The organism is Streptomyces spinoverrucosus, from assembly GCF_006539505.1.
Lineage (GTDB): Bacteria > Actinomycetota > Actinomycetes > Streptomycetales > Streptomycetaceae > Streptomyces > Streptomyces spinoverrucosus.
In genome coordinates, this window is the sequence record NZ_BJND01000051.1 from 1 (window position 1) to 57,671 (window position 57,671).

Here is a 57,671-nt window from a genome sequence, read left to right on the forward strand (position 1 = left end):
GGTTGGCATGACACGCGATGTGTCATGCCAACCCGCCTCTCAGAATCCGCCGGCATGGGCCCGCACAGCACAGGACCCCGGAACCGGCGCAGGGGTCCCGGGGCCCGGTCAGGGGAGGGCGGTGGCGACAGGGCCGCCCGCGGCGGGCATCACACCCGCCGCAGAACAGCGACCACCTTGCCGAGGATCGTCGCGTCGTCGCCCGGAATCGGCTCGTACGCCGAGTTGTGCGGCAGCAGCCAGACGTGGCCGTCCTCGCGCTTGAAACGCTTGACGGTTGCCTCGCCGTCGAGCATTGCGGCCACGATGTCACCGTTCTCGGCGACCGGCTGGCGGCGGACGGTGACCCAGTCGCCGTCGCAGATCGCGGCCTCGATCATCGAGTCACCGACGACCTTCAGCACGAACAGCTCACCGTCACCGACGAGCTGCCGGGGGAGCGGAAAGACGTCCTCGACCGACTCCTCGGCGAGGATAGGGCCACCGGCGGCGATGCGGCCGACCAGCGGGACGTACGACGCGGCGGGCTTGCCGGCGGTGTCCGTGGGCTGCACGGATGCGGCCTGGTCGGAGCCGCGTACCTCGTACGCGCGCGGGCGGTGCGGGTCGCGGCGCAGGAAGCCCTTGCGCTCCAGTGCCATCAGCTGGTGCGCCACGGAGGACGTGCTGGACAGACCGACTGCCTGGCCGATCTCCCGCATCGACGGCGGGTAGCCGCGCCGCTGCACCGAGTCCCTGATGACCTCGATCACCCGGCGCTGCCGGTCGGTCAGCCCGGAGCTGTCCGCCCGGATGCCTGGAGGTCGGCCCGGCAGGGAGCGCTTGGGCCCCTCTGGATTCGTGGCTTCGTTCATCGCATGCACCGGCTCGAGTCGGCCCTGGGAGCGGTCCTGGGCAGTGATGGTGGCACTGTCTGCGGTGGTGGTCACGTCGGCCCCTCTCGATGGTCTCCCTGCTGGACAACGGTAGTTGCTTTCGAAAGGTTGCGCCAAACACACGTTCGAGTGAAAAGTTGCGAATCACCGGGCGTGATCGTGTGTCTGGGTGTATGGCCGACGCGGTGTCCCGCGGGCGAAAGCGCCCATTGTTGTACTCTTCACCGCCGGGGTGAGCCCCCGTGGGGTGCCGCCCAGTCTGCCACCCTGCGCCCCGTCAACCGGGAACCGGGCCCCGTCTGCGCGGGAGTCCTACGTCTTCTCCCTGTGGCGCCCACGGTATCTCCCCACGTGCCGCCGCGATACGGCTGCGCGCCGACGAGTCCGCCGTGCCGCACGCGCGCGTGGCGTGCGCATGTGTCCGGCGCGCCGCACGCGCGCGTGGCGTGCGCTGATGCGCCCGCCGACACGCGAGGCTGGCTGTATGTATGAGCCAATCCCCACATCTAGTGGTTGGATGGCTACAGCAGCCCAGAAGTTGTGGTCCCCCCGGTCTTCGGCCGCGCGATCATCGCCTATGCTTGTGGTCGCTTCGAGGGGCCCACGGGTCTGTTGAGGCTATTGAGTCTGCTGTGAGGAGGGTTGGGAATTCATGCACTGCCCCTTCTGCAGGCACCCCGACAGCCGCGTGGTCGACAGTCGTACGACCGACGACGGCACGTCGATCCGCAGGCGCCGCCAGTGTCCTGACTGCTCCCGTCGTTTCACGACCGTGGAGACGTGCTCGCTCATGGTGGTCAAGCGGTCCGGAGTCACGGAGCCATTCAGTCGTACCAAGGTCATCAACGGCGTGCGCAAGGCATGCCAGGGACGGCCTGTCACCGAGGACGCACTCGCCCAGCTCGGCCAGCGGGTCGAGGAGGCGGTGCGGGCCACCGGGAGCGCCGAGCTGACCACCCATGACGTGGGGCTGGCCATACTCGGCCCGCTGCAGGAGCTCGACCTCGTCGCCTACTTGCGATTCGCGTCCGTCTACCGGGCGTTCGAGTCGCTGGAGGACTTCGAGGCGGCGATCGCGGAACTCAGGGAACAGCCGGGACACCCCGCCGCGGACGACGAAGACGGCGGCACGGGGAGCCAGGAGGACGACCGCGGGTCCGGAGGGGCTGGCCGGCTCCCCGAGCCCGCCCGCGCCGCCGACTGATCGGCGGGCCGGATCCGGGGGCGGCATCCGGAGCCGGCGCGCTCGGCGGCGATCGAAGACCTGTTGCGGGCGGCAGCGAGAGGGTCCCGCAACACAAGACACAACACCGTGCCACGGGAACATCGTGGCACTTCAGGGCGTTTTAGCCCGTACAGGGAGGCGGCATGACAGAGACGGCGAGCGGCCCGGCACGAGGTTCCCGAGCAAAGGGGACCAAGGCCACCAAGGGGCTGCGTATCGAGCGCATCCACACCACCCCGGGCGTACACCCGTACGACGAGGTGGCCTGGGAGCGCCGTGACGTCGTCATGACCAACTGGCGCGACGGCTCGGTCAATTTCGAGCAGCGTGGCGTCGAGTTCCCCGACTTCTGGTCGGTGAACGCGGTCAACATCGTCACCAGCAAGTACTTCCGCGGTGCCGTCGGCACCCCGCAGCGCGAGACCAGCCTCAAGCAGCTGATCGACCGCATCGTGAAGACGTACCGGAAGGCCGGCGAGGACTACAAGTACTTCGCCTCGCCCGCCGACGCCGAGATCTTCGAGCACGAGCTGGCGCACGCCCTCCTGCACCAGATCTTCAGCTTCAACAGCCCCGTCTGGTTCAACGTCGGAACCCCGCAGCCCCAGCAGGTCTCCGCCTGCTTCATCCTGTCCGTCGACGACTCCATGGAGTCGATCCTCGACTGGTACAAGGAAGAGGGCATGATCTTCAAGGGCGGCTCCGGTGCCGGCCTGAACCTCTCCCGCATCCGCTCCTCCAAGGAGCTGCTGTCCTCCGGTGGCAACGCCTCCGGCCCGGTCTCCTTCATGCGGGGCGCCGATGCCTCCGCAGGAACAATCAAGTCGGGTGGCGCCACCCGCCGCGCGGCCAAGATGGTCATCCTCGATGTCGACCACCCCGACATCGAGGACTTCATCGAGACCAAGGTGAAGGAAGAGGAGAAGATCCGCGCCCTGCGCGACGCGGGCTTCGACATGGACCTGGGCGGCGAGGACATCACCTCGGTCCAGTACCAGAACGCCAACAACTCGGTCCGTGTCAACGACGAGTTCATGAAGGCCGTCGAGCAGGGCGGCAAGTTCGGCCTGCGCGCGCGGATGACCGGCGAGGTCATCGAAGAGGTCGACGCCAAGGCCCTGTTCCGCAAGATGGCCGAGGCCGCCTGGGCCTGCGCCGACCCGGGCATCCAGTACGACGACACCATCAACCACTGGCACACGTGCCCGGAGTCCGGCCGTATCAACGGCTCGAACCCCTGCAGCGAGTACATGCACCTGGACAACACGTCCTGCAACCTCGCCTCGCTGAACCTGATGAAGTTCCTCAAGGACGACAGCAAGGGCAACCAGTCCTTCGAGGTCGAGCGCTTCGCCAAGGTCGTCGAGCTGGTCATCACCGCGATGGACATCTCCATCTGCTTCGCGGACTTCCCGACCCAGAAGATCGGCGAGAACACGCGCGCGTTCCGCCAGCTCGGCATCGGCTACGCCAACCTCGGCGCCCTGCTGATGGCGACCGGCCACGCGTACGACTCCGACGGCGGCCGCGCCCTCGCCGGTGCCGTCACCTCCCTGATGACCGGTACGGCCTACCGCCGCTCCGCCGAACTCGCCGCGGTCGTCGGTGCGTACGACGGCTACGCCCGCAACGCCGACGCCCACAAGCGCGTCATGAAGCAGCACGCCGACGCCAACGGCAAGGCCGTCCGCATGGACGACCTGGACACGCCGGTCTGGGCCGCCGCCACGGAGGCCTGGCAGGACGTGCTGCGCATCGGTGAGAAGAACGGTTTCCGTAACTCCCAGGCGTCCGTCATCGCCCCGACCGGCACCATCGGTCTGGCGATGTCCTGCGACACCACCGGCCTCGAGCCCGACCTCGCCCTGGTCAAGTTCAAGAAGCTGGTCGGCGGCGGCTCGATGCAGATCGTCAACGGCACCGTCCCACAGGCCCTGCGCCGCCTGGGCTACCAGGAGGAGCAGATCGAGGCGATCGTCGCCCACATCGCCGAGCACGGCAACGTGATCGACGCCCCCGGCCTCAAGCCCGAGCACTACGAGGTGTTCGACTGCGCCATGGGCGAGCGTGCCATCTCCCCGATGGGCCACGTCCGCATGATGGCCGCGATCCAGCCGTGGATCTCCGGCGCCCTGTCCAAGACGGTCAACATGCCGGAGTCGGCGACCGTCGAGGAGGTCGAGGAGATCTACTTCGAGGCCTGGAAGATGGGCATCAAGGCGCTCGCCATCTACCGCGACAACTGCAAGGTCGGCCAGCCGCTCTCCGCCAAGACCAAGGAGAAGGAGAAGGCCGAGATCACGGAGAAGGCCGAGGCCACGATCCGTGAGACGGTCGAGAAGGTCGTCGAGTACCGCCCGGTCCGCAAGCGCCTCCCGAAGGGACGTCCCGGCATCACCACGTCCTTCACCGTCGGCGGCGCCGAGGGCTACATGACCGCCAACTCCTACCCGGACGACGGTCTGGGCGAGGTCTTCCTGAAGATGTCCAAGCAGGGCTCGACCCTCGCGGGCATGATGGACGCCTTCTCCATCGCGGTCTCCGTCGGCCTGCAGTACGGCGTGCCGCTTGAGACATACGTCTCGAAGTTCACCAACATGCGCTTCGAGCCGGCGGGTATGACCGACGACCCGGACGTCCGCATGGCCCAGTCGATCGTCGACTACATCTTCCGCCGACTGGCGCTGGACTTCCTGCCCTTCGAGACGCGCTCGGCACTCGGCATCCACTCCGCCGAGGAGCGTCAGCGTCACCTGGAGACCGGTTCGTACGAGCCGCTGGAGGAGGACGTCGACGTCGAGGGCCTGGCCCAGTCGGCGCCGCGCGCCCAGGAGCTCAAGGCCGTCGCCACCCCGAAGGCCGACATCGAGGCGGCCAAGCCCGCCCCGAAGCAGGCCCACACCAGCGCCGAGCTGGTGGAGATGCAGCTGGGCATCCAGGCCGACGCCCCGCTGTGCTTCTCCTGCGGCACGAAGATGCAGCGCGCCGGCTCCTGCTACATCTGCGAGGGCTGCGGCTCGACGAGCGGTTGCAGCTGAAAATAGGCGGAATCGCGTCGGATGCAACATTCGGCGCGACCCGCGAAGGTAGCTGACCTGCGGTTTTTGAGGGGGGCCGGCCATCGGCCGGTCCCCCTCGGCGTGCCGTGGGAGCTCTCAGCCCTAATGGGCGGTGACACGAGCTCTTGCGGTGTCGGGCCCCTCCTGACATGCTCCTGGCCATGATCAAGAGAAATGAGCCTTGCGTCCGCCGATGAGCGAGACGACCGGGATGGAATCTCCCGGATCACAGGTATCACTGTTCGCCTACGCGCTGGAGCTGCACAGGTCTGCTCCGGACGGGCCCCTCCCACGTGACGGGGAGCCATACCCTGACGACAGGTCGCACCGTCGTCAACCGAGACCAGAACTCCCCGAAGATCCCAGCCAAGGCGGCGTGGATGCGGCATCCCGCCTGGCCGCACACTTCGCGCAGGCTTCGGCCAGTCCCAGCGACTTGAGCGATGCCTTCCATGACGTCTACGTCCCGATCCACCCAAATGAGCACATCACCGCAGCGGCGGAGCGCGCAGATAGGGATCGCGTTCTTGATACAGGACGCTGGCTGATCCGGAACGGGACCGACAGGTGCTCGGTCACCGTGGGCCTTGCTCTGGTTGCTGCCGTGGGAACGGTCGACGACATCCCGCTGATTCAAACGATCGGATTGCTGTCGAACCGCTTCGGGCCACTTTCGGCACATGCCTTGGAGAGATTGCCCGGAGGCACCGAGAACCTACTCTGGCTCGCTGACCGAGTCACCGGCTGGGGACGGGTCTACGTCGTGGAAGCCCTCTGCCGACTCGACGATCCCATTGCTCGGCCTTGGCTCCTCCGTAGGGCATGCGATGGCGACTTCCTCAACGGCTATTTCGCCGGCGGCGTCGCCCAGACCGCCGGCCTTCACGAAGCCATCACCGGGCCCTGCGTGGATACCGAGATCATCGACCACACCGGCCGGTTGCTCCTGGTGATGACCTACAGCCAAGGCATGGGCATGACCCTCTCGTGCTATCCCCACGCCGACGCGGTATTGGCTGCGCATTTGCATCACCTTGAGCGCTTGGGGCCGTCCCCTGCCCGGTTCTGCACCGCTGCGTGGCTCGCAACGAGCCTGGGCGAGCACGGCGACGCAGGTTCGATCGGGCCTGTCGAGCGATGGCAGCCCTACCGGGACAGCTATCTGGCGCTGCTCGACCGTGATGATTGGTGCAAAACGGCGAGGAATGCCCTCGCGGCCAAGGACCCTGAGATCGTCCGGCTCGTAGAGACAGCCTCAGGCCGCCAGCTTCGAGCGTTCGCTGAGCAGTGACGACACGAGGGGCGTCAGCCTGTGGCTGATGCCCCTCGTGTCGCCGACCACCGGCCGCGCACTCGTCGGCATCTGTCGCCGCAGACTTCAGTCGGCGGTGAGCAACGTTCGGGCCAGAGTACGGAGTTCTTCGTCCTCATGGCCCTGCCCCGAGAAGGGCGAGTCACTGAGCAGGCGGAGCGGGGAGAAGGCGAAGGAGCGAAGGGTGGGGCGGAGCTCCTCCGGCACCGGTCTGGTGGCGGCGAGAGCCTTGAGAGCGCGGAGGCCGACCGGGGTCGGGCCGACCAACTCGACGAGCACGGGGACGGCGCGGTCCGTGGATCCGGTGATCCAGTGGTGGGCCTCGGCGGCCGCCATCCGAGTCCACTCGTACCCCGCCTCCAGCAGAGGCTCGATGAACGGCAGCAGCGGAGCGGCGGCGCTGCCCAGCGGCTGCAGGCTGCTCAGGTACCAGTGGGGCTGGCCCCGGGCCGAAAGCAGCCGCTCGAAGACGTCGAGCGCCTGACCGGCGTCACCTGTCAACTGGTAGTGGGCCACGGCTGCCGCCGCACTCAGCGAGGAGTCGTTGCTGTTCGCGGCGTTGCGCAACAGGTCGGTGACCTCCTGCGTCTGTATGCCGTTGAGCCCGATTTGGCGGGCGGCGACGATGGCCGCGCGGCCGGTCCGGAGGCAGTCGACCAGTTCGGGTTGGGCCTGTCGGGCGGCGGCACCGAACGGCGTCAGAGCCCCGACAAGGGCGATGCCCGCGTTCCCGGTGGCGCCTGATGCCAGCTCTCGGCGGATGACGGGTATCAGCCGGTCGGCTGCCTCGGGGAAGTGCCGCGCCGCCGCTTCGAGCAACTTGGCACAGGGCCGGCGCAGCACCAGCTCCAGGGCGCGGGGGTCGCGGGAGCGCACCAGGGCGAGGAGCGCCGGCTCGGCGGTCTCGTCGTCCGCACTCGTGTGCCGGTACAACGCGTCCCGGAGGCCGGCGCCCGGCTCGGGCAGATACTCGATCCAGTGGCCGATGGTGCGAAGGCGGCCGGCGAGGCCGCGGGTGTCCTTCTGGTGGGGCAGGGCGGACTGCAGCAGGTCCAGGACCTCGGGCTCCCGGTCGCGCCAGGTCTCGGCGATTTGCTCGGCCAGCCAGGAGCCGCGCGAGCCGATGTCTCCGGCCGCGATCCAGCGGGCGGCCACGGCGAGCCCGGCGTCCGCATCCCGAGTGAGCAGGCGGGTGAGCTGCTCGTCCGAGGTGGTAGTGCCCGACCACGGGAAGTCGTCGTCCCCCGGGTCCGGTTCGGCACCGTCCTCGGCGATGACCTTCACAAGCTCAGCAGGGTACGGCGGCCCGGACCGCTCGGCGACGAGCATGGCCGCGGCCAGCCTGACTTCGGGCAGTGGGCTGTCCAGTGCCGCTGCCGCCGTCTCCCGGTCGAACCGGGCCAGGACGACCATCGCGTCCGCCCGCACCGCTGGGACGGGATCGGTGGCGTAGAGCTCCTCGATCCGATGCTCGACGGAGGTCCGCAGTTCAGCCGGGAGGAGCTCGGCCACGGCCGCGACTACCCGGAGCGCTGCCCGGCGCACCACTCGCTCACCGTCCTCCAGACAGGGCAGCAGCTCCGGGAGCACCCGGCAGAGCTCCGCGCAGACGCCGGCGACCGAACTGACGGGCCAGTGCGGAGATTCGATGTCGGCCGGGTCGTGGTCGGCGAGGACGGCGAGCAGCATCAGCAACTGGTCGCGCTTGCCCGGGGCGTGCCGGACGGCGTGCGCGAGGAAGGGGACGGCGGGTGCCGAAGCCGGGTAGACCGTGCCTTGGTGGTGGATGTTGCCGAAGAGCTCGTAGATCGCCTCGTCGGCCGTCTCCTCGTCGCCCTCATAGAGCGCCCTGATCAGCTCGGGCACGTCCTCTGCGGAGCCGTAGGCATGGGTCAGGGTGTGCCATTGGACGGCGTCCAGCTCGGCCGGAGACTTCATGGTCAGCACTCCTCATCTGATCAGGTGCGCCGACCATATCGATCACCACTGACAATGCCGCGGCGAGACGAACGACCGCCGGACGCGGAGGGGGTCAGGGCAGCGAGCCGCTTCCATGGATACCCCGAGGTGGTACGCCGGCCGTGAATGACCGGCGTGCCGGAACCCGTCGTAAGTGCTCAGCGGAATCGAAATTGACGAATGGTCACGGCGCCGGTGGAAGCCCCATCGTCCTGGTAAAGGTGGCGGGGTCGTCCTCGAAGCCGTGGATACCGGCGTGGAAGTCCCACACCCCGGAGTCGCCGCGCACGAACTCCGCTACCTTCGCCGCCGTGGAGCTGAGGACGCTGCCGAAGTCGTCCGTGGTGAGGTCGGTGTAGTCCTCGCGGATCCGCAGGGTCGGCTTGATCACGCTGACGAAGGTGCGGCGGGCGGGGCGCTGCTGGATGATGACGCCGACCACCACGCGCGCGTAGCGCGGGTCCAGCCGGTCGAGTTCGACTGTCAGGACCTCGTCCCAGCCGAAGCCCTTGCCGTCCTTGCTGTCCCGGTTGAGGGTGATGGTCCCGTCCGGTGAGCGGCGGTCGAAGTGGACCACGTAGGCCGGATCGCCGTAGGGATCGCTCCCCAGGTAGGTCGCGGCGACTATGTCCAGATCGGTGGGCGGCTGACCCGCCGCACTAGGGTCCCACTTCACCGCGATCTCGACCTTGCGGATCCCCTTGGTGATGTCGCTCATCGGACGTCCCCCTTCCCGTGTGACCGCAGCCCTAACTGCCGGGCGGCCCAAGCCGGTTGTCCATCCTGCCACGCGCGCGGGCGGGTGTGCGCGAGTGCGCCGCGTCCAGACGTGACCGGCGCCACGCCCGTGGCCTTACGATGGCGCGGTGCTGGTCAAGTGGATTCGCTGCACCGTGGTGGACCGCCGCGGCTTCGAGCGGGGGCAGCGAAAGTGGGCGGGGCTTCTGGGGGAGCCGGGATTTCGGGGACAGGGCGGAGGCTGGAGCCGGGGGCGGACCTCGGTGGCGCACATCTTCGCTTTCTGGGAAAGCCGTGCCTTCTACGACTCCTTCATGGCCCGCTCCCACGACCGGTTGGCGTCGGCCCAGTCCGGCACCTTCAAGGACGCCCAGGTCAGGCTGTTCGACTACCGCTTCGACGTGAAGACGGGCTTCGAACCGCGCTTCACGGATGCCGACCTCATCAGGGTTGCCCTCTGTCGCGTCCGTGAGGAGCGCGTCGAGAACTTCACGCTGATGCAGGAGAAGGTCTGGAACCCCGCGATGGCCGGCTCGCCCGGGATGATCCGCGGCCTGTTCGCCGAGGCCCCGGGGCACGAGTTCATGGTCCTGTCGATGTGGCGGTCGGCCGCCGAGCACGGCAAGTACCGCACCGAGCGCGTGGAGCGGCTCGCCCTGCGGGCCCAGACGGAGGCGGACATCGCGGCACTCACGGGCGACATCGTGGAGCTGGAGCCCACCTGGACCGTTTGAAATCCGGACCCGCAAAAGGTGTGCCCCGTGTGGCGCATGGTGCGGGAAGTGTGTGACCTACGCCGTAAGGAGCTCGTACGAGTGCTCGACATGCCGTCGCCCGATCTAGGGTTTTGGCATGGCACGACCACGGCGCATCGTCCTTGTCCGGCACGGCGAGTCAACGGGCAATGTTGATGACTCCGTGTACGAGCGCGAACCCGACCACGCACTGGCACTGACCGAACGCGGTTGGCAACAGGCCGAGGAGACCGGCAAACAGCTCCGCGAAATCTTCGGCCGGGAACGCGTCAGTGTGTACGTCTCCCCCTACCGCCGTACCCACGAGACGCTCCGCGCCTTTCACCTCGACCCCGACCTCATACGCGTCCGCGAGGAGCCTCGGCTGCGGGAGCAGGACTGGGGCAACTGGCAGGACTGTGACGACGTACGGCTGCAGAAGGCCTACCGCGACGCGTACGGGCACTTCTTCTACCGCTTCGCGCAGGGCGAGAGCGGCGCCGATGTTTACGACCGGGTCGGCGGCTTCCTGGAGAGCCTGTACCGCAGCTTCGAGGCGCCGGACCACCCACCGAACGTGCTGCTGGTGACGCACGGTCTGGCCATGCGGTTGTTCTGCATGCGCTGGTTCCACTGGACGGTCGCCGAGTTCGAGTCGCTGTCGAACCCGGGGAACGGGGAGATACGGATGCTCGTTCTGGGGGACAACGGCAAGTACACGCTTGACCGGCCGTTCGAGCGCTGGCGAGATCCGGAACCGTACGGGATCACTGGATAGAGTGGCAGGGCAATGACTGACTCCTCTTCCGGCGGGCGCGTGGACCGCGCCCTGGCCAGCCTGCGCGGACTCGCGGTGGGGGACGCGCTGGGCTCCCAGTTCTTCGTGCCGGTGAACTACCCGCTGCTCAAACGCCGCGAGCTGCCGCCTGGGCCCTGGCAGTGGACCGACGACACGGAAATGGCCTGCTCCGTGGTCGCCGTCCTCGTCGCCCACCAGCGCATCGACCAGGACGCCCTCGCCCGCTCCTTCGCCGAGCACCACGACTTCGACCGTGGCTACGGGCCCGCGGTCAACCGGCTGCTCCGGCTGATCCGGGAAGGCGGCGACTGGCGCGAGCTGTCCGCCGCGCTCTTCAACGGCCAGGGCTCCTGGGGCAACGGCGCCGCGATGCGTATCGCCCCGCTGGGCGCCTGGTACGCGAACGACCCCGAGCAGGCCACGCACCAGGCGGAGATCTCCGCATATCCCACCCATCAGCACCGCGAGGCCGTGGTCGGCGCCATGGCCGTCGCCGCGGCCGCCGCGCTGGTCGCGGCCCCCGGCGGACCGTCCAGCCCCGAGTCGCTGCTCGACGACGTCGTCGCGCTCATCCCGAAGAGCGCGGTCGGTGCCGGTTTGCGCAGGGCCCGGGACATGCTCGACTACGGCGACCCGGCCACGGTCGCGGCGGTACTGGGCTGCGGTCGGCGTACGACCGCCCATGACACCGTGCCCTTCGCCCTCTGGTCGGCCGCGCGCTCCCTCGGCGACTACGAGCAGGCGTTCTGGACGACCGCGCAGGTCGGCGGCGACGTGGACACCACCTGCGCCATCGTGGGCGGAGTGCTTGCCGCGGGGAAGGCGGGGACGCCGCCCGCGCAGTGGGTGGGGCGGACGGAGGCACTGCCGGACTGGGTGAGGGTGTCGGCTTAGCGCGTTGCTGTGATGTGGCGGCTTCGGGCAGCTGTGGCTTGGCGGGCCTCTGCCGTTGTGGCTGCGCGTGAATTCGCGCCCTGGCTCCTTGTCCTGTCGCTCCGCGGTCTGTGGCTTGGTCAGCCGTGGCTTCGTGACCTGAGTGACCTGCGGCGATCGACAATTCGAAACTCTCTGTGCACGCCGGGAACTCTCCGTGACCGCCCGCTCGTTGTCCCGGCAACTGCTGTGCGAGGTGCGCACATGCAGCAGACACGAGCGTCGTAGGGGGTGGTCATGGAAGCGTTGCAAGTCGTGTTCCTCGTGCTTGCGGTCGCCGCCGTGGCGTGGCGCGTCCGTCGGCCGGTCCGCGCCGGTGCGAGCCGGTGGGCGTCCGAATCGGTGCGGATGGCCGGGCGGCCGTCCTCCATGTCGCGCGTCCCGTGGCGGAGCCCCGGCCGTCCGCTGCCCTTCGCGGGTCGGCCAGGCCGTCGCGGACGTACCCCCGTCACGTCCGTCGACGCCCCACCGAGGCCGACCCGCGCCCTCCGCCCGTCAGCCGACCACCGGGCCAGACGTGCCGGCCAGTGCGTCCAGGTCGGTCTTGCGCACCCGTATCACCAGCCACGCGGTGACCATGGCGAGAACGGCCATGGCCGCGGCCGGTATGAAGGCCGTCGATATGCCCTGCGCGAGCACTTCGTGGCCCCAGGGCGCGGGCAGCTGATGCGTCTGGGCGAACTCGGACTTTTGTTCCGCCGATCCGTCGGCGAGGAAGTGCGGCAGCTGTTTCTCCGCCTCGTCTTTGCTGGCCGTGCCGAACACGGTGGTGAGGATGGACAGGCCCAGCGAACCGCCCACCTGCTGTGTGGCGTTGAGCAGGCCGGACGCCGCGCCCGCCTCGTGCTGGGCGACACCGGAGACGGCGGTCACTGTCGCCGTGACGAAGTTGAGGCCCATGCCGAAGCCGAACACCAGCATCGGACCGAGCACTCCGCCGGCGTACGAGCTGTCGGGGCTGATGAAGGCCTGCCACACGAGGCCGACCACGACCAGCGCCGAGCCGACGAGCATGAACGGCTTGGGGCCGAGCACTGGCAGGAACCGCTGCGACAGACCCGCGCCGACCACGATCGCGACCGTGACGGGCAGGAAGGCCAGACCCGCCCTGATCGGGCTGTATCCCAGCACGTTCTGCACGAACAGAACGATGTAGAAGAACATGCCGAACATGGCGGCGGCCAGGCTCAGCATGATCACGTACGTGCCCGAGCGGTTGCGGTCGGCGAACATCTTCAGCGGGGTGATCGGCTCCTTGGCCCGCGTCTCGATGAACACGAAGGCCAGCAGCAGCACCAGCGCGACACCGAACGACACGAGGGTCAGGTCGTCCCGCCAGCCCTCTTCGGCGGCCCGGATGAAGCCGTACACCAGGGACGCCATACCTATGGTCGAGGTCAGTGCGCCCGCTATGTCGAAGCGGCCGGGGTGGCGTTCGGACTCGTTGATGTAGAGCGGCGTCAGGACGGCGATCAGCACACCGATCGGCACGTTGACGAAGAGCACCCAGCGCCAGTCGAGCCACTCCGTGAGCATTCCGCCGGCCAGCAGGCCGATGGCGCCGCCACCGGCGGAGACGGCGGCGAAGACGCCGAACGCCCGGTTGCGTTCCGGTCCCTCGGCGAACGTGGTGGTGATCAGCGCCAGCGAGGTCGGCGACGCGATGGCGCCGCCCACACCCTGCAGGGCACGTGCGGCCAGCAACTGCCAGGGCTCCTGGGCGATGCCGCCCAGCAGCGAAGCGAAGGTGAACAGCAGGATGCCGGCCATGAAGACCCGGCGGCGGCCGAGGATGTCACCGGCGCGGGCGCCGAGCAGCAGCAGTCCGCCGAAGGTCAGCGTGTAGGCGCTGACCACCCAGGTGAGGTCGGTGGTGCTGAACGCAAGCGCTTCCTGAATCTGGGGAAGAGCGATGTTCACAATGGTGGCGTCGAGGACCACCATGAGTTGGCAGGCCGCGATGACGGTGAGCGCGATGCCCGGTCGCCCCTGGCGGCGGGCGGCAGTACTCGGTTTCTGGTCCTGGAGCTTCGGAGAGGTCGTCACTATGGGTCCCCCATGAATGGCTTAGTGAACGCTCGCGTTCACTGTCGTGCCAACCGTAGTGAGTCCCAAGTAGTGAACGCAACCGTTCACTTAGATGGTTGTGGTGCCACGCGTCCCCCGCGGTCGCCACATGGCACGTCCCCGTTCCCCCCAACACCCGCTTCCCTGTTCGTTGGAGACACTCGGATGGTTACTTCGCGCTGGACGGCCGCCCCCGCTCAGGCGGCCTCCTCCCGTCGGCGCGGTGCCGTGCTCGAACGCGCGATCCTCGAAGCCGCGCTGGAGCAACTCAGTACGGTCGGCTGGCACGGCCTCACGATGGAGGGCGTGGCCACGCGTGCGCAGACCGGCAAGGCCGCGATCTACCGTCGTTGGCCGTCCAAGGAGGACCTCGTTGCCGATGCGCTGCGTGCCGGACTGCCGCGGATAGAGGCCGCACCCGACCTCGGGAGTGTGCGCGAAGATCTGGTGGCCCTGTGCCGCGTGGCGCGTGACGCGATGTACTCGCGCCCAGGCTCCGCGCTCCGCTCAGTGATTCACGAATGCGACAGCGTCCAGGCGGAGCGCTTCCACGACGTCATCGTGCAAGGGGTGGTGGAGCCCACGGTCAAGGTGCTGCGCGAGGTGATCGACCGCGGAATCGAGCGGGGGGAGGTGCGGCCCGACGCGGCGAACGGATACGTCTGCGACGCCATGCCGGCGATGATGATGTACCGGTCGAAGATATGCGGGAGCGAATGGTCGGACCAGGACATCGAGGAGATGGTCGACCAGTTGATGGTCCCGCTGCTGCGCACGACCGGGGGGTGAGTCCGGGATGGTGCGGTCCCGGTGGTGGCTTGGGCGAACCAGGGTGTCGCAGGGGGTTGCGGGCGGCGTAGTCTAAGGGCGCCATGCCGTACGAACCGCCTACTCACACCGTCGAGCGCTCCCTTCGCGCAACGACTGGAGCGAAGATCATTGCCGGTGTCGACGAGGTGGGGCGCGGCGCTTGGGCCGGGCCCGTCACCGTCTGTGCGGCGATCACCGGACTGCGTCGGCCTCCCATGGGCCTCACCGACTCCAAGCTGCTCACCGTGAAACGGCGGACCGAGCTCGCCGAGGAGTTGCGGACCTGGGTGACGTCGTACGCCCTGGGGCACGCGTCCCCGGAGGAGATCGACGATCTCGGGATGACGGCGGCGCTGCGGATCGCGGCGGTACGTGCCCTGGAGGGCCTGCCGGTCCGCCCCGACGCGGTGATCCTCGACGGCAAGCACGACTATCTCGGGACGCCGTGGCGGGTCCGTACGGTGATCAAGGGCGATCAGTCGTGCGTGGCCGTGGCGGCGGCCTCGGTGATCGCGAAGGTTCAGCGCGACAAAATGATGGCCGAACTGGGTATCGACCATGCAGACTTCGGTTTTGCGGACAACGCCGGGTATCCCTCACCCGTGCACAAGGCCGCACTGGCGGAGCGGGGCCCCACACCCCACCACCGGTTGTCGTGGGCGTATCTTGATGCGCTGCCCCAGTGGCGGCACCTCAAGAAGGCCCGCAGCTGGGCGGACGGAAGCGTTCCGGAGATCGAGGGTCAGCTCGGCTTCGATTTCTGACGGTTCCGGTCGCACGTATGTGCCACCCACCGGCGCGAGCCGTACCAACGTTTGATAGACATCAACTCATGCCTCTCATCCCCGAGGAGCCTCAGATTCACGAGAGTGCCCAGGGTCCCCGCGCTACTCCGGCCAGCGGCCGTACCGCGCCGACCCCCCGTCCCGTACCCGGCCCCCGCCCCGCGGCCCCGCCGCGTCCTGGTCGTCCTGGCCCTCTCCGGCCCGCGCCGCCGGCGCAGCGTACGGGCGTGGCCGGGGCCAAGCCCGGGCCCGCGGGCCCGGCCCCAACTGCCGCTGCTGCGTCGTCCGCTCCGGCTTCGGCTCCGGCGACTCCGCAGATCCAGCTGATCCCCGCCCCGGTCGAGGGTGCGCTGGACGCTGCTGAGGAAGCCGTGGACCTGCTGCTGGAGTCCGGCCGCGCCCCCAGTGACGTGCTGGTGATCACCACCGGCGAGCCGCACCCCTGGGCCGCTCACGAGCTGTCCTTCGGCGAGGCTTCCTACTGGGCGCAGCACGATGCCCGCGACGACGTCTTCTATGCCGACGCCGCCGTGGCCGACCGTGCCGCGTCCCGACCCGTGGTCGTGGTCGCCGTCAACGGCGGTTCCGACGCCGCTGCCGCCACCGCACTGCCCCTGGCTCTCACCCGGGCCGGCGCCCTGCTGATCGTCTGCGGCGACCCGCAGCAGATCAACTCGGTGCTGGGTGCGGGCGTCTAGCCGGTTCCAGCAGATCGGGGGCGTTGGGCCGGCGAATGCGCCGTCCCGGCGGCAACTGCCCGGCGTGGCCTTTGGCATGCGCGGACGACGGGTGTGCGGGTGCCCTCCGGCCGGTGTTCGGAGAAGTGCTGTGCCGACCGTGCGTTCGTACGCTGTTGGTCTGCCGCGTTGGTCCGGTCTCGTCGTTCGTGGCTCTCAGCGGGCTGCCACGCGGCTCAGCACCTCGGAGGTGGCACCCCCGGTGCGCGGCGGTGGGGGCGGTGTCTCGGACGTCGCGAACGGCTCGGGCGCCGATGTGGAGTTGGGCCGGCGGCCGCCTCGGCCCTCGCCGAGGACCTGCCAGCCGTCGCGGGTCAGCGTGATGTATGCCCCGCAGCGCAGCCCGTGCAGTGTGCAGGCGTCGCGCAGGCCCCACATCCACGCGCCGTCCTCCTCCGTCCAACGCGCGTCGCCGTCACGGCAGTAGAGCAGCACGGCTGTGCGCACTGGCGTGCGGCGGCGCAGGTCGTGCGGGATGACGCGGCGCAGCTGGTCGAGCAGCGCGTTGCGGAACATCCAGCCGTCGGCGGGCGCCGGGCGCCTGGTGAACGAGGCACTCGCGCACAGTCGTTCGTCCACGTCGAGTACGGCCACGATCGCCGTCGACGGCTTGGGGCGGTGTCGCGCGTGCAGTCCGCTGACGACTTCCCGGGGGTTGCGCAGCAACGGGATTCCCGCGGCGGCCCACTCCGCGGGCTCCAGCACTCGGGCCACGGCGTTGGCGGATGCGGCGGAGGTCGACGTGGCTGCCGCGGAGGACGGAGCGAATCCGAAGGTCACGTTCCTCCCTTCGGCTACGCGCCCACACTGCGGGCGGGGTCTGGATCGGGGGAGCGCACACCGCAGCGGTGCCCTACCTGGTCGCGGGACGAGCCGTGCGGGGAGCGGACTTCAATTCTTCCTGTCGAACTTGGATGCGGCAACGAGCAATTGGGGCGACCAACCCTTATTGACTGGTCTGTGGCTTATATCCATACCCGGTGGGGCGTTGCCTGATGCCGGGCATGGGGCGCAGGCGGGAGCATGCGGCTGCTTACCGTTCGTGAATAGTCGGTCACCCTAAGTGAGGTGGCTGATTGTCCTTGCGATCGGGTTGCATGGGGAGCATGGACGATCTGGAGCTCCGCGCTGAAGCCGATGCCATCCTTGCCGAGCTTGTCGGTGTCCCGGCGGGGACGGCGCGGTTGCGCGAGGACCAGTGGCAGGCGGTGGCGGCGCTGGTGGAGGAGCGTCGGCGCGCGCTGGTGGTGCAGCGCACCGGCTGGGGCAAGTCGGCGGTGTATTTCGTTGCCACCGCGCTGCTGCGCCGACGTGGTGCAGGCCCGACGGTGATCGTCTCGCCGTTGCTGGCGCTGATGCGCAACCAGGTCGAGTCGGCGGCGCGGGCCGGTATCCGGGCGCGCACCATCAACTCGGCCAATCCGGAGGAGTGGGACACCATCCATGAGGAGGTCGAGCGCGGCGAGACCGACGTTCTCCTGGTAAGCCCGGAGCGTCTCAACTCCGTGGATTTTCGCGAGCAGATGCTGCCCAGGCTTGCGGCTACGACCGGTCTGCTGGTGGTCGACGAGGCGCACTGCATCTCCGACTGGGGGCATGACTTCCGTCCTGATTACCGCCGGTTGCGGGCGATGCTCGCCGACCTTGCGCCGGGGGTGCCGGTGCTGGCCACCACCGCCACCGCGAATGCGCGGGTGACGGCGGATGTGGCCGAGCAGTTGGGTACCGGTGTCGGCGACGCCCTGGTGCTGCGCGGCCCGCTCGACAGGGAGAGCCTGCGGCTGGGGGTGGTGCGGCTGCCGGATGCCGCGCATCGCCTCGCCTGGCTGGCCGAGCACCTGGACGAGCTGCCGGGCTCAGGGATCATTTACACGCTGACGGTGGCCGCCGCGGAGGAGGCCACCGCCTATCTGCGGCAGCGTGGCTTCCGGGTGGCCTCCTACACGGGGCGCACGGAGAACGCCGATCGGCTGCAGGGCGAAGCCGACCTGCTGGAGAACCGGGTGAAGGCGCTGGTCGCGACCTCGGCGCTGGGCATGGGCTTCGACAAGCCGGACCTGGGCTTCGTGGTCCATCTCGGTTCGCCGTCCTCACCGATCGCCTACTACCAGCAGGTGGGGCGTGCGGGTCGCGGGGTGGAGCACGCGGACGTACTGCTGCTGCCGGGCAAGGAGGACGAGGCCATCTGGCGCTACTTCGCCGACACCGCTTTCCCGCCCGAGGCGCAGGTCCGCCAGACCCTCTCGGCTCTCGCCGATGCGGGACGGCCGCTGTCCGTGCCCGCTCTGGAGGCCCTGGTGGACCTCCGGCGGACCCGTTTGGAGACCATGCTGAAGGTGCTCGACGTGGATGGCGCGGTCAAGCGGGTGAAGGGCGGCTGGATCTCCACCGGCGAGCCGTGGGCGTACGACGCCGAGCGTTACGCCTGGGTCGCGCGGCAGCGGTCCGCCGAGCAGCAGGCCATGCGCGATTACGTGAGTACGTCCCAGTGCCGGATGGAGTTCCTGCGCCAGCAACTGGACGACGAGGGAGCGGCCCCGTGCGGCCGCTGCGACAACTGCGCGGGAGCCTGGGCCGACCCTTCCGTCTCGGCGGAGGCGCTGGCGGGAGCCGCGAAGGAACTGGACCGCCCGGGGGTGGAGGTCGAGCCGCGCCGGATGTGGCCGACGGGCATGCCCGCACTCGGCATCGACCTAAAGGGACGTATTCCGGCCAAGGAGCAGTGCTCCACCGGGCGCGCCCTGGGACGGCTCTCGGACATCGGCTGGGGCAACCGGCTGCGCCCCCTGCTGGCCGAGAACGCGCCCGACGGTCCGGTCCCCGACGATGTGCTGCAGGCCGCGGTGGCCGTCCTCGCCGACTGGGCGCGCTCTCCAGGAGGCTGGGCGTCGAATACCGCCGACGCTGCTGCCCGGCCGGTGGGAGTCGTCGCTGTGCCGTCCCTCACCCGTCCCCAACTGGTCGATTCACTCGCCCGGGAGATCGCGGCCATCGGCCGCCTCCCCTTCCTGGGCACCCTGACGTACACCGGATCGAACGGCGCGCACGCGGCACGACGCAGCAACTCCGCCCAACGCCTCAGGGCCCTGTCCGGCGCCTTCACCGTCTCCGAGGACCTGGCCAGTGCCCTCGCCCGCACTCCCGGACCCGTCCTGCTCGTCGACGACTACACGGACTCTGGCTGGACCCTCGCGGTCGCTGCCCGCATCCTCCGCCTGGCAGGCAGCACACAGGTTCTTCCGCTGGTTCTCGCTGCGACAGGTTAAGAGGACAGCGGTTGCAGGGTGTTCGCGCGTGGCGCGGGCTGGGCGGTCATGAGCCGCTGTCCGTCACCGACTCCGGTTCCTTGCCGGGCCGAATGGTGGTGACCATCGGCCAGATCAAGCTGTAGACGAGGACCTTGGTGAGCGGGTTGAGCCAGACGAGCAACGGGGCGCCCTGTCGAGTCCGCCATCCCGGATGCTGAGGACGGTGGCCGTCAGCAGTACGACGTCGATCAGCGGAACGCACAGCATCAGCGCGCCGCCCAGGGTCCGCCGGGTGTCGTGTCCCTGATCGGAGTTATCCACAGGCGCAAGCGGAACTTTGAGTTCCGCGAGATCGTCGACGCATGACGAATCACGGGGAAACGACTGGATCCTTCGAAAGCGACGACGTGACCGGATCGGGCAGGGCGCACCGACCCAACGGTCACGACCGCTACGACGATCGGCTCGCGCAAGACGGGCACGCACTACGCGGCGGCAACGCCCACAACGCCGACTCCACCAACTGCGACGGGCCCGACGCCACCCACCGGGTCACCCTGCGCACCCCGGCCGAACTGGCTGACGCCCTGCCGTATCTGCTCGGGTACCGCCCCGAGGACAGCATCGTCCTCGTCGCCCTCCATGACAGGGGAGGGCGCGGACGGTTCGGTGGCCGGGCGCGGCTCGGCATTCCGGCGAATCCGGACGACTGGGAGTCCGTAGCAGGGCAGTTGGCGCACGGGCTGGTGCGGGGAAGCGAGCGCAGAGGAGCCCGGCCGGAACAGATCGTGGCGTACGTCTGCCAGGAGCCGGGCCAGGGTGAAACCGGCCGGCAGGTCATGGAGCGACTCCGCCCGCTGGCCCACAAACTGCGTCTCCAGTGCGGTCTGCTCGACGTTCCGGTGATCGAGGCCCTGTGCATCTCGGACGGCCGCTTCTGGTCGTACTGCTGCGACATCCAGGAATGTTGCCCCGCCGAGGGCCTGCCCATGGGGCTGCCGGGCACCTCGGTCCTGGCCGCCGCGGCCACCTACGCCGGGATTCAGGTGCGCGGGACCCTGCGCGAGCTGAGGGCGAGGCTCCAACCCTGGGAGACCGCCGCGGCCCTGGAGCAGGAGGCCGCGCTGGACGCCGGCAGCATGGCCCTCGTCCCCAGGATGCTCGACGACACCAGTCGGGCGGGCGTCGCCGAGGAGACGATGGAGCTGGCCAGGCAGATCATGACTCGGCTGGCCGATGCGGCGCCCGCGTCCGGCGCCTTCATGGCAGACCTGCGCGACGACGGCCTGCTGCGCAACGACGAAGCCGCGACCCTGATCCTCGGCCTGCAGGACCGCGCCACCCGCGACCGGGCGGCCGAGTGGATGGAGGGCGCCGAGGCAGCTCCCGCGCTAAGGCTCTGGCGAGCCCTGGCCCGCCGCTGCGTCGGCTCCTACGGCGAGCATGCCGCTGCACCGCTCACCCTCGCCGGCTGGGTCGCCTGGTCGACCGGCGACGAGCTGGAAGCCCGGGAGGCGCTGGCGATGGCACTGGGAGCCGACCCCGACTACCTCTTCGCCCGCCTGCTGCACCAGGCCGTCAACGAAGGCCTGGATCCGGAGTCGATCCGCCGCTGCCTGCGCGCGGAACGGGACGACCGTGCCCGGACCCCGGCGGAGCGGATCGACGAGGCGCGGGGACCCAAGGGCCTCGACACGACACAGGGCACTGAAGGCGGCGGCGGCGACGCCGACGGATCCGAGTCGGTGGCGGCTGTGCAGCGACGCCACCGCGGGTTGCCCGCCGGTGACGCCGAAAACTCCCACTCGCTGACGGCACAAGAGGCGCGGAAGAGCGCGCCGCCGTCCCGCAGGGTGCCAGCAGCCCGCACTGGCCCGGGCACCGGGCGGACCGGCGGTACGCATCCGCCCGCGGCCGCGAAGGGCGGCGTACGGCGTCGTGGCACAACCCGGCGAGGCGTTGCCTCTGGCGGCGGCGAAACGAAGGGGGACGCGTGAGGGGCGGCCGGGAGAACGGCGTGGGGGACGGCCGAGTCGGGTCGGCCGGGCAGGGGCGTGACCTGGAGGAGCCCCGTTCCGTTCACCTGAGTGGCGGAACGCCTGGACGGGTGGCGCCGCCGCAACGCCACGTCCCCACGGAGCCTCCCGCCAGGTCCCGAACAAGCCATAGGCGCACAGAGCACAGAGGAAGCAGCCCGATGCACCAGCAGATTCCGCCTGCCGCCGCCGACGACTGCACGCGCCGACCGGTTCCGCGTGCCGCCGCCGACGACTGCACGCGCGGGCCGATTCCGCCTGCCGCCGACGACTGCATGCCCCGGCTGACTCCGCCCGCCGCCGACGACCGCATGCCCCGGCCGACTCCGCCTGCCGCCGCCGACAACCGCACGCCCCGGCCGACTCCGCCCTCAGCCGACGATCGCCCCACCCGAGGCCAGCACACCCCCCGCCCCGGCCTGCCCACCGCCCCGCCGCAGTGGACCGACGGACGGGGGTACCACGAGCCACCCGCCTACGGCGCAGGACCGCTGCCTCGGCCAACAGGCCAGACCTTGCTAGCTCCGCCCCCGCCAAGGGGCCAGACCTCGGGACCCCCGCCCCTCCCGACCGCACCTACGCCCACCCCAATGGACCAGGACTCAGCAACCGTGGCCAGGCGGCACAACCCGGCACCGACCCCCGCCACAGGCCCGGGCCGCCATCACCCCCCGCCCCCGATCCGCACGCCTCCTCCCAGGCCAACCCCCACAGCGCCACCACCAGCCCAGCCATCACCCTCACCGTCACCGTCAGGCCCACCCCCGCGCCCCTCCGGCCAACTGCCGCCCACTCACACCGCCATGATCTGCGTCGCCCTGCCAGGCCTCGCCGTTTCCACGGATCAGGGACAGTTGACCGGCCAGGGACTGGAAGGCTTCTACCGCGCGGGCCGGCGTCTGCTCTCCCGTTGCCAAGTGCGCGTGGCCGGCCGTGAACCGCTCGCTGTGCAGGCCCGGATGACCGGTGCCGATCGCGCCCGCTTCGTGGGCACCCTGCGCGCCTCGCCGCCCGCCGGACCGGACCCGGACGTGGTCGTCGAACGCACCCGCCACGCGGACGGCACCGAGCGGATCACGCTGCGCAGCGCGGCGACACGCCCTCTGCGCCTCCCCGTCGAGGTCGCCCTCGGCACAGACCTGGCGGCGCTGGGCGCGATCGCGTCCGGCACCGCGGGGCCGGAGGTGCCCGCCAGCGTCCATGACGCCGGACTGCGCTGGTCGCACGGCACAGAGGCCTCGTCGGTCACAGCAGACCCACCGCCCGCCGACGCGCTGGCCTCAGCGGGCCTGCTGCGCTGGGAGTTCGACCTGCCCCCGGGCGGCAGCGCGAGCGTGGAGCTGAGGGTGCGCCCGGACAGCGCGGGACCCGTTCGAGCGGTCGGTCGCGTGGCGGCGAGTCCGCTCGCCCAGGCCGCCGCGTCGGGCGACGACCCCGGCGCGCAGGCGCTCCTGCGGACCAGCGTTGAGGACCTCCAAGCGCTGCTGCTGCGCGATCCCGCACACCCGGCCGACGTGTATCTCGCCGCCGGGGCACCGTGGCGTTGCGGCCTCGCCCCGGCCGACGCACTCGCGGCCGCCCGGATGGCGCTGCCGCTCGGCACCCGGCTTGCCACGGGCACGCTGCGTGCCCTCGCCCGAACCCAACTCGCCGGGCCCGGACGGCAGTCCGGCATGATCCCCGGGCCGCACCGGGACGCGGGCGGTCATCTGCCGCCCGGCTGCACCGGCACTGAGGCCACGCTGCTCTTCCCCGCGCTCCTCGCGGAGGCCCGCCGTTGGGGGATGCCGGAGCAGGAGACGGAGGAGTTGCTGCCGGCCGCCGAGCGTTGTCTGACCTGGCTGCGGACCACCGTGGGCGACGGCACGTACCTGTGCGACCCGCAGCCCGGCGGCCCCGTCCGCTGCGAGACACAGGCACACGCCCACCGCGCGGCGTTGCTCGGCGCCGATCTGCTCGACGCCTGCGGCAGGCCGGGCGGGGCCGGGCTGCGGGAGTGGGCCCAGTCGTTGCGCTCGGCGTTCCGGACCGACTTCTGGGGCGATGACCTCGGAGGTGGCCGGCCGATGGCGGCCCGTGCCCCCGACGGCCGCCCCGTGCCGCATCTCGGGGCGACCGCCGTCCATCTCCTCGACACCGGCCTGCTGGGCGGGGGCGAGTTGGCGACGGGGCTGCTCGACCGGGTACAGACCGAGCAACTCGCCCGGCTGCTCGGCAGCCCGGCGATGGATTCGGGCTGGGGTCTGCGCGGCCTGGGCGTCAAGGAGGCGGGATACAACCCGTTCGGCCACCGCAGCGGCGCCGTACGCGTCCAGGAGACGGCGATCGCGGTCGCGGGGCTGGCCGCCGCCGGGTACGAGAAGGAGGCGAGTGCGCTGCTGCGGGGCGTCCTGGTGGCGGCCGGGGGGTTCGGTCATCGGCTGCCCGAGATGTACGCGGGGGAGCAGCGCACCGACGGGAGCGCCCCCCTTCCCCACCCGGCCGCCTGCCGCCCGGCCGCCACCGCGGCGGCCGCCGGAATCCTGCTGCTCACCACCCTCGTCGGCATCCGCCCCGACGCGCCCGCCGGCACGGTCACACTGCGTCCCGTCCGCAGCGCACCCCTGGGCGAGATCACCCTGAACGGATTACGGGTCGCGGGCTCCCCCTTCTCCGTACGAGTCAGCCGCCTCGGTCTCGCCATGGTCGAGGAGGCGGCCGAGGGACTGCAGCTCGGGATGTGATGTGGACGGCACCTCGGGAGGTTGGTCCAGCAGACCGAACGACGATCGAGAGACAGGAGACGCTGATCGCATGCGGCAACCAGGACAGTGACCACGGATGACGGGACGACACGCACGGGCCGGGAGCCGCAGGTGAGACCCATACCGCTCGCACACCGACCGGCCACCGAAGCGGCCGGCGAAGGGAGTGTTTATCGTCAGGCAGACGACTATGATCGCGACATGCCCTACGACCCGTCAGCCTTTCCGCCCTTCGCCGTGACCGTGGACCTGGTCGTGCTGACCGTGCGTCGCCATGCCCTGTGTGCGCTGGCGGTACGCAGGGGCGAGCCGCCGTTCCAGGGGCGCTGGGCGCTCCCGGGAGGCTTCGTGCGGGCCGACGAGGATCTGGCACAGGCCGCCGCACGCGAACTGGCCGAGGAGACCGGACTGCGTGTCCACGATCCCTCGGTCCCCGCCCAGGACAACGGCGCCCACCTGGAGCAGCTCGCGACCTACGGCGACCCCAAGCGGGATCCCCGGATGCGCGTGGTCAGTGTCGCCCACCTCGCCCTCGCCCCCGACCTGCCCGCACCGCGTGCGGGCGGCGACGCCAGCAACGCACGCTGGGCACCGGTCGAGGAACTGCTGCAACAGGGCGGCTACGGCCGTGACGGCGAACCCGTGGCGCCGCTCGCCTTCGACCACGCTCAGATCCTCGCGGACGGGGTGGAGCGCGCCCGCTCCAAGATCGAGTACTCGTCGTTGGCGACGGCGTTCTGCCCGCCCGAGTTCACCGTCGGCGAGCTGCGTCGCGTCTATGAGGCGGTCTGGGGGGTGGCGCTCGACCCGCGCAACTTCCACCGCAAGGTGACGGGCACGCCGGGCTTCCTGGTGCCCACAGGCGGTACGACCACACGGCAGGGCGGCCGCCCAGCACAGCTGTTCCGCGCGGGCGGGGCCACGCTCCTGAACCCGCCGATGCTGCGGCCCGAGGTGTAACGCCGGGCTGCGTCACCCGCCTCCGCCCCGAGCTCAGGCACGAAGACCGACCAGAAAAGGGAAAAGACAGACCGGCCCGGCGACGAGACACGCGATCACACCCTGCGGAGCAAGGCGTTCAGGTACCCGAAAAAACGGACATAACGCGCTATCTTGCTACAGGTGATCCAGGCCTTCGGACTGACCAGCAACTCCCGCAAGGACCTTGCGCCCGCCGTCGACGACGTCTCCTTCGAAGCACCAGCGGGGCGCGTCACCGCGCTGCTCGGAGATCCGGGTGCCGGCAAGACGACGGCCCTCAGGTTGATGCTCGAACTCCAACAGGGCCGCGGCATCACCTACTTCAGAGGCCGCCCACTGCACCGCATCGGCCACCCCTCGCGCGAAGTCGGTGTCCTGCTGGGCGACGTGCCGGGGCACCCCGGCCGGACCGTCCGCGGCCACCTCCGCATGCTGTGCGCCGCGGCCGGGGTCTCCGCCCGCCGAGCCGACGAGATCCTCGAGGTGGTCGGCCTCGTCAGTCTCTGCGACGAACGCCTCGGCACGCTCTCCCGCGGCATGGACCGCCGCCTGGGCCTCGCCTGCGCCCTGCTGCCCGACCCGCACACACTCGTCCTCGACGAACCAGCCCACGGACTCTCGGCCCGCGAGAGCAACTGGCTGTACGGGATGCTGCGCGCCCACGCGGCCCAGGGCGGCACGGTCCTGGTCACCACGCCGGACCCCAAGGAGGCCGCGCGCACCGCCGACCGCGTCGTCACCCTGGAACGAGGCAACGTCGTCGCCGACCAGGAGGCCGCGGAGTTCGCCCGCACCCGGCTGCGGCCACGCGTCGCCGTCCGCAGCCCGCACGCCGCCCGCCTCGCCGCCGTCCTCACCAAGGAGGCCCGCACCGCGCACCGCTCCGTCGAGGTCGTACTGGAGAGCGGCAACCGCCTCTCCGTGTACGGCAGTACCTGTGCCGACGTCGGCGAGACGGCGTTCCGCCACGGCGTGCTCGTACTGAAACTCGCCGACGAGGTCGGTGACATGGGGCCGGGCGCGGGAACAACGCCGCCGCAGGAGCCGCAGCCCGAGCGCCCCGACAGCGGGCCACAAGACGCCACCACCACCTCCCCGGAGACAGTCAACGAGGCGACCCCTGATGCGGCCACCACCGACGAAGCCACCGACGACAAGTCCGCCACCCAACCGATGCCGACCCCGCCCGACACCACGCCACCCGCCACCGACTCAGAAGCATCCACCGACCACAAGCCCACCGACAGCCACAACAGACCCGCGGAAGCCCCCACGGATCAGCCCCGCCCTCCCAGCCGCTCCCTGGAAACCCTCCCCTCCCTCCCACCCCCCATCTCCGTCCACCCCGCCCCCAGCCCCCTCCGCCCCCTCCGCTACGAGCTCCGCCGCGCCACCGGCATCGGCACCGGATTCGTCACCTGCGCCATCGTGCTCGTCGTGTCCGCGCTCACCGCTGTCGTCCTCGCGCGGATCGGGCACACCCCGCAGGCGCGCCTGTTCGCCGCGTGGCCGCAGCAGCTGCCGCTGCCGCCCGCGGCGCTCGGCGCGGGGCTGCTGGGGGCACTGGCCTTCGGGGACGAGTTCCGCTACCCCGCCCTGGCGGCGGACCGCGGCACCGTCCCCCGTCGGCTGGGGCTGCTCACGGCCAAGCTCCTCGTCGCCGCGGCCACCGCGCTCGCCCTGGCCGTCCTCACCGTGGGCTGCGACATCGAAGTGCTCTATCTCATCTACGGACGGGAACTCGCGCAGGTTCCCGGTGACTGGCTTTCGCTGAGCGCGAGTTGGCTCGGCCTGATGGTCGGGTGCGCCTGGGCCGGGGTATTGGCCGCCGGGGTCTTCCGGTCCACCACAGCGGGGCTCGCCGCGGTTCTCGCCGTACCGATTGTCGTCGTACCCCTCGTACAGACGGTCGTGGAGGGATCGTCCGTGCGAACCGCGGCGGGACTGCCGATGCGGATGAGGCAGGTGTTCCTGCTGCAGTGGCCCTTCGGCGGAGAACGCTATCTGGAGGCCGTGGCGCGGGTCGTCGCCCAACCCGTCGGCAGCGCGCTGACGTTGTCGCTCAGCGCGCTGCTCTGCGCGTATCTGTTCACGAATCTGCGGAGCAGGGTCCGATGACAAGCTTCTGACAACCCTCCGCGCCCTTCCGTTCTGGTCTGCGCACAACTCCCTCGGGAAAGCCCATTTCTTTCCGATAAGGCGTCAATTGCGACGGGGTGAGCGATCACCCTTTCGTGTGCTTTTCACCAAAGACCTCAAGGGAGTTGGAGACAGCGCCGACAAAGGATCCGTGAGTACCCTTGCGCACACCATGATGACCTCCGCCCGCTCCACCGACTCCGGTCTCGTCGGCCCGGGCGAACTCGACCACTACCCCTACGCCGAGGCCCCCGGCCCCGACCGTGTGGGCGCACCCGCCTGGGAGGGCGCGGACCCCGAGCTGGGCCGTGTGGGCCGACGTGCCGCGGGCAGCCGCGGACGCGGACTGCACGGCCAACTCGTACAGCAGTTGGGACAGATGATCGTCTCCGGCGACCTGGGCGCCGACCGCCCTCTGGTGCCCGAGGAGATCGGCCAGCGCTTCGAGGTCTCCCGCACCGTCGTCCGTGAGTCGCTCCGCGTCCTGGAGGCCAAGGGCCTGGTCAGCGCCCGCCCGAACGTCGGCACGCGCGTGCGTCCCGTCAGCGACTGGAACCTGCTCGACCCCGACATCATCGAATGGCGGGCCTTCGGTCCGCAGCGCGACGACCAGCGCCGCGAACTGAGCGAGCTGCGCTGGACCATCGAACCGCTCGCCGCCCGCCTGGCCGCCGGGCACGGCCGCGAGGACGTCCAGCAGCGGCTGTCCGACATGGTCGAGATCATGGGCCACGCCATGGGGCAGGGTGACGCGATCACCTTCTCCCGCGCCGACGCGGAGTTCCACTCGCTGCTCATCCAGATCGCCGGCAACCGCATGCTGGAGCACCTCTCCGGGATCGTCTCCGCCGCCCTCCAGGTCTCCGGCGGCCCGGTCACCGGCTGTGACCGGCCGAACGAGACGACCCTGGCGCACCACGTCAGGATCGTCGACGCCCTGGCGACCGGCGACGGCGGGGCCGCCGAGTCGGCCATGCGCCAACTGCTCACCGTCCACCCCGAGGTGGAGCGCGTGGTACCGGCGCCGCGCGAGCACTGACCGCACACCGCGGTTGTGTCGCGGCCGGGAGGTGTCCGAGGTGCCTCCTTCCCCGGCACCGCTCGGCCGGCCGGCCGTCCTCCGTCGGGCCCCGCAGGTTTCTTCGCGATCTGCGGGGTCCGACGGTGCGACGGACCGCTGGGACGTTCGGAACGGTGCGGCTCGGAAGCCCTGGGTGACCTCCTCTGCCCGTGTCTGACCGTTTTTGAACGCTTACGGGGTGTGACTCGGGCCACGCAGATTGGGCGTAACGCTCGTGGAAACTGCGCGATGACCTAAGAGGTGACAGCCGAGAAGGGAACACGGACGCCATGCAAGGCGTTGTGCTACTTCCCGGCCCCCGCCCGCGCCGTCGGCCCATCCCCAAGCCGGCGGTCGGCTCCTGTCCGCCGTGGACGGGGCCGGAAGTCGTTTTCCAACGTTCCGAGAGGTTGTTCGTGTCGGCCAGCACATCCCGTACGCTCCCGCCGGAGATCGCCGAGTCCGTCTCTGTCATGGCGCTCATTGAGCGGGGAAAGGCTGAGGGGCAGATCGCCGGCGATGACGTGCGTCGGGCCTTCGAAGCTGACCAGATTCCGGCCACTCAGTGGAAGAACGTACTGCGCAGCCTCAACCAGATCCTCGAGGAAGAGGGTGTGACGCTGATGGTCAGTGCCGCAGAACCCAAGCGCACCCGCAAGAGCGTCGCAGCGAAGAGTCCGGCCAAGCGCACCGCCACCAAGACGGTCGCGGCAAAGACGGTGGCCACCCGTAAGGCCTCCGCCACCACGGCCGCCCCGGCCGCGCCCGCCGTCGACGATCCGGCCGAGGAAGCCGCACCCGCGAAGAAGGCCGCTGCCAAGAAGACGGCCGCCAAGAAGGCGACCGCGAAGAAGACCGTCGCGGCCAAGAAGACGGCCGCACCCAAGAAGACCGCCACCGCCAAGAAGGACGACGTCGAGCTGCTCGACGAGGAGGCGCTGGAGGAGCCCAAGGGCGCCACCGAGGAGCCCGAGGGTGCCGAGAGCGCCGGCTTCGTGCTCTCCGACGAGGACGAGGACGACGCGCCCGCCCAGCAGGTCGCCGCGGCCGGTGCCACCGCCGACCCGGTCAAGGACTACCTGAAGCAGATCGGCAAGGTCCCCCTGCTCAACGCCGAGCAGGAGGTCGAGCTGGCCAAGCGCATCGAGGCGGGTCTGTTCGCCGAGGACAAGCTGGCCAACTCGGACAAGCTGGCGCCCAAGCTCAAGCGCGAGCTGGAGATCATCGCCGAGGACGGCCGCCGCGCCAAGAACCACCTGCTGGAGGCCAACCTCCGTCTGGTGGTCTCCCTGGCCAAGCGCTACACCGGCCGCGGCATGCTCTTCCTGGACCTGATCCAGGAGGGCAACCTCGGTCTGATCCGCGCGGTCGAGAAGTTCGACTACACCAAGGGCTACAAGTTCTCCACGTACGCCACCTGGTGGATCCGTCAGGCGATCACCCGCGCGATGGCCGACCAGGCCCGCACCATCCGTATCCCGGTGCACATGGTCGAGGTCATCAACAAGCTCGCGCGCGTGCAGCGCCAGATGCTCCAGGACCTGGGCCGCGAGCCCACCCCGGAGGAGCTGGCCAAGGAGCTCGACATGACCCCGGAGAAGGTCATCGAGGTCCAGAAGTACGGCCGCGAGCCCATCTCCCTGCACACCCCGCTGGGCGAGGACGGCGACAGCGAGTTCGGTGACCTCATCGAGGACTCCGAGGCCGTCGTCCCGGCCGACGCGGTCAGCTTCACGCTCCTGCAGGAGCAGCTGCACTCCGTCCTGGACACCCTGTCCGAGCGCGAGGCGGGCGTCGTCTCCATGCGCTTCGGTCTCACCGACGGTCAGCCGAAGACCCTCGACGAGATCGGCAAGGTGTACGGCGTCACGCGCGAGCGCATCCGCCAGATCGAGTCCAAGACCATGTCGAAGCTGCGCCACCCGTCCCGTTCGCAGGTGCTGCGCGACTACCTCGACTAGGTCGTCCGTACGACGACGAAGGCCCGGTCACCCGAAGGGGTGCCGGGCCTTCGCGCTGGGCGGAGCGGGGTTGGCCTGCGGGTGCGGGCCGCAGCCGCCTGAATCACCCTGGGTGTCTCACAAACCCCCCAGAGTGAGGAGCACCCATGCGTCGTCCCTTTGTGCGGGCGCTGGCCCGGCCGCTGGTCCTGGCGGCCGCCGCGGCCGCGATACCGCTGGTCTCAGCCGCCCCCGCTGCCCCCGCCGTCGCAGACGGCATAGTCGTGGGCGGCTTCCCGATCGAAGCCGCCGACAGTCCCTGGACGGTGGCGCTGTCCAGCCGTGACCGGTTCGGGGGTATGCGGTCGGGGCAGTTCTGCGGTGCGGTCGCGGTGGGCCGGACCACGGTCCTCACCGCGGCGCACTGTGTGGGCGAGGACGTCCTGGGGTCGCCGCCGGGCGAGGTGGGCGACCTCAAAGTCATCGCGGGCCGTACGGACCTGCGCTCGGCCGAGGGCCAGGAGATACCCGTCCGTGAGACCTGGGTGAATCCCGAGTACGACGGGATCAGCAATGCCGGGGACTTCGCGGTGCTCACCCTCGCCGAGAAGCTTCCGGAGAATGCGGTGATCGGCATGGCCGCGGCGGGCGATCCCGCGTACGCGGCGGACACGAGGGCCACGGTCTACGGCTGGGGCGATGTCACCGGTGCCGGCGACTACCCGTACAGCCTGCGCGCGGCACGCATGCGCGTGCTGTCGGACGCGCTGTGCGAGGAAGCGTATCCGGGCGGTGCCGACGGCACGTATCGCGCGGACGTCATGCTGTGCGCGGGGGAGCGGGTGGGTGGCCGGGACGCCTGTCAGGGCGACAGCGGAGGCCCACTGGTCGCCCAGGGGCGGCTGATCGGCCTGGTGTCATGGGGGAGCGGCTGCGGGCGGCCGGGCAGCCCCGGCGTCTACACGCGTGTGTCCGACGTCATTCAGAAGCTGGGCTGGGAGCGCGCCACCTGAGGGCCCCAAGCATGCCCGAGCGGGAACAGTGACGAGGACGGGCGGCCGGCCCTGAGAGCAGGGCGGCCGCCCGTACACCGGTCTGGACCGGGCTCGTCGTGGACGCGAGGCGTCAGCGCTCTTCTTCGGAAGCGTTGTTGGGAACGGCCGTCAGCCGCTCCGTCTCGTCCTGTATCTCAGCGGCGATCTTCTTGAGTTCCGGCTCGAACTTGCGGCCATGGTGCGCGCAGAAGAGCAGCTCTCCGCCGCTGAGCAGGACGACGCGCAGGTATGCCTGGGCGCCGCAGCGGTCGCAGCGATCAGCGGCCGTCAGCGGGCTCGCGGGGGTCAGAACAGTAGTCACGTCGCCTCTTCTCTAGCTCGACGAGCTGTCGTACCAGGGTCAACATCCAACCAGCCCGAAAACGTTCCCGCTCGTGGCGTTTCCTCGAAAAAAATCTTCGAGGTGGCTGTCTGCTGCCGGTTGGCGGCGAATGTGCCGTAGTACGTGTCTGTGTGTCTTACGGGTTCGCGCAGTCTGTCGGTGTCAGTCCTCCCCGGCCGGGTTGCCGGTTGTTCATGAGGACGTGCCCGGAGCCTAAATGGTTCATGCCTCGAAGGGAACGTGATATGTGCTTCACTCCAACGAGGGATCGAACACGCATGCGACCCTGGACTAGTCTGAGTTCCGGAAGAGGGTGGCGTTACAACGGCTCTACCAGGCCTCGGTACCCTCTGAGCGGCTACCGGAGCCGCGCCCTTACCCAGATGGGCCCCACATGAAATTCAGCGAGGAGCGAACCGCGTGACCGCCGAGACGTCCGTGCCGTCCACAGCGCTGCTGGCAGGAGCAGACCGGGACGGTTCCAACTACACCGCGCGGCACCTGCTCGTCCTGGAGGGGCTGGAGGCCGTCCGCAAGCGCCCCGGCATGTACATCGGCTCGACGGACAGTCGCGGCCTGATGCACTGCCTGTGGGAGATCATCGACAACTCCGTGGACGAGGCCCTCGGCGGGTACTGCGACCACATCGAGGTGATCCTGCACGACGACGGCTCGGTGGAGGTGCGTGACAACGGCCGGGGCATCCCCGTCGACGTCGAGCCCAAGACCGGCCTGTCCGGCGTCGAGGTCGTCATGACCAAGCTGCACGCCGGCGGCAAGTTCGGCGGCGGCTCGTACGCCGCCTCCGGCGGTCTGCACGGCGTGGGCGCCTCCGTGGTGAACGCCCTGTCCGCCCGGCTGGACGTAGAGGTCGACCGCAGCGGCCACACCCACGCCATCAGCTTCCGCCGCGGCGCCCCCGGTGCCTTCGCCGCGCTGGGACCCGACGCGAAGTTCGAGGCCAAGGGCGGCCTGCGCAAGGCCAAGAAGATCCCCAAGACCCGCACCGGCACGCGCGTGCGGTACTGGGCCGACCGCCAGATCTTCCTCAAGGACGCCAAGCTCTCCCTGGAGAACCTGCACCAGCGCGCCCGCCAGACCGCGTTCCTCGTCCCCGGCCTGACCATCGTCGTCCGCGACGAGTACGGCCTCGGCGAGGGCGGCAGCAAGGGCGAGGAGTCCTTCCGCTTCGACGGCGGCATCAGCGAGTTCTGCGAGTTTCTCGCCACCGACAAGCCGGTCTGCGACGTCCTGAGGCTCTCCGGTCAGGGCACCTTCAAGGAGACCGTCCCCGTCCTGGACGAGCACGGGCAGATGACCCCCACCCAGGTGACCCGTGAGCTCGACGTCGATGTCGCGCTGCGGTGGGGCACGGGATACGACACGACCCTGAAGTCGTTCGTGAACATCATCGCCACCCCCAAGGGCGGTACCCATGTCGCGGGCTTCGAGCAGGCCGTGACCAGCACGGTCAACGAGGTGCTGCGCGCCAAGAAGCTGCTGCGCGTCGCCGAGGACGACATCGTCAAGGACGACGCCCTTGAGGGCCTCACGGCGGTCGTCACCGTGCGTCTCGCCGAGCCGCAGTTCGAGGGCCAGACCAAGGAGGTCCTCGGCACCTCGGCGGCCCGTCGTATCGTGAACACGGTCGTGGCCAAGGAACTGAAGGCGTTCCTGACCTCGACCAAGCGCGACGCCGCTCAGCAGGCGCGGGTCGTCCTGGAGAAGGCCGTCGCCGCGGCCCGTACGCGCATCGCCGCCCGTCAGCACAAGGACGCGCAGCGCCGGAAGACCGCGCTGGAGTCCTCGTCGCTGCCGGCCAAGCTCGCCGACTGCCGCAGCGACGACGTGGACCGCAGCGAGCTGTTCATCGTCGAGGGAGACTCCGCGCTCGGCACCGCCAAGCTCGCCCGGAACTCCGAGTTCCAGGCGCTGCTGCCGATCCGCGGCAAGATCCTCAACGTCCAGAAGTCGTCCGTGACGGACATGCTCAAGAACGCCGAGTGCGGCGCGATCATCCAGGTCATAGGGGCGGGCTCGGGCCGGACCTTCGACCTCGACGCGGCCCGCTACGGCAAGATCATCATGATGACCGACGCCGATGTGGACGGTTCCCACATCCGCTGTCTGCTCCTGACGCTGTTCCAGCGCTACATGCGTCCCATGGTCGAGGCCGGCCGGGTGTTCGCCGCGGTGCCGCCGCTGCACCGGATCGAGATCATCCAGCCCAAGAAGGGCCAGGACAAGTACGTCTACACGTACTCCGACCGGGAACTGCGCGACAAGCTCCTGGAGTTCCAGAGCAAGGGCATCCGCTACAAGGACTCGATCCAGCGCTACAAGGGCCTCGGCGAGATGGACGCCGACCAGCTGGCCGAGACGACCATGGACCCGCGCCACCGCACCCTGCGCCGCATCAACCTCGCCGACCTGGAGGCCGCGGAGCAGGTCTTCGACCTCCTGATGGGCAACGACGTCGCCCCGCGCAAGGAGTTCATCTCCAACTCGGCGGCGACCCTGGACCGCTCGCGCATCGACGCATAGGCGCGGGGCTCGGGCCACGGGCGCGGCCACCAGCGGTTCCGGTCACCTGATGGGGTGAAGAGCGGGAAGAAGAAGAGTCCGGATCTTCCCGCTCTGTCCATCCTTGGGCATGCACTCAAGCAACGGTCGCCCCGTGCAGTACGACGACCCTTGGTACGACGCCGTGGCCTCCGGCTGGGGCGAGCCGGCCGGCCCGAAGGCGCCCGTGAGCCCCGCTCGCAACGAGGCCGGCGAGGTCTACCTCGCAGTGCAGCGCAGCGCGGCCTTCCAGGAGGTGCGCAGCCGGTACCTGCGGTTCGTGGTGCCGGCGGTGATCGGCTTCTTCGTCTGGTACGTGGCGTACGTCGTCGCCGCCACGACCGCGCCCGGGCTGATGGCGCGGCCCGTGCTGGGCGCGGTGAACGTGGCGATACTGGCCGGGCTCGGGCAGTTCCTCACCACCTTCGTCCTCACCTGGGCGTACGCGCGGCACGCACGGCTGCGCCGCGACCGGGCGGCACTCGAACTGCGTTGGGACACCCAGGAAATGACGCGGGGCGCCCGCGGCGGTGCCTCGTGAGCGGCGACCACCAGACGCCGGCGCTGCTGCTGTTCAGTGCGTTCGTCGCCGTCACCCTCGGGATCACGACATGGGTGAGCCGCAACCGGCAGGGTTCGGCGGAGGAGTTCTACACGGGCGGACGGCTCTTCTCGCCCATGGAGAATGGTTTTGCCATCGCGGGCGACTACATGTCGGCGGCCTCCTTCCTCGGCATCTCCGGGCTCATCGCACTGTTCGGCTACGACGGGATGCTGTACGCGGTGGGCTTCCTGGTGGCCTGGCTCGTCGTTCTGCTGCTGGTCGCCGAACTGGTCCGCAACTGCGGCAGGTTCACGCTGGCCGACATCGTGGCCGCGCGAATGCGGCAGCGGCCGGTGCGGATCGCGGCGGGAACTTCCTCGGTCACCGTGTCCGTTCTGTATTTGGTGGCGCAGATGGTGGGTGCGGGCAGCCTCGTCGCGCTGCTGCTGGGCGGGACGAGCGGGGCGGCGCGGTCCTGGACGGTCATCGGCGTCGGGGCGCTGATGGTGATCTATGTGTCGTTGGGAGGGATGCGGGCCACCACGTGGATTCAGATCGTGAAGGCAGTCCTGCTGATGGGCGGGGCGATCGCCCTGACCGTGCTCGTCCTGGTGCGGTTCCACGGGGACTTCGACCAACTGCTGCGCACCGCGGCCGCACGCAGTGGCCACGGTGAGGCATTCCTCGCACCGGGACTGACGTACGGCGGGGACTGGACCGCCCGATTCGACTTCATCAGCCTCGGGCTCGCCCTGGTGCTGGGGACGGCCGGGCTGCCGCACATCCTGTCCCGGTTCTACACCGTGCCGACCGCGCGGGCGGCGCGGCGTTCGGTGGTGTGGGCGATCGGGCTGATCGGCGGCTTCTACCTGATGACGATCGTCCTCGGGTTCGGCGCGGCCGCCATTGTCGGCCCGGGTGCGGTACGTGCGTCGAATGCGGCCGGGAACACGGCGGTTCCGCTGCTGGCGCTCGACCTGGGCGGCGGGGCGGGTTCCACGGGAGGAACGGTTCTCTTCGCCATCGTCGCCGCCATCGCCTTCGCCACCATCCTCGCGGTGGTCGCCGGCATCACCCTGGCCTCCTCGGCGTCCGTGGCGCACGACCTGTACGCGTCACTGCGGCGCCGGACGTCCGAGCCGCGCAGCGAGGTGACCGTGGCCCGCGCCGCCGCAGTCGGCATCGGCGTCGTCGCCATCGCCCTCGGCCTGCTCGCGCGCGACCTCAACGTCGCCTTCCTGGTGGGCCTGGCCTTCGCCGTCGCCGCGTCGGCGAATCTGCCCGTGCTGCTCTACTCACTGTTCTGGCGCGGCTTCACCACCCGCGGCGCCGTGTGGGCCGTCTACGGAGGGCTGCTCCCGGCCGTGGCGCTCGTCGCGCTGTCGCCCGTCGTGTCGGGCAGCCCCGAATCGCTCTTCCCCGGCGTCGACTTCCAGTACTTCCCGCTGCAGAACCCCGGCCTCGTCTCGATCCCCCTGGGCTTCCTGGCGGGCTGGCTCGGCACGGTCACCTCCGCGGAGACACCGGACACCGCCAAGCACGCCGAGACACAGGTGCGGGCGCTGACGGGGGCGGGAGCCGTGTAGCGGCGCCGCGGCTCAGGCGCGGGTCGCCCATACGTAACGGTGTTCCGGGCGGCCCGCGTCACCGTACTTGAGGGTCAGCGTGGCCCGTCCCGTGCGCTCCAGGAGCTTCAGATAGCGCTGGGCGGTCTGGCGGCTCACCCCGGTCCGTTCGGCGATCTCCTGGGCCGACAGGGGGCCTTCCGCGTTCATCAGGGACTGCCGTACGAGCTCGGCGGTCGTGGGCGAGTGCCCTTTGGGCAGGTCCGGCTCCGACGTCGCGGACAGCGCGCCGAAGATGCGGTCCACCTCCGCCTGCTCCGCCTCGCCGCCGCCGTCGAGGGTGCGACGCAGCTCGGCGTACGCCTCCAGCTTGGCGCGCAGCCCCGCGAAGGCGAACGGCTTGACCAGGTACTGCAGCGCGCCCTGCCGCATCGCCGCCTGCACCGTCGAGATGTCGCGTGCCGCCGTGACCATGATCACATCGGTCTGGTGGCCGCGGCTGCGCATCTCCTGCACCACCGCGAGGCCGGTCTCGTCGGGCAGGTAGTGGTCCATGAGCACCAGGTCCACATGCGGCAGCACCTCCAGCTGACGCAGCGCCTCGGCCGCGCTGTGCGCCTCCCCGGCGACATGGAAGCCCTGCACCTTCTCGACGTAGGCGGCGTTCACGCGCGCGACCCTGGTGTCGTCGTCCACGACCAGGACCTCGATCATCGCGACTCCTCCTCGGCTGCCTGCTGAGCCGACGGCACGGTGAGGACCGGTTCCACGCCCGGTTCGGCCAGGGCGTCGGGGAGGACGACGGTGAACTCCGCGCCGCCACCGGCGGCTTCGCCGACCGTCGCGGTCCCGCCCTGCCGTTCCGCCAGCCGGCGCACCATCGCGAGCCCTATGCCGCGCTCCCGGTGTGCGGGCGGCTTCTTGGTGGACCACCCGTCGGTGAAGATCAACTCCCGTAGCTCCACGGGGATTCCGGGACCGGTGTCCCGTACCGCGAGCACGGCGGTACGACCCTTGGTGTACAACTCGACCTCCACGCGCGCGTGCGGTGTGCCCGCGGCGGCGTCCAGCGCGTTGTCCACCAGGTTGCCCACGATGGTGACGAGCCCCCGGGCGTCGACCAGGCGGTCCGGGAGGCTCGTGCGGCCCGACAGGCGCAGGGCGACGCCCCGCTCGGCCGCGACGGTCGCCTTGCCGACCAGTAGCGCGGCGAGCAGCGGGTCCTGGATCTTCTCGGTGACCTGTTCCGCGGTGGCCCGGTGATCGCCGACCACCTCGCCCACGAACTCCACCGCGTCGTCGTACATCTCCAGCTCCAGCAGCCCCAGGAGCGTGTGTATCCGGTTGGCGTGCTCGTGGTCCTGGGCGCGCAGGGCGTCGATCAGGCCGCGGGTCGAGTCCAGCTCCCGGCCGAGCTGCTCCAGCTCGGTGCGGTCGCGCAGGGTGGCGACGGCGCCGCCGTCGTCGGTGGGCATGCGGTTGGCGACCAGGACGCGCTGGCCGCGGACCGTGAGCAGGTCGGTGCCGGTCACGCGGCCGGCCAGGACGTCGGCCGTACGTCCCTCGCCGAGTGCCTCGTCGGGGGAGCGGCCCACGGCCTCGTGCCCGATGCCCAGCAGGCGCTGCGCCTCGTCGTTGAGCAGCCGGACCCGGCCCGTGCGGTCCAGCGCGACGACGCCCTCCCGGATGCCGTGCAGCATCGCCTCGCGCTCGGCGAGCAGGCCCGCGATGTCGGAGAACGCCAGGTCCCGGGTCTGCCGCTGCACCCGCCGGGAGATCAGCCAGGCGGCCAGCGCACCGACGGCCAGGGCGCCGCCGGCGTAGGCCAGCAGCTCCGGGATCGCGTGGATCAGCAGGGCGCGGACACTGTCGTACGCGATCCCGACCGAGACCGCCCCGACGATCTCCCCGTCGGCGTCCCGCAGCGGCACCTTCCCGCGCGCGGAGCGGCCCAGGGTGCCCTCGTCGATCTCCATGACCTCCTGGCCGGAGAGCGCGTCGCTGGGGTCCGTCGAGACGTGCTTTCCGATCTGCGACGGCTCGGTGTGCGACCAGCGCACGCCCCGGCGGTCCATCACCACGACGTACTCGGCCTGCGTGGCCTGCCGGATCCGCTCCGCCTCCCGCTGGACGGGGCCGTCGGCTGTGGCGGGCGTGGTGCGGAGTTCCTCGGCGAGCTGCGGCTGCGCCGCGGTGGTCTGCGCGATGGCGAGCGCGCGCCGCATCGCCTGGTCGTCCAGCTGATCGCTCAAAGGTGCGAGGAACAGCCCGGTCGCGAGCACCGCGACTCCCGCGGCGATCGCCACCTGCATCATCAGCACCTGCGAGAACACCCGGCGTGGCAGACCGAGGCGCAGGCGGCGTGCGGGGGGAGTGGAGCTCATACCCACGAAGGTACGTGGGGGAGCGGGGTGTGCCGTAGAGGGGTGGGCTGGATCTCCTGGCGGGAGCCGGTGCCCCACGCCGGGCGGCGTCAGCTCGCGAGTGACGCCGGCCTGAGTTCGCGTACCGCCACGACGTCCATCCGTGCCGGGGCGCCCAGGATCGACGTGCCGCAGCTCTCCGCGCGCGGGGGCAGCGACGCACCCTGGGCGACGATCACGCGCCAATGGCGGCCGTCCGCATGGGCGACGATCACCTCCCAGCGCGGTGCGGCGCCGTCCGTCCGTACGGCGATCTCGGTCCGTACGACGCTCAGCGCGTCCGCCGCGTACTCGCCGACCGCCGTGCGCACGGCCAGCTCGGCCGCCTGACCGGGTCGCTCCCAGGCCGAGCGGCCGCGGCACCCCTCCAGGACGATCCGGCCCTCCTGGACGCCGTGCAGGACGTCCTTGATGGTGTGGGCCTCGGCGCGGCCGTACGCGTAGCCGTGCGGCAGCACGAGCACCGTCGGCGAGAAGCGATGACCCCCCAAATGGGTGACCTCCCAGATGCCTCCCAGCCCGGATGCGGCGAGCTCGGTCGCCAGTGGGCGGCCGAGGAGGGCGCAGCAGCGGTCGCGCTTGCCGTTGGTGCAGACGAGGGCGAGCGGAGCACCGGTGTGGGGGCGGCCCTGCATCGTGGCGTCGAAGGTGTGGTGGTCACCCATGCCGAGGGCCGTGAAGTCGAGGCCGAGCAGCTGCGACGGGTCGTCGGTCGTGGCGGCGTGGACCCACGCGTTGCCGGGCATGGTGTGCGCCGCGTACACCTGGCGTACCGCGGGCCTGCCGCAGTCGGCGTGGCGCCCGGGGCGGCGGATGAGCGCGACGCGTACGCCCGTGCCCTTCGCGGCCGCTTCCAGGGCCCGGCCCAGCGCGGGGTCCAGATGGCTCGAAGTGAGCGCCTTGGCGCCCCACGGACCCGGCTGTTCCACCAGGAGCCAGGTCCTGGCGTTCGCAGCGGTTCCGGAAACGGGCTCGTCAAGGTCCCGCGAGACGGTTGCACACCTACTCACAGAGGTGAGCCTAACCTGACTTCGTCCACGGTGACTTCCGGACGTCCCCGTGTCCTACCCCGGCAGGGGCTGCGGCGGCCGCGGGCCCACGTACTGGCCGCTGGGGCGCATCCGCAGGGGCCGCTCGCCGTACTCCTCCAGGGCGTGGGCGATCCAGCCCGCCGTACGGGCCACCGCGAAGATCGTCTCGCCTGCAGTGGCGGGCATCCCGCAGGACGCGGTGAGCACGGCGAGCGCCAGGTCGACGTTGGCGTGGAGCGGGGTGTGCCGGGCGGCCGTGGCCACGACGTCCCGGGCGGCGGCCAGGGCGGGCTCGGCGTCGGGCACCTCCTCCAGGAGGGCGAACAAGGCACGCGCGCGTGGGTCCTCACCGGCGTACAGCTGGTGGCCGAGGCCCGGGATACGGCGGCCGGCCCGCAGCTCCGCCGCGATCACGGGCGCCGCGTCGCCCTGCTCCAGTACCTCCATGAGCATCCGGTGGGCGAGCCCGCTGGCCGCGCCGTGCAGCGGGCCCTCGATCACGCCGAGCCCGGCCGAGACGGCCGCGTAGGCGTGCGCCCGGGCGGAGGCCGCGACGCGCACCGCGAGCGTCGAGGCGGCCAGGTCGTGGTCGACGAGCAGGCCGAGCGCCGTGTCCAGGGCGCGCAGCGAGGCCTCGTCGGGATCGCGCCCGCTGAGCCGCCCCCAGAGGCGCTGGGCCAGGGGGCCCTCGTCGCGGTGGGTGTACCGCACCGGGGGCAGGGCGGCGACGAGGGTGGGGATGAGCACGCGCGCGGTGCCCAGGACGGCCTCCTCGGAGAGGTCGAAACGCAGCGGGTCCGCGCTGGCGGCGGCGACCGCGGCGACGCGCAGCCGGTCGGTGGGGGCGCTGTGCTCGGGCAGGGCGTCGACCGCGCGCCGGGCGACGGCGACGGAGTCCTTGGGCGCTGTGAAAGTGATCCCGGGGCGCAGTTGACCGGTCCACAGCCACTCGGCGATCTCCTCGTAGCTGTGACGCGCGGCCAGGTCGGTCGCGTCGACGCCCCGGAAGTAGTACCGGTCCTTGTCGATCAACGTGATGCGGGTGCGTACGGCCATGTCGGTGCCCGGGGCCGAACTGCCGCCGCTTTCCCGCCTGTTGCGCCGCGCGAGCGCCTCAACCTCCTCGGCGTCGAAGGTGCTGCCCCGGCCGCCGGGCGTGCGGTGGCTGCTGAGCTGGCCCCGGCTCACGTAGGCGTACACGGTCTCCGCCTTCACGCCGAGCAGCTCGGCGGCCTCCTTGGTGCTCAGCCGCCGCCCCGGTGGGACGGGGCCGGGTTCTTGATCGCGCATGGGGGTCACCGTAACGGCCTGGACGACACATTGACTCAATCAATATTGACAGAGATCTAGTCAACCATGGACAGTCAAATCAAGTCCAGGGAGGAAATCATGTCCGTCAATAGGTCCGCATCAACTCCTGTCGACGTGCCGCGGGGACTCGCGGGCGTCGTCGTGACCGACACCGAGATCGGTGATGTACGGGGTCTTGAGGGCTTCTACCACTACCGTCAGTACTCGGCCGTCGAACTCGCCCAGACCCGCACCTTCGAGGACGTCTGGCATCTCCTGGTCCACGGCGAACTGCCGGACACCGCGAGCGCGGCCGCCTTCGCCGCCGAGACCGCGGCACTGCGGCGGCTGCCCGACCAGGTGTCGGCGGCGCTGCCCGCCATCGCGGCGGCCGGCGGCCGCTCCGGCCCGCTCGCCGGGCTGCGCACGGCGCTGTCGCTGCTGGGTGCCGCGCAAGGCTTCCGCCCGCTGTACGACATCGACGCGGACCGGCGGCGCGAGGACACGCTCGTGGCGACCGCGGCCGTACCGACCGTGCTCACCTCGCTGCACCGGCTGGGGAAGGGGTTGGCTCCGGTGCCGCCGCGCGAGGACCTGTCGTACGCGGCGAACTATCTGTACATGTTGACGGGCGAGGAGCCGGATCCGCGGCGTGCCCGTGCCGTCGAGCAATACCTGATCTCAACCATTGATCACGGATTCAATGCATCAACGTTCACGGCGCGGGTCATCGCGTCCACCGGCGCCGACGTGGCCGCGTGCCTCGTAGGTGCGGTCGGTGCGCTCTCGGGGCCGCTGCACGGGGGCGCCCCGAGCCGGGCCCTGGACACCCTGGACGCGATCGGCACGGTGGACCGCATCGACCCCTGGATCCGGGAACGCGTCCTCGCCGGCGACCGCATCATGGGCTTCGGCCACCCCGTCTACCGCACGGAGGACCCGCGCTCCCGCATGCTGCGCGGCATCGCCCAGGAGTTCGGCGGGCCGCTGGTCGACTTCGCGATGGAGGTCGAGCGCCGGGTGGAGGCGATCCTCGCCGAGCTCAAGCCCGGCCGCGAACTGCACACCAACGTCGAGTTCTACGCCGGCGTGGTCATGGAACTGTGCGGCCTGCCCCGCGAGATGTTCACCCCGACCTTCGCCGCGGCCCGGGTGGTCGGCTGGAGCGCCAACATCCTGGAGCAGTCCCTGGACTCGAAGATCATCCGCCCGGCGGCGCGGTATGTGGGGCCGGAGCCGCGGAGGGCGGTGCCGGAGATGGCCTGACGTCAGGACGCGCCTGCAGGGCCGCCGTACGACGACCGTTCCGGCAATGGCAGCTGGCAGCCGCCTCTCTTGGCGCAGTTGGCAATTGACCACTTGGTCATGCGCCCGGTGGCTCGCAGCTCGTTCACTTCGCGGAGATTCCGCGTGCTCGTATCCTGGCCCGGCATGCAAGTTCCGTAGGTGCGCCGGGTTGTGAACCGGTGTGCGCGTCGGTGTGAGAGAGGTCGCACGGTGGGCCAGAGCCCGAGTCCCCAGCAGATACCGGTCGTCGTGCTCGCCGGGTTCCTGGGCTCCGGCAAGACGACCTTGCTCAACCACCTCCTGCACCGCAGCGCAGGCAGCCGTATCGGCGCCATCGTGAACGACTTCGGGGCCATCGAGATCGACGCCATGGCTGTGGCGGGGGCGCTGGGGGACTCCACCGTCTCCCTCGGCAACGGCTGCCTCTGCTGTGCCGTCGACGCCAGTGAGCTGGACGGCTACCTCGAACGGCTGGCCCGCCCCGGCACCGGTATCGACGTCATCGTCATCGAGGCCAGCGGACTCGCCGAGCCTCAGGAACTGGTGCGGATGGTGCTGGCCAGCGAGCATCCGGGCATCGTGTACGGCGGGCTCGTCGAGGTCGTCGACGCCGCGGAGTTCGACGGCACGCGCGCGAAGCATCCCGAGATCGACCGGCACCTCGCCCTCGCCGACCTCGTCGTGGTCAACAAGATCGACCGGGCGGCGGACGCCGAGCGCGTCCTCGCCCTCGTCCGCTCCCTCACCGACCGCGCCGCCGTCGTCCCGGCGACATACGGCCGTATCGACCCCGAGTTCCTCTTCGACTGCCGGCCCTCCCGGGAGCGCATCGGGCAGTTGTCCTTCGACGACCTGCACGATGATCACGGTGATCATGAGGGGCACGACCACGGCGGTCATCTGCACACCGCCTACGACAGCCTCTCCTTCGTCTCCGAAGTGCCGCTCGATCCGCGCCGGTTGATGGCGTTTCTCGATAGTCGGCCCGAGGGGCTGTACCGGATCAAGGGGTACGTCGACTTCGGGCCGCACGATCCGCGCAACCGGTATGCCGTGCACGCCGTCGGGCGGTTCCTCCGCTTCTACCCGGAGCCCTGGGGCCTGGACGGCGAACGCCTCACCCAGCTCGTCCTCATTGGCTCCGGCATCGACGCCCCCGCCCTCGACAAGGAACTCGCGGCGTGCAAGAGCGACACCCCACACGCCGATGAGCACGGCATGTGGGGCGTCCTGCGTTACGTACCGGATGTACCGGACGTACGGGATCCGGACCAGCCGGATCCCGAGGAGCCTCCGGCCTAGACCGGGCCCGCCACCGCCGCCACCGGCTTCGCCAGGGACACGCCCGAGCCGTCACGGCGCGGGTCCATCTCGGGCAGGGCGGTCGGCGAGCCGTTCTTCTGCGCGGCCCGGGCCGGAGCGGGGCCCGCCCAGGCGAAGGACAGGCAGTCCTCGCCCTTCAGGAACCGCTGGCAGCGCACCCCGCCGGTCGCGCGGCCCTTGCGCGGGTACTGGTCGAACGGGGTCAGCTTGGCGGTCGTCTGCACGGAGTCGTCCAGCGTGCCGCGCGAGCCCGCGACCGTGAACACGACCGCGTCCGCCGCCGGGTCCACCGCCGTGAAGGAGATGACCTTGGCGCCCTCGGTGAGCTTGACGCCCGCCATACCGCCCGCCGGGCGGCCCTGGGGGCGGACCTGCGAGGCCTGGTAGCGCAGCAGCTGCGCGTCGTCCGTGATGAAGACCAGGTCCTCCTCACCCGTGCGCAGCTCGACCGCGCCGATGATCCGGTCGCCCTCCTTGAGGGTGATGACCTCCAGCTCGTCCTTGTTGGCCGGGTAGTCGGGCACCACGCGCTTGACGACGCCCTGCTCAGTGCCCAGCGCGAGTCCCGGGGAGGACTCGTCGAGCGTGGCCAGGCAGACCACCGTCTCGTCGTCCTCCAGGGAGACGAACTCGGCGAGCGGCGCGCCCCCCGAGAGGTTCGGCGCCGACGTCGTCTCCGGGAGCTGCGGGAGGTCGATGACATTGATCCTCAGCAGTCGGCCCGCCGAGGTCACCGCTCCGACCTCGCCGCGGGCCGTGGCCGGCACCGCCGAGACGATCACGTCGTGCTTGGTGCGCTTGGCGGCGGCGTCCTCCGGGAACGGCTCGCCGTTCGCCGTACGGGCCAGCAGTCCCGTCGACGACAGCAGCACCCGGCACGGGTCGTCGGCCACCTGGAGCGGAACGGTGGCCACCGTAGCGGCTGCCGACTCCAGCAGGACCGTACGCCGCTCGGTGCCGAACTTCTTGGCCACCGCCGCCAGTTCGGAGGAGACCAGCTTGCGCAGCTCGGCGTCCGACTCCAGGATCCGGGTCAGCTCCGCGATCTCCGAGGTGAGCCGGTCCTTCTCGGCCTCCAGCTCGATGCGGTCGTACTTGGTCAGGCGGCGCAGCGGCGTGTCCAGGATGTACTGCGTCTGGACCTCGCTCAGCCCGAAGCGCTCCATCAGGCGCTCCTTGGCCTGCGCGGAGTTGTCGCTGGAGCGGATCAGGCGGATCACCTCGTCGATGTCCACCAGCGCCGTGAGCAGGCCCTCGACCAGGTGCAGGCGGTCGCGCCTCTTGCCGCGGCGGTATTCCGAGCGGCGGCGCACGACCTCGAAGCGGTGGTCGAGGTAGACCTCCAGGAGTTCCTTCAGGCCCAGGGTGAGGGGCTGGCCGTCGACCAGGGCGACGTTGTTGATGCCGAAGGACTCCTCCATCGGCGTCAGCTTGTAGAGCTGCTCCAGGACCGCCTCCGGCACGAAGCCGTTCTTGATCTCGATGACCAGGCGCAGCCCGTGCTCACGGTCCGTGAGGTCCTTGACGTCGGCGATGCCCTGCAGCTTCTTCGAACCGACCAGGTCCTTGATCTTGGCGATCACCTTCTCCGGGCCGACCGCGAAGGGCAGCTCGGTGACGACCAGGCCCTTGCGGCGCGCCGTCACGTCCTCCACGGACACCGTCGCCCGCATCTTGAACGTGCCGCGGCCCGTCTCGTACGCGTCGCGGATCCCGGAGAGGCCGACGACCCGGCCGCCGGTGGGCAGGTCGGGGCCCGGGACGTGCCGCATCAGGGCGTCGAGATCGGCGTTCGGGTGCTTGATCAGGTGGCGGGCGGCCGCGATCACCTCGCGCAGGTTGTGCGGCGGCATGTTCGTGGCCATGCCGACCGCGATCCCGGACGAGCCGTTGACCAGCAGGTTCGGGAAGGCGGCGGGCAGGGCCACCGGCTCCTGCTCCTGGCCGTCGTAGTTGGGCGCGAAATCGACCGTGTCCTCGTCGATCGACTCCGTCATCAGGCTCGTGGCCTCGGCCATCCGGCACTCGGTGTACCGCATGGCGGCGGGCGGGTCGTCGTTGCCCAGCGAGCCGAAGTTGCCGTGGCCGTCGACCAGGGGCACGCGCATGGAGAACGGCTGGGCCATGCGCACCAGGGCGTCGTAGATCGACGCGTCGCCGTGCGGGTGCAACTTACCCATGACCTCGCCGACCACGCGGGCGCACTTCACATAGCCGCGATCGGGGCGCACGCCCATCTCGTTCATCTGGTAGACGATGCGGCGGTGCACCGGCTTGAGACCGTCACGGGCGTCCGGCAGGGCTCGGGAGTAGATGACCGAGTACGCGTACTCGAGGAAGGAGCCCTGCATCTCGTCCACGACGTCGATGTCGAGGATCCGCTCCTCGTACGAGTCGTCGGGCGGCGGGGTCTTCGTGCTGCGGCGGGCCATCGCTGCCGGCTCCTCCTGTTTTCTGATCGTTCGCCCACGGGGCGCTCAGGTCCTGCGGCTCACTCTCGCTGAAGCGTGAACCACATCTGACGCGCACCATTGTGGACCGAGCCACTGACAACGCGGACCCTGGACCCGACGTCGGCCGCCCGGCCCCGCGCTGCCCCGCAGGCTACGCCCTCACGGCGGGCCGCCCGGATCTCGCTCTGGGCGGACGCGGTCCGGGAACTTCACACCAGGTCCGCACGCTTGCATACAGTGGCAGGACTGGCAGGAAATCCGCGGTTTGACGACCGCACCGCGATCGAAGGGACGTACATGCCCATGGGTCACACGGCCACAGCCGAGGCAGGCTCCGGCGGCCTGACAGCGACCGAGCACCGCCTGGAAAACGGCCTGCGCGTGGTGCTCTCCGAGGACCACCTGACCCCGGTCGCGGCGGTGTGCCTCTGGTACGACGTCGGCTCGCGGCACGAGGTCAAGGGACGTACCGGCCTGGCTCACCTTTTCGAGCACTTGATGTTCCAGGGCTCCGCCCAGGTCAAGGGCAACGGTCACTTCGAGCTGGTGCAGGGCGCGGGCGGCTCCCTCAACGGCACCACCAGCTTCGAGCGCACCAACTACTTCGAGACCATGCCCACCCACCAGCTGGAGCTCGCCCTCTGGCTGGAGGCCGACCGCATGGGCTCTCTCCTCGCGGCCCTGGACGACGAGTCCATGGAGAACCAGCGGGACGTCGTCAAGAACGAGCGCCGGCAGCGCTACGACAACGTCCCCTACGGGACCGCTTTCGAAAAGCTCACCGCCCTCGTCTACCCCGAGGGCCATCCCTACCACCACACGCCGATCGGCTCGATGGCCGACCTGGACGCGGCGACCCTGGAGGACGCGCGCGCGTTCTTCCGGACCTACTACGCGCCCAACAACGCCGTGCTGTCGGTCGTCGGCGACATCGACCCGGAGCAGACGCTCGCCTGGATCGAGAAGTACTTCGGCTCCATCGCCTCGCACGACGGCAAGCCCGCCCCGCGCGACGGCTCGCTGCCCGAGGTCATCGGCGGGCAGGTGCGCGAGATCGTCGAGGAGGAGGTCCCGGCGCGCGCCCTGATGGCCGCCTACCGGCTCCCGCACGACGGCACGCGCGCGTGCGACGCGGCCGACCTCGCGCTGACCATCCTCGGCGGCGGCGAGTCGTCCCGCCTGTACAACCGGCTCGTACGACGGGACCGTACGGCGGTCGCGGCCGGGTTCGGCCTGCTGCGGCTGGCCGGAGCGCCCTCCCTGGGGTGGCTGGACGTGAAGACGTCCGGGGACGTCGAGGTGCCGGTCATCGAGACCGCCATCGACGAGGAACTCGCCCGGTTCGCCGAGGAGGGCCCGACGGCCGAGGAAATGGAGCGCGCCCAGGCCCAGTTGGAGCGTGAGTGGCTGGACCGGCTCGGCACGGTCGCCGGCCGCGCCGACGAACTGTGCCGGTACGCTGTGCTGTTCGGCGACCCGAAGCTCGCCCTCAGCGCCGTCCAGCGCGTCCTCGAAGTGACGGCCGAGGAGGTCCAGGAGGTCGCCAAGGCCCGCCTGCGACCCGACAACCGCGCGGTGCTGGTCTACGAGCCGACCGCCCCCCAAGCCACCGACGACACCGACGGCGCGGAAGCCGCCGCCGCCGACGACACCGAGGAGGCGGCCCAGTGACCGAGCTCGCCACGATGAACTTCCACCCCCAGCCGCAGGCCGGCGAGGCCCGCCCCTGGGCGTTCCCGGCCCCCACGCGCGGGACGCTGGACAACGGCCTGACGGTGCTGCGCTGCCACCGCCCCGGCCAGCAGGTCGTCGCCGTCGAGGTGCTCCTGGGCGCGCCGCTGGACGCCGAGCCGGCCGGCCTCGACGGCGTCGCCACGATCATGGCGCGGGCCTTCTCCGAGGGCACCGACAAGCACTCCGCCGAGGAGTTCGCCGCCGAGCTGGAGCGCTGCGGCGCCACCCTCGACTCGCACGCCGACCACCCCGGCGTCCGGCTGAGCCTGGAGGTCCCGGTCTCCCGGCTGCCCAAGGCCCTCGGTCTGCTCGCCGACGCCCTCAGGGCGCCCGCGTTCGCCGACAGCGAGGTCGAGCGGCTGGTCCGCAACCGCCTCGACGAGATCCCGCACGAGCTGGCCAACCCCGCACGGCGGGCCGCCAAGGAGCTCTCCAAGGAGCTGTTCCCGGCGTCCTCGCGCATGTCGCGCCCGCGCCAGGGCACCGAGGACACGGTCGCGAAGATCGACTCCGCTGCCGTACGCGCCTTCTACGACCGGCACGTCCGCCCCGCCACGGCCACCGCCGTGGTCGTCGGCGACCTCACCGGCGTCGACCTCGACGCGCTGCTCGGCGACACCCTGGGCGGCTGGACCGGCTCCCCGGCGCAGCCGCGGCCCGTGCCGCCGGTGACCGGCGACGACACCGGCCGCGTGGTCATCGTGGACCGCCCCGGCGCCGTTCAGACCCAGCTGCTGATCGGCCGGGTCGGCCCCGACCGGCACGACCGCGTGTGGCCCGCCCAGGTGCTCGGTACGTACTGCCTGGGCGGCACCCTCACCTCCCGCCTGGACCGCGTGCTGCGCGAGGAGAAGGGCTACACCTACGGGGTGCGCGCGTTCGGCCAGGTGCTGCGCTCCGCTCCCGACGGCAGCGGCGCCTCGCTGCTCGCCATCAGCGGTTCCGTCGACACGCCGAACACCGGCCCCGCGCTTCAGGACCTCTGGACGGTGCTGCGCACGCTCGCCGGGGAGGGCCTCACGGACGCCGAGCGGGACGTCGCCGTGCAGAACCTCGTCGGTGTGGCGCCGCTGAAGTACGAGACCGCGGCGGCCGTGGCGGGCACCCTGGCCGACCAGGTCGAGCAGCACCTGCCCGACGACTACCAGGCGACGCTGTATCAGCAGCTCGCCGCGACCGGGACGGTGGAGGCCACCGCGGCGGCCGTGAGCGCCTTCCCGGTGGACCGTCTGGTGACGGTGCTCGTCGGTGACGCGGCGCAGATCAAGGCACCCGTGGAGGCCCTCGGCATCGGCGAAGTCACCGTCGTGGCGGCCGAGTAGAGGCCGCCGGACGGCACGCGCGCGTAGGGGCCCTGGTGACGGATCCGTCACCAGGGCCCCTTTATGTCCCAATTGGGGGAGAGGTTGCCTGTCTGCCCTGTGGGATGCGCTACAAACGCCCAGTTGCGTTTGGGGATTGAAAGATGTCCCGCTTAGCGTCATCCGGGCTGTCCGTCAGGCAGTGCGCCGCATCCGCGGCACCGGACAGTCATCGCCGAGTCCCCGTACGGCGCGAGCCAGGGGAGCCGGGGACCCAACCATGCAGTCCCTGGGGTGAATCGGACGCCCGCGCCCAGCGAGGGAGTCCGTAGGAGACCTTCCTGCTCCGAACCCGTCAGCTAACCCGGTAGGCGAGAGGGAAGGAAAGGACCAGCCACCACATGGCGTTCACGCGCGCCACCGGGAAGCATCGTCGTCCCAGCCGGATGAAGCGCACCGCCGCCCACGCGACGGGCGTCGCGGCGCTCACCACCACCGGAGTCATCGGCACCCTGGCCGCTCCCGCGCTCGCCGCCGAGCCCGCGGCCGAGCAGACCGGCCTGCTCCCGGTCATCACCATCGGCGACTCGGTCGCCGAGCAGATAGACGCCCAGGCCGCCGCCCAGGAGCAGGCCGCCGCGGAGGCCGCCGCCGAGAAGAAGGCCGAGGCCGCCGCCAAGAAGCGCGCGGAGGAACGGGCCAAGGAGGCACGGGAGGCCAAGGAGCGCGCCGCCCGCGAGGCCGAGCGCAAGCGCCTCAACACCTACGTGCCGCCGATCAGCGGCTCCTACGTCTCCACCGGCTACCAGGCCGGCGGCTCCCTGTGGTCCTCCGGCAGCCACACCGGTGTCGACTTCCACGCCGCGAGCGGCACGCCCGTGCACGCGGTCGGCTCCGGCACCGTGGTCGAGGCCGGCTGGGGTGGGGCGTACGGCAATCAAGTCGTGATCAGGATGAACGATGGTACGTACACCCAGTACGGTCACCTGTCGTCCATCGGGGTCTCGGTGGGCCAGACGGTCGCCCCGGGGCAGCAGATCGCCCTGTCCGGCGCCACCGGCAACGTCACCGGAGCGCATCTGCACTTCGAGGCCCGGACGACCGCCGAGTACGGTTCGGACATCGACCCGGTCGCCTACCTCCGCTCGCACGGCGTCACCATCTGACAGCGCACACCCCCGCGGCCCCGGCTTCCCGAGCCGGGGCTTTCGGCGTGTCGTACGCCTGCTTGTCCAAAAAATATCCATGGATTCCGACCCGCCATCGGAAATTCCGGCTCATTGCAATAGAGTCACGGAACACACGTCAATCGTCGACGTTTCACGGGGATTAAGGCGGAGGTCGGTCATGCGTATTCCGGCACATTCGGTGTGCACGGCGATCCGGGACGACATCGTCGCGGGTGTCTACGAGCGTGGCGGCCGGCTCACCGAGGAACTCCTCGCGCGCCGCTACGGCGTCTCGCGCGTCCCCGTCCGGGAGGCCCTGCGCACGCTGGAGGCGGAGGGCTTCGTGGTGACCCGGCGGCACGCGGGCGCGTGCGTGGCGGAACCGACCGAGCAGGAGGCCGCCGACCTGCTGGAGATGCGCATGCTGCTGGAGCCGCTCGGCGCCTCCCGGGCCGCCCAGCGGCGCACCGAGGCCCATCTGAAGGTGCTGCGCGGCCTGGTCCGGCTGGGCCAGGAGCGGGCCAGGCGGGGCAACAGCGAGGACCTGCGCTCCCTGGGCGGCTGGTTCCACGAGACGCTCGCCCAGGCCTCCGGCAGTCCCGCCCTGATCGCGATGCTGACCCAGTTGCGGCACAAGATCGCCTGGATGTACGCCGTGGAGGCGCCCGTCAGCCCCGTGGAGTCCTGGACGGAGCACGGCGCGATCGTGGACGCGGTGGCGCGCGGCGACAGCGAGCGCGCGCGGGCCATCACGGCGCTGCACACCGAGCGCGCGACCGGCGCGCACCGGCTCCGTTTTTCCGGCAATGGCGACCGCGCGGACCGTGTGAGGACTTCGCAACAAGCCGTAAACATGTCGGGCCTGCGGCATTAACACGAGCACCGTATACAAAGAAGAGATATTCGGCGGCGGTGTATTTCCGCTGCCCTTTTTCGGTGTGTCCCGAATTCCCGCGACCCCGGCCGTGAAAAAGCGGCCGAGGGCTCCGGAAAAAACGGCTAAGCCGCGCCGCCCGGAAAGGGCGACGCGGCCTCAGATGTGCCTGGCGCGCGCTCAGACGGTCTCGGGGAGCTCCTCGAGGCCCTCGGCGACCAGCTTGGCCAGACGGTCGAGCGCGGCGTCGGCGCCCTCGGCGTCGGAGGCCAGGACGATCTCCTCGCCACCCTGGGCGCCCAGACCCAGGACGGCCAGCATGGATGCCGCGTTGACGGGGTTGCCGCCCGCCTTGGCGATCGTCACCGGGACGCCTGCGGCCGTGGCGGCTCGGACGAAGATGGAGGCGGGGCGGGCGTGGAGGCCCTCGGCCCAGCCGACGTTGACGCGGCGCTCAGCCATGTGATGCTGCCCTTCAGGTGTTCAGGGTTGTCTAGACCAGTTTCCCATATCGTGAAGCACGTCCCGACGGGTCCTGTGTCCCGTCCGGAGGTGGCACCGGACCGCGGCCTCGGTCCGGCGTTCGTCCTTCCACAGACTGCCTCGCGCCGTTGTCGGACGCGAGCCGTACTCTGGGCCCCATGCAGAGCTCGTCGGACCGGCACGAGTACCCCGCCCACTGGGAAGCCGACGTGGTGCTGCGCGACGGCGGCACCGCGCGCATCCGCCCCATCACCGTTGACGACGCAGACCGCCTGGTCAGCTTCTACGAGCAGGTCTCGGACGAGTCGAAGTACTACCGCTTCTTCGCGCCCTACCCGCGCCTGTCCGCCAAGGACGTCCACCGCTTCACGCACCACGACTTTGTGGACCGGGTGGGACTCGCGGCCACGATCGGCGGCGAGTTCATCGCCACCGTACGCTATGACCGCATCGGCATCGACGGGCTGCCCGCGTCCGCGCCCGCCGACGAGGCCGAGGTCGCCTTCCTGGTGCAGGACGCCCACCAAGGGCGCGGTGTCGCCTCCGCCCTGCTGGAGCACATCGCCGCCGTCGCCCGCGAGCGCGGCATCCGCCGCTTCGCCGCCGAGGTGCTGCCCGCCAACACCAAGATGATCAAGGTGTTCACGGACGCCGGATACACCCAGAAGCGCAGCTTCGAGGACGGTGTCGTACGCCTGGAGTTCGACCTCGAACCCACCGACCGCTCGCTCGCGGTGCAACACGCGCGCGAGCAGCGCGCCGAGGCCAGGTCGGTACGGCGGCTGCTGGTCCCCGGCTCGATCGCCGTCGTCGGCGCGGGGCGCTCGCCAGGGGGCGTGGGCCGGAGCGTGCTCGGCAACATCCTGGAGGCCGGCTTCACCGGCCGTCTCCACGCCGTGAACAGGGCGCTCCCCGAGGGACAGCGGGAACTCGGCGGGGTGCCGGCGTACCGGTCGGTGCGCGACATCGACGGGCCCGTCGACCTCGCGGTCGTGGCGGTGCCCGCAGAGCACGTGCCCGAGGTGGTCACCGAGTGCGGGGAGCACGGGGTGCAGGGGCTCGTGGTGCTCTCCGCCGGGTACGCCGAGAGCGGGCCCGAGGGGCGCGAGCGCCAGCGTGAACTCGTGCGGCACGCACGCGCGTACGGCATGCGGATCATCGGGCCCAACGCCTTCGGGATCATCAACACCTCCCCGGAGGTGCGGCTCAACGCCTCACTGGCCCCTCAGATGCCGCGTCCCGGGCGGATCGGGCTGTTCGCGCAGTCCGGGGCCATCGGCATCGCGCTGCTGTCCCGGCTGCACCGTCGCGGCGGCGGGGTCACCGGCGTCACGGGCGTGTCGACGTTCGTCTCGTCCGGCAACCGCGCGGACGTCTCCGGCAACGACGTAATCCAGTACTGGTACGACGATCCGGACACCGACGTCGTCCTGATGTACCTGGAGTCCATCGGCAACCCGCGCAAGTTCACCCGCCTCGCCCGGCGGACCGCGGCGGCGAAGCCGCTGGTCGTGGTGCAGGGCGCACGCCATGGAGGCGCCGCACCGCAGGGACATGCCGTACGGGCGACGCGGCTGCCGCACGCCACGGTGTCCGCGCTGCTGCGGCAGGCCGGGGTGATCAGGGTGGACACGATCACCGAGCTGGTGGACGCCGGGCTGCTGCTCGCGCGCCAACCGCTGCCGGACGGGCCGCGCGTGGCGATCCTCGGGAACTCCGAGTCGCTGGGACTGCTGACGTACGACGCCTGTCTGGCCGAGGGCTTGCGGCCGCAGCCTCCGCTGGACCTCACGACGGCCGCTTCACCGGAGGACTTCCGGGAGGCGCTCGCGCGGGCGCTGGCCGACGAGACGTGTGACGCCGTCGTGGTGACCGCGATACCGGTGGTGGGGGAGGGATCGGCGGGGGACGCGGCGCTGGCGGAGGCCCTGAGGTCGGCCGCGGCGGCGGTTCCCGCCAAGCCGGTGCTGGTGGTGCATGTGGAGCTGGGCGGGCTCGCGGACGCGCTGTCCGTCGCGGCGAGCACCGCACCACAGGCCGGTCCGAGAGTGAGACCGGCCCCCGAATCGGAAGTGCGCACGGCCCCCGAGCCGCCCCCCGCCGGCTTGCACCTCATCCCCGCCTACCCCGCCGCCGAACGCGCCGTCCGTGCCCTCGCCGAAGCCGTCAAGTACGCGCAGTGGCGGCGTGAGGCCGCCGACCCCGGGAAGGTGCCCGAGTACGACGACATCGACGAGAAGGGCGCCGCGCAGCTGATCGGCGGGCTGCTCGCGCGCGGGCAGGGCCTCACGCTCGGCACCGAGGAGACCTGCGAGCTGCTGGGCCGCTACGGCATCCACGTCCACCGCGCCCTGCCCGCCCCGACCCCCGACGACGCCGCGAAAGCCGCCCGCACCCTCGGCTACCCCGTCGCCCTCAAGGCCACCGCCCCGCACCTGCGCCACCGCGCCGACCTCGGCGGCGTACGGCTCGACCTCGCGGACGAGGAGCAACTGCGGCGGGCGTTCACCGAGTTGACGGAGCTGTTCGGCAAGCCCGAGGAGCTGAGGCCGGTCGTGCAGCGGATGGCCCCGCGCGGGGTGGACACCGTCGTACGGGCCGTGATCGACCCGGCCGCCGGAGCGGTGCTCTCCTTCGGGCTCGCCGGAGCCGCCTCCCAGCTGCTCGGCGACACCGCGCACCGGCTGATCCCGGTCACCGACCGCGAGGCGACCTCGCTGATCCGGTCGATCCGGACCTCGCCGCTCCTGTTCGGCTGGCGCGGCTCCACACCCGTCGACACACCCGCCCTCGAACAACTGCTCCTGCGCGTGTCCCGCCTCGTCGACGACCACCCGGAGGTGGTCGCGGTCACCCTGGAGCCGGTCGTCGTCGCCCCCCACGGCCTGAGCGTTCTCGGCGCCTCCGTCCGCCTGGCCCCGCCCCCCGTCCGCGACGACCTGGGCCCACGGACGCTTCCGACGTACTGACCCCGGGCCCGGACCGCCTGAGCGGTGCCTCGCAGTCAGTGGGCCCCCGTAGGATGGACGGCATGGCCAAGACCAGTACGACGACCCAGGGGCTGCGTGCGGCGATCGAGCGCAGCGGCTACTACCCGGCCCTCGTGGCCGAGGCGGTGGAGGCCGCTGTGGGCGGCGAGCCCATCCAGTCGTACCTGGTCCACCAAGAGACGACGTTCGACCAGAACGAGGTGCGGCGGCACGTGACCGTGCTCGTCCTCACCGACCACCGCTTCATCGTCAGCCACACCGACGAGCAGGCCGCCGACAGCACCTCCCCGACGCCGTACGCCACGACGTCCACGGAGTCGGTGAAGCTGGACCGGGTCTCCTCGGTCGTGGTCAGCCGGGTGGTCGCCAACCCGGAGTCGTACACGCCGGGCACCCTCCCGCGCGAGGTCGTGCTGACCATCGGCTGGGGTGCCGTCTCCCGTATCGACCTGGAGCCGGCCGCCTGCGGCGACCCCAACTGCGAGGCCGACCACGGCTATACGGGCAGCTCGACGGCCGACGACCTCAGCCTGCGTGTCAGCGAGGCCGGGGACGGCCCGGAGACGGTCCGCCAGGCGCTCGCCTTCGCGCAGGCCATCTCCGAGGCGACCGCGGACCCCGCACGCTGATGGCCCAGCCCGCCCACGCCTGGGCCGACCACCCCGAGCCCCTCGCCGTCGACTCCGCCCCCTGCCCCGAGTACGGCACGGGCTCGCTCGCCGACCTGCTGCCCACGCTGGCCGCGGGCATGGGCGTACCCGGCATGCCCGCCGCGATCACCGAGCTGACCCCCGCCGACCGGGTCTGCGTGTTCCTGATCGACGGGCTCGGCTGGGAGCAGCTGAGGGCGCACCCCGAGGAAGCGCCCTTCATGACCTCGCTCCTCGCCACCTCACGCGGCGGCACGGGCCGCCCCCTCACCGCCGGCTACCCGGCGACCACCGCGACCTCCCTCGCCTCCGTCGGCACCGGCCTCCCGCCGGGCGCGCACGGCCTGCCGGGCTACACCGTGCGCAACCCGGCCACCGGCGAGCTGATGAACCAGCTGCGCTGGCAGCCGTGGTCCGAGCCGCGCACCTGGCAGCCGTACCCCACGGTCTTCGAGCTGGCCGACCGCGCCGGGGTGCACGCCGCCCAGGTCTCGTCGCCCGCCTTCCAGCACACCCCGCTGACGAAGGTCGCGCTCAGCGGTGGAGCGTTCCACGGGCGGCTGACTGGCGAGGAGCGCATGGACTTCGCCGCCGAGCAGCTCGCCGCCGGGGACCGCAGCCTCGTCTACACGTACTACGCCGAACTCGACGGCGCCGGGCACCGCTTCGGCCTCGCCTCCGACACCTGGGTCGGCCAGCTCATGTACGTCGACCGCCTGGTCCAGCGGCTGGCCGAACAACTGCCGCCGCGCAGCGCGCTCTACGTCACCGCCGACCACGGCATGGTCGACGTGCCCTTCGACGAACAGCACCGCATCGACTTCGACGAGGACTGGGAGCTGCGCGCGGGCGTCGCCCTGCTGGGCGGCGAGGGCCGCGCACGGCACGTGTACGCGGTGCCGGGCGCCGAGGACGACGTACTGACCTGCTGGCGCGAGGTGCTCGGCGAGCAGTTCTGGGTGGCCTCGCGGGACGAGGCGATCGCGGCGGGCTGGTTCGGCCCGCAGATCGACGAGCGGGTGTACGCGCGCATCGGCGACGTGGTCGCGGCCGCGTGTGACGACGTCCTGCTCATCGCCTCGGAGCGGGAGCCGAAGGAGTCGTCGATGGTCGGCAACCACGGCTCGATGACCCCTGCCGAGCAGCTGGTCCCGCTGCTCGAAGTACGCTCCTGACACCCGCCCCCCGTGATCCTTCGCCGAAAGGTGCTCAACTTCCCATGTCCGAGCTGGTGTTCTTCTGCGGAACGATGGACTGCGGGAAGTCGACGCTGGCTCTCCAGATCGAGCACAACCGCTCCGCGCGCGGGCTGCAGGGCATGATCTTCACCCGCGACGACCGCGCCGGCGAGGGCAAGCTGTCCTCCCGGCTCGGCCTGGTGACGGACGCGGTGGAGGTCACCGACGGCATGGACCTGTACGCGTACCTCGTCGAACATCTCTCGCAGGGCGGGCGCGCGGACTATGTGATCGCGGACGAGGCGCAGTTCCTGGCGCCGGAGCAGATAGACCAACTCGCGCGCGTGGTCGACGATCTGGGCCTGGACGTCTACGCCTTCGGCATCACGACCGACTTCCGCACCAAGCTCTTCCCCGGCTCCCAGCGGCTGGTGGAGCTGGCCGACCGGGTCGAGGTGCTCCAGGTGGAGGCCCTGTGCTGGTGCGGGGCGCGGGCCACGCACAACGCCCGTACGGTTGGCGGCCAGATGGTCGTCGAGGGCGCGCAGGTGGTCGTCGGCGACGTCAACCAGGCGGACACCGTCGGGTACGAGGTGCTGTGTCGGCGGCATCACCGGCGCCGTATGACGGCCGCTTCGGCGCACGCGGCGGCACTGTCGCCGGACGTGCTACCGGTGTCACCTGCCTGAGCGGTCAGCGCCGGTCCGTCTGAATCAGTCGGTCTGTCTGAATCAGGCAGAAGCGCGCGCCCTCGGGGTCGGCCACTGTGGCCACGCGCCCGTGTGCGCTGTCGTGCGCCGGTTTGAGGACATGTCCGCCCAGGTCGACGACATGGTCCAGCGCCTCATCCGTGTCGGCGACTTCGAAGTACGTGAGCCAGTGCGGGCCCCGGTCGCGGGGCAGCGACGTGCCCACGCCGTGCAGGCCGGCGACCGGGCGGCCGTCGAGGTGCAGGGTGAGGTAGTCGATGTCGGCGGAGACGACGGGCTCCTCCTCGTAGCCGAAGACGGTCCCGTAGAACTTGGCGACGCTCTCCGACTCGAAGGTGAGGAGTTCGTGCCAGGCCGGTGTCCCGGGCACCCCGGCGATGCCGGTGCCACGGTGGGCCGCGGCCTGCCAGACGCCGAAGACGGCGCCGGAGGGGTCCGAGCAGATGGCGAGGCGCCCGGCCTCCTCCGCGTCGAGCGGGCCCACGCCGACCGTGCCGCCGCACAGGCGGATCGTCTCTGCGGTCCGGCCGACGTCGTCGGAGGCCA

At 70.7% G+C, this 57,671-nt stretch carries 43 protein-coding genes and 1 riboswitch (1 of these 44 running past the window's edge); of the genes, 30 read left to right on the top strand and 13 right to left on the bottom strand.

Translation table 11 applies throughout. The annotated features are described in order from the left end of the window. Nucleotides 1–149: 149 nt before the first annotated feature. Nucleotides 150–929 carry a transcriptional repressor LexA gene (gene lexA / locus SSP24_RS29795; protein WP_129801080.1) on the bottom strand — a complete coding sequence of 260 codons (780 nt, stop codon included), beginning with the start codon at nt 927–929 and terminating at the stop codon, nt 150–152. Nucleotides 930–1,527: 598 nt separating this feature from the next. Between lexA and nrdR the strand changes: the two genes are divergently transcribed. From nrdR to SSP24_RS29810, 3 genes are all read left to right on the top strand, one after another. Continuing rightward, nucleotides 1,528–2,079 (top strand): transcriptional regulator NrdR, encoded by a 552-nt coding sequence (gene nrdR, locus SSP24_RS29800; RefSeq protein WP_141313001.1) that lies wholly within the window; start codon nt 1,528–1,530, stop codon nt 2,077–2,079. 164 nt (nt 2,080–2,243) lie between these two features. Further along, nucleotides 2,244–5,138 carry a vitamin B12-dependent ribonucleotide reductase gene (locus SSP24_RS29805; protein ID WP_141313003.1) on the top strand — a complete coding sequence of 965 codons (2,895 nt, stop codon included), beginning with the start codon at nt 2,244–2,246 and terminating at the stop codon, nt 5,136–5,138. A gap of 397 nt (nt 5,139–5,535) precedes the next feature. Then, nucleotides 5,536–6,450 (top strand): hypothetical protein, encoded by a 915-nt coding sequence (locus SSP24_RS29810; protein ID WP_229865907.1) that lies wholly within the window; start codon nt 5,536–5,538, stop codon nt 6,448–6,450. Nucleotides 6,451–6,537: 87 nt separating this feature from the next. Here the strand turns inward: SSP24_RS29810 and SSP24_RS29815 are convergent, their stop codons facing one another. Together SSP24_RS29815 and SSP24_RS29820 are read right to left on the bottom strand one after the other, a co-directional pair. After that, on the bottom strand, nt 6,538–8,409 hold the full coding sequence (locus tag SSP24_RS29815; RefSeq protein WP_141313005.1) for an amino acid adenylation domain-containing protein: 1,872 nt from the start codon (nt 8,407–8,409) through the stop codon (nt 6,538–6,540). A gap of 205 nt (nt 8,410–8,614) precedes the next feature. After that, nucleotides 8,615–9,148, bottom strand: a complete 534-nt coding sequence (locus tag SSP24_RS29820) for a TerD family protein (RefSeq protein ID WP_141313007.1) — start codon at nt 9,146–9,148, stop codon at nt 8,615–8,617. 148 nt (nt 9,149–9,296) lie between these two features. Between SSP24_RS29820 and SSP24_RS29825 the strand changes: the two genes are divergently transcribed. The 3 genes from SSP24_RS29825 (at nt 9,297) to SSP24_RS29835 (ending at nt 11,595) form a co-directional block, all read left to right on the top strand. After that, the gene (locus SSP24_RS29825) at nt 9,297–9,902 is read left to right on the top strand and encodes a YdbC family protein (RefSeq protein ID WP_141313009.1); all 606 of its coding nucleotides are present in this window, start codon (nt 9,297–9,299) and stop codon (nt 9,900–9,902) included. Nucleotides 9,903–10,020: 118 nt separating this feature from the next. Next, complete coding sequence (locus tag SSP24_RS29830; RefSeq protein WP_141313011.1) at nt 10,021–10,680, top strand: histidine phosphatase family protein; 660 nt, start codon at nt 10,021–10,023, stop codon at nt 10,678–10,680. A gap of 12 nt (nt 10,681–10,692) precedes the next feature. Then, nucleotides 10,693–11,595, top strand: a complete 903-nt coding sequence (locus SSP24_RS29835; protein ID WP_141313013.1) for an ADP-ribosylglycohydrolase family protein — start codon at nt 10,693–10,695, stop codon at nt 11,593–11,595. A 534-nt stretch (nt 11,596–12,129) separates the two neighbouring features. Here SSP24_RS29835 and SSP24_RS29840 read toward each other — a convergent pair. Further along, nucleotides 12,130–13,680, bottom strand: a complete 1,551-nt coding sequence (locus SSP24_RS29840) for an MFS transporter (protein ID WP_141313015.1) — start codon at nt 13,678–13,680, stop codon at nt 12,130–12,132. A gap of 186 nt (nt 13,681–13,866) precedes the next feature. Here SSP24_RS29840 and SSP24_RS29845 point away from each other — a divergent pair, with 186 nt between their 5' ends. From SSP24_RS29845 to SSP24_RS29855, 3 genes are all read left to right on the top strand, one after another. Continuing rightward, complete coding sequence (locus SSP24_RS29845) at nt 13,867–14,490, top strand: TetR/AcrR family transcriptional regulator (RefSeq protein ID WP_141313017.1); 624 nt, start codon at nt 13,867–13,869, stop codon at nt 14,488–14,490. A gap of 83 nt (nt 14,491–14,573) precedes the next feature. Further along, nucleotides 14,574–15,275 (top strand): ribonuclease HII, encoded by a 702-nt coding sequence (gene rnhB, locus SSP24_RS29850; protein WP_141313018.1) that lies wholly within the window; start codon nt 14,574–14,576, stop codon nt 15,273–15,275. 68 nt (nt 15,276–15,343) lie between these two features. Further along, entirely contained in the window at nt 15,344–15,994 is a 651-nt protein-coding gene (locus SSP24_RS29855; RefSeq protein WP_141313020.1) for a hypothetical protein, read from the top strand. Between the two features lie 195 nt (nt 15,995–16,189). Here SSP24_RS29855 and SSP24_RS29860 read toward each other — a convergent pair whose 3' ends face one another. Beyond that, nucleotides 16,190–16,813, bottom strand: coding sequence for a hypothetical protein (locus SSP24_RS29860; RefSeq protein ID WP_141313022.1), 624 nt, complete (start codon nt 16,811–16,813; stop codon nt 16,190–16,192). A gap of 326 nt (nt 16,814–17,139) precedes the next feature. Here SSP24_RS29860 and SSP24_RS29865 point away from each other — a divergent pair, with 326 nt between their 5' ends. The 8 genes from SSP24_RS29865 to SSP24_RS29905 all read left to right on the top strand — a co-directional run bounded on the left by SSP24_RS29865 (nt 17,140) and on the right by SSP24_RS29905 (nt 31,194). Beyond that, on the top strand, nt 17,140–19,299 hold the full coding sequence (locus SSP24_RS29865; RefSeq protein WP_141313024.1) for a RecQ family ATP-dependent DNA helicase: 2,160 nt from the start codon (nt 17,140–17,142) through the stop codon (nt 19,297–19,299). Between the two features lie 344 nt (nt 19,300–19,643). Further along, nucleotides 19,644–21,278, top strand: coding sequence for a DUF4192 domain-containing protein (locus SSP24_RS29875; protein WP_141313028.1), 1,635 nt, complete (start codon nt 19,644–19,646; stop codon nt 21,276–21,278). 842 nt (nt 21,279–22,120) lie between these two features. Next, nucleotides 22,121–24,040, top strand: coding sequence for a glycogen debranching N-terminal domain-containing protein (locus tag SSP24_RS29880; protein ID WP_141313029.1), 1,920 nt, complete (start codon nt 22,121–22,123; stop codon nt 24,038–24,040). Nucleotides 24,041–24,262: 222 nt separating this feature from the next. Further along, nucleotides 24,263–25,021 (top strand): NUDIX hydrolase, encoded by a 759-nt coding sequence (locus SSP24_RS29885; RefSeq protein WP_141313031.1) that lies wholly within the window; start codon nt 24,263–24,265, stop codon nt 25,019–25,021. Nucleotides 25,022–25,183: 162 nt separating this feature from the next. Then, complete coding sequence (locus SSP24_RS29890) at nt 25,184–27,160, top strand: ABC transporter ATP-binding protein (RefSeq protein ID WP_141313033.1); 1,977 nt, start codon at nt 25,184–25,186, stop codon at nt 27,158–27,160. 172 nt (nt 27,161–27,332) lie between these two features. After that, entirely contained in the window at nt 27,333–28,220 is an 888-nt protein-coding gene (locus SSP24_RS29895; protein ID WP_141313035.1) for a FadR/GntR family transcriptional regulator, read from the top strand. 437 nt (nt 28,221–28,657) lie between these two features. Further along, the gene (locus SSP24_RS29900) at nt 28,658–30,202 is read left to right on the top strand and encodes an RNA polymerase sigma factor (RefSeq protein WP_141313037.1); all 1,545 of its coding nucleotides are present in this window, start codon (nt 28,658–28,660) and stop codon (nt 30,200–30,202) included. 146 nt (nt 30,203–30,348) lie between these two features. Then, on the top strand, nt 30,349–31,194 hold the full coding sequence (locus tag SSP24_RS29905; protein WP_141313039.1) for a serine protease: 846 nt from the start codon (nt 30,349–30,351) through the stop codon (nt 31,192–31,194). 112 nt (nt 31,195–31,306) lie between these two features. On the opposite strand, the gene SSP24_RS29910 is transcribed toward SSP24_RS29905, so the two are convergent. Then, nucleotides 31,307–31,537 (bottom strand): DUF7455 domain-containing protein, encoded by a 231-nt coding sequence (locus tag SSP24_RS29910; RefSeq protein ID WP_141313041.1) that lies wholly within the window; start codon nt 31,535–31,537, stop codon nt 31,307–31,309. A 441-nt stretch (nt 31,538–31,978) separates the two neighbouring features. Between SSP24_RS29910 and SSP24_RS29915 the strand changes: the two genes are divergently transcribed. The 3 genes from SSP24_RS29915 to SSP24_RS29925 all read left to right on the top strand — a co-directional run bounded on the left by SSP24_RS29915 (nt 31,979) and on the right by SSP24_RS29925 (nt 36,250). Further along, nucleotides 31,979–34,102 (top strand): DNA gyrase/topoisomerase IV subunit B, encoded by a 2,124-nt coding sequence (locus SSP24_RS29915; protein ID WP_141313043.1) that lies wholly within the window; start codon nt 31,979–31,981, stop codon nt 34,100–34,102. Between the two features lie 109 nt (nt 34,103–34,211). Next, nucleotides 34,212–34,661 (top strand): DUF485 domain-containing protein, encoded by a 450-nt coding sequence (locus SSP24_RS29920; protein WP_141313045.1) that lies wholly within the window; start codon nt 34,212–34,214, stop codon nt 34,659–34,661. Continuing rightward, nucleotides 34,658–36,250 carry a monocarboxylic acid transporter gene (locus SSP24_RS29925; protein ID WP_141313047.1) on the top strand — a complete coding sequence of 531 codons (1,593 nt, stop codon included), beginning with the start codon at nt 34,658–34,660 and terminating at the stop codon, nt 36,248–36,250. The genes SSP24_RS29920 and SSP24_RS29925 overlap by 4 nt, the downstream gene beginning before the upstream one ends. Nucleotides 36,251–36,262: 12 nt before the next feature. Here the strand turns inward: SSP24_RS29925 and SSP24_RS29930 are convergent, their stop codons facing one another. The 4 genes from SSP24_RS29930 to SSP24_RS29945 all read right to left on the bottom strand — a co-directional run bounded on the left by SSP24_RS29930 (nt 36,263) and on the right by SSP24_RS29945 (nt 40,973). Continuing rightward, nucleotides 36,263–36,943, bottom strand: coding sequence for a response regulator (locus tag SSP24_RS29930; protein ID WP_141313049.1), 681 nt, complete (start codon nt 36,941–36,943; stop codon nt 36,263–36,265). Beyond that, nucleotides 36,940–38,613, bottom strand: a complete 1,674-nt coding sequence (locus tag SSP24_RS29935; protein WP_141313051.1) for a sensor histidine kinase — start codon at nt 38,611–38,613, stop codon at nt 36,940–36,942. Before SSP24_RS29935 ends, SSP24_RS29930 begins: the two co-directional genes overlap by 4 nt. A gap of 89 nt (nt 38,614–38,702) precedes the next feature. After that, nucleotides 38,703–39,662, bottom strand: coding sequence for a ferredoxin family protein (locus tag SSP24_RS29940; protein WP_141313053.1), 960 nt, complete (start codon nt 39,660–39,662; stop codon nt 38,703–38,705). A gap of 54 nt (nt 39,663–39,716) precedes the next feature. After that, entirely contained in the window at nt 39,717–40,973 is a 1,257-nt protein-coding gene (locus tag SSP24_RS29945) for a citrate synthase (RefSeq protein ID WP_141313055.1), read from the bottom strand. A gap of 99 nt (nt 40,974–41,072) precedes the next feature. On the opposite strand from SSP24_RS29945, the gene SSP24_RS29950 reads away from it, so the two are divergent. Next, entirely contained in the window at nt 41,073–42,239 is a 1,167-nt protein-coding gene (locus SSP24_RS29950) for a citrate synthase/methylcitrate synthase (RefSeq protein WP_141313057.1), read from the top strand. 231 nt (nt 42,240–42,470) lie between these two features. Continuing rightward, the gene (locus tag SSP24_RS29955) at nt 42,471–43,562 is read left to right on the top strand and encodes a CobW family GTP-binding protein (protein ID WP_141313059.1); all 1,092 of its coding nucleotides are present in this window, start codon (nt 42,471–42,473) and stop codon (nt 43,560–43,562) included. On the opposite strand, the gene SSP24_RS29960 is transcribed toward SSP24_RS29955, so the two are convergent. Then, a complete protein-coding gene (locus SSP24_RS29960; RefSeq protein WP_141313061.1) occupies nt 43,559–46,015 on the bottom strand; it encodes a DNA gyrase/topoisomerase IV subunit A in 2,457 nt (818 codons plus the stop codon). The two genes, SSP24_RS29955 and SSP24_RS29960, sit on opposite strands and share 4 nt — an antisense overlap. 318 nt (nt 46,016–46,333) lie before the next feature. On the opposite strand from SSP24_RS29960, the gene SSP24_RS29965 reads away from it, so the two are divergent. The 4 genes from SSP24_RS29965 to SSP24_RS29980 all read left to right on the top strand — a co-directional run bounded on the left by SSP24_RS29965 (nt 46,334) and on the right by SSP24_RS29980 (nt 51,114). Next, nucleotides 46,334–47,707: a M16 family metallopeptidase gene (locus SSP24_RS29965; RefSeq protein ID WP_141313063.1), complete on the top strand. Its 1,374-nt coding sequence runs from the start codon at nt 46,334–46,336 to the stop codon at nt 47,705–47,707. After that, nucleotides 47,704–49,092: a M16 family metallopeptidase gene (locus SSP24_RS29970; RefSeq protein WP_141313065.1), complete on the top strand. Its 1,389-nt coding sequence runs from the start codon at nt 47,704–47,706 to the stop codon at nt 49,090–49,092. The genes SSP24_RS29965 and SSP24_RS29970 overlap by 4 nt, the downstream gene beginning before the upstream one ends. A gap of 202 nt (nt 49,093–49,294) precedes the next feature. Continuing rightward, nucleotides 49,295–49,460, top strand: a riboswitch (cyclic di-AMP (ydaO/yuaA leader). 12 nt (nt 49,461–49,472) lie between these two features. Continuing rightward, nucleotides 49,473–50,237 (top strand): M23 family metallopeptidase, encoded by a 765-nt coding sequence (locus SSP24_RS29975; protein ID WP_141313067.1) that lies wholly within the window; start codon nt 49,473–49,475, stop codon nt 50,235–50,237. A gap of 181 nt (nt 50,238–50,418) precedes the next feature. Further along, on the top strand, nt 50,419–51,114 hold the full coding sequence (locus tag SSP24_RS29980; protein ID WP_141313069.1) for a GntR family transcriptional regulator: 696 nt from the start codon (nt 50,419–50,421) through the stop codon (nt 51,112–51,114). A 180-nt stretch (nt 51,115–51,294) separates the two neighbouring features. On the opposite strand, the gene SSP24_RS29985 is transcribed toward SSP24_RS29980, so the two are convergent. Beyond that, complete coding sequence (locus SSP24_RS29985; protein ID WP_030563197.1) at nt 51,295–51,576, bottom strand: HPr family phosphocarrier protein; 282 nt, start codon at nt 51,574–51,576, stop codon at nt 51,295–51,297. 179 nt (nt 51,577–51,755) lie between these two features. On the opposite strand from SSP24_RS29985, the gene SSP24_RS29995 reads away from it, so the two are divergent. The 4 genes from SSP24_RS29995 to SSP24_RS30010 are packed head-to-tail and all read left to right on the top strand — an operon-like array spanning nt 51,756 to nt 57,104. Continuing rightward, on the top strand, nt 51,756–54,566 hold the full coding sequence (locus SSP24_RS29995; protein ID WP_141313071.1) for a bifunctional acetate--CoA ligase family protein/GNAT family N-acetyltransferase: 2,811 nt from the start codon (nt 51,756–51,758) through the stop codon (nt 54,564–54,566). Between the two features lie 53 nt (nt 54,567–54,619). Continuing rightward, entirely contained in the window at nt 54,620–55,216 is a 597-nt protein-coding gene (locus tag SSP24_RS30000; protein WP_141313105.1) for a DUF5998 family protein, read from the top strand. Next, complete coding sequence (locus SSP24_RS30005; RefSeq protein ID WP_141313073.1) at nt 55,216–56,412, top strand: alkaline phosphatase family protein; 1,197 nt, start codon at nt 55,216–55,218, stop codon at nt 56,410–56,412. Before SSP24_RS30000 ends, SSP24_RS30005 begins: the two co-directional genes overlap by 1 nt. 44 nt (nt 56,413–56,456) lie before the next feature. Beyond that, nucleotides 56,457–57,104, top strand: a complete 648-nt coding sequence (locus SSP24_RS30010) for a thymidine kinase (protein ID WP_141313075.1) — start codon at nt 56,457–56,459, stop codon at nt 57,102–57,104. A 4-nt stretch (nt 57,105–57,108) separates the two neighbouring features. Here the strand turns inward: SSP24_RS30010 and SSP24_RS30015 are convergent, their stop codons facing one another. Then, nucleotides 57,109–57,671 carry the 3' portion of a VOC family protein gene (locus SSP24_RS30015; RefSeq protein WP_141313077.1) on the bottom strand. It continues 262 nt past the right edge of the window, so the window shows 563 of its 825 coding nt (coding positions 263–825); its start codon lies off the right edge, out of view; the stop codon is at nt 57,109–57,111.

Excerpts from the sequence above, each read along its gene's own strand:
- nrdR (WP_141313001.1), top strand. The coding sequence starts at position 1,528 with ATGCACTGCCCCTTCTGCAGGCACCCCGACAGCCGCGTGGTCGACAGT.
- SSP24_RS29805 (WP_141313003.1), top strand. The coding sequence starts at position 2,244 with ATGACAGAGACGGCGAGCGGCCCGGCACGAGGTTCCCGAGCAAAGGGG.
- SSP24_RS29815 (WP_141313005.1), bottom strand. The coding sequence starts at position 8,409 with ATGAAGTCTCCGGCCGAGCTGGACGCCGTCCAATGGCACACCCTGACC.
- SSP24_RS29820 (WP_141313007.1), bottom strand. The coding sequence starts at position 9,148 with ATGAGCGACATCACCAAGGGGATCCGCAAGGTCGAGATCGCGGTGAAG.
- SSP24_RS29830 (WP_141313011.1), top strand. The coding sequence starts at position 10,021 with ATGGCACGACCACGGCGCATCGTCCTTGTCCGGCACGGCGAGTCAACG.
- SSP24_RS29835 (WP_141313013.1), top strand. The coding sequence starts at position 10,693 with ATGACTGACTCCTCTTCCGGCGGGCGCGTGGACCGCGCCCTGGCCAGC.
- SSP24_RS29845 (WP_141313017.1), top strand. The coding sequence starts at position 13,867 with ATGGTTACTTCGCGCTGGACGGCCGCCCCCGCTCAGGCGGCCTCCTCC.
- rnhB (WP_141313018.1), top strand. The coding sequence starts at position 14,574 with ATGCCGTACGAACCGCCTACTCACACCGTCGAGCGCTCCCTTCGCGCA.
- SSP24_RS29855 (WP_141313020.1), top strand. The coding sequence starts at position 15,344 with ATGCCTCTCATCCCCGAGGAGCCTCAGATTCACGAGAGTGCCCAGGGT.
- SSP24_RS29865 (WP_141313024.1), top strand. The coding sequence starts at position 17,140 with ATGGACGATCTGGAGCTCCGCGCTGAAGCCGATGCCATCCTTGCCGAG.
- SSP24_RS29875 (WP_141313028.1), top strand. The coding sequence starts at position 19,644 with ATGACGAATCACGGGGAAACGACTGGATCCTTCGAAAGCGACGACGTG.
- SSP24_RS29880 (WP_141313029.1), top strand. The coding sequence starts at position 22,121 with ATGATCTGCGTCGCCCTGCCAGGCCTCGCCGTTTCCACGGATCAGGGA.
- SSP24_RS29885 (WP_141313031.1), top strand. The coding sequence starts at position 24,263 with ATGCCCTACGACCCGTCAGCCTTTCCGCCCTTCGCCGTGACCGTGGAC.
- SSP24_RS29905 (WP_141313039.1), top strand. The coding sequence starts at position 30,349 with ATGCGTCGTCCCTTTGTGCGGGCGCTGGCCCGGCCGCTGGTCCTGGCG.
- SSP24_RS29920 (WP_141313045.1), top strand. The coding sequence starts at position 34,212 with ATGCACTCAAGCAACGGTCGCCCCGTGCAGTACGACGACCCTTGGTAC.
- SSP24_RS29930 (WP_141313049.1), bottom strand. The coding sequence starts at position 36,943 with ATGATCGAGGTCCTGGTCGTGGACGACGACACCAGGGTCGCGCGCGTG.
- SSP24_RS29935 (WP_141313051.1), bottom strand. The coding sequence starts at position 38,613 with ATGAGCTCCACTCCCCCCGCACGCCGCCTGCGCCTCGGTCTGCCACGC.
- SSP24_RS29945 (WP_141313055.1), bottom strand. The coding sequence starts at position 40,973 with ATGCGCGATCAAGAACCCGGCCCCGTCCCACCGGGGCGGCGGCTGAGC.
- SSP24_RS29950 (WP_141313057.1), top strand. The coding sequence starts at position 41,073 with ATGTCCGTCAATAGGTCCGCATCAACTCCTGTCGACGTGCCGCGGGGA.
- SSP24_RS29960 (WP_141313061.1), bottom strand. The coding sequence starts at position 46,015 with ATGGCCCGCCGCAGCACGAAGACCCCGCCGCCCGACGACTCGTACGAG.
- SSP24_RS29965 (WP_141313063.1), top strand. The coding sequence starts at position 46,334 with ATGCCCATGGGTCACACGGCCACAGCCGAGGCAGGCTCCGGCGGCCTG.
- SSP24_RS29975 (WP_141313067.1), top strand. The coding sequence starts at position 49,473 with ATGGCGTTCACGCGCGCCACCGGGAAGCATCGTCGTCCCAGCCGGATG.
- SSP24_RS29980 (WP_141313069.1), top strand. The coding sequence starts at position 50,419 with ATGCGTATTCCGGCACATTCGGTGTGCACGGCGATCCGGGACGACATC.
- SSP24_RS29985 (WP_030563197.1), bottom strand. The coding sequence starts at position 51,576 with ATGGCTGAGCGCCGCGTCAACGTCGGCTGGGCCGAGGGCCTCCACGCC.
- SSP24_RS29995 (WP_141313071.1), top strand. The coding sequence starts at position 51,756 with ATGCAGAGCTCGTCGGACCGGCACGAGTACCCCGCCCACTGGGAAGCC.
- SSP24_RS30000 (WP_141313105.1), top strand. The coding sequence starts at position 54,620 with ATGGACGGCATGGCCAAGACCAGTACGACGACCCAGGGGCTGCGTGCG.
- SSP24_RS30005 (WP_141313073.1), top strand. The coding sequence starts at position 55,216 with ATGGCCCAGCCCGCCCACGCCTGGGCCGACCACCCCGAGCCCCTCGCC.
- SSP24_RS30010 (WP_141313075.1), top strand. The coding sequence starts at position 56,457 with ATGTCCGAGCTGGTGTTCTTCTGCGGAACGATGGACTGCGGGAAGTCG.